The following is a 57,337-nucleotide window of genomic DNA, read 5'->3' on the forward strand; positions in this document are numbered from 1 at the left end:
GCGTAGGAATATTGAGGAGATCTGTTTCCAGTACGAGAGGACCGGAATGGACGTATCTCTAGTGTACCGGTTGTGGCGCCAGCTGCACTGCCGGGTAGCTATATACGGCACGGATAAGCGCTGAAAGCATCTAAGCGCGAAGCCAACTCCAAGATGAATATTCCCTTGAGGGTCGCAGAAGATGACTGCGTTGATAGGCTGTAGGTGGAAGTGTGGTAACGCATGGAGCCGAGCAGTACTAATCGCCCGACAGCTTCCTTTATTTTTTCTTCGAAATGGGTTTTTGGTAGGGTTGAATCRACCGTTCCTGGGACTTATGAGTATTGAAAAAAGACGGCAGCACGCTTGAGAGAAGGGAACAAGTATTTCCTTCGCAAATTTTAACGGTCTTTGGTTGATCCGGATTGATCCCGGTTAAGCCGTACAAAAGGACTGAAGCTCTCTTATCGAACTTGTTGATCGTTATCAAAAGAAACGACCGCGGGCGCGCAAGCGTCRGYGGACAAAGACTTTGGTGGCTATTGCGGGCAGGATCACCTCTTACCATTCCGAACAGAGAAGTTAAGCTGCCCAGCGCCGATGGTACTTGGGCTTGACCCCGGGAGAGTAGGTCGCCGCCAATTTTTTCTGAAAGCCTCACCGCGACCCCGCGGTGGGGCTTTCTCCGTTGGTACAACGCGGTCTCCCGACCGCGCCAGCACCACGCGGTCGCCGACCGCGCCAGTACAACGCGGTCTTCCGACCGCGCCAGCACAATGCGGTCTCCAGACCGCGGTAGTACAATGCGGTCTCCAGACCGCGAAAGAAAAATGCGGTCTCAGACCGCGAAAAACGCAAGCGGTCTAATACCGCGCCACCCCAGCCACCAAAACCCCCCGCCACTCCCCAGCGTTGGATAAATGACCTACGTCGATTATCCCACCCCCCGCCGCAGGCAAAGCCCTATATTTAAGAAAATCTATCGTTCCATGCTTCTGCTCACCGCCCTCGCCCTGTCAATCTGGTTCTGGCGCCGAAACCTGAAGGACGCATTCCTGTGGATGACGCTGACCTACCTCGGGGTGGGACTTATCGCCTGGGCGGATTTCAGCTCCGTTTCCGTAGCCGCCAATGCCTTCCCGAAGATCCTCAAGGATTTCATTATGCTCGGCATGGTAGGCTTCGTGCAGTCTATGGCGGTCCGCAAACAGATTTCCGTGTGGAGCGCGGTTATCCTCATCTTCGCCATGTTCGCCGCCGTTCATTACCTGGAGCAGTTGATTGAAGTGGAGGAGGGAAAAGCTTTAACCCAGAAAGATATTCCTGCGGCCATCAGTCAGTTGGTAGAGGTAAAGGAGGGTGCCACCTTCGATGAACTGGAGGACTTCGCCGCGCGGCAGAGATTGGAGCTGGAGCGGGCATTCTTCCCGGAAGCAGCCTCCGAAACCTTGCTCGATAACTACTTCGTCCTGTCAGGCACGCCGGCCAATTCGGATTGGGAAGCCGCACTTGCCACCCTCCCCACGGTAACCTACTGGGAGCCTAATGAGACCATCCAGGTGGAACCGTTCATCGATCCCGTTGAAACAAAAATCCCCGCAACGACCAATTCGCTGAGCATCAACGATCCTTTCACGAGTGAGCAGTGGGCTATGGAAGTGTTGCACATGGACGAATACTACCAGCTGCTGCACCGCCAAACGCCGCGCAAGATGGCCCGGGTGGTCATCCTCGACACCGGGATAGACGGAGATCACGAGGACCTCGTTGACAATTACACCTCCATAGAAAGCAAATACGATAACGACCCACACGGACACGGGACCCACTGCGCGGGTATCGCTGCCGGCGTAACCAATAATGGACTGGGTATTGGCAGTCTTGCCGGATCGGGCGACAGCCCCTTCGTGGCGGTAAGTTCCGTAAAGGTGCTCAGCTCAGGAGGTATGGGCACCCAAAAAACAATCATCGCCGGCATCATCGAGGCGGTTGATGAAGGAGCCGACGTAGTCTCCCTTAGCCTCGGAGGCCGCAGCACGCAGAGTAGCCAGCGGGCCTACAGCGCGGCCGTGGAGTACGCACACAAGCGGGGAGCCATCGTAGTAGCTGCGGCGGGCAATTCCAATCGCGACGCCAAAGACTTCGCACCCGCGAACGCCAAAGGCATCATCACGGTCAGTGCCATCGACCAGCTGTTGCTGCGGGCCCCCTTCAGCAACCGCACGGAAAACATCCAAATGGCCATCGCTGCCCCCGGCGTTGGTATCTACAGTACTATACCCGGGAATGGATACAAGAGTTACAGTGGTACCAGTATGGCCTGTCCTTTCGTGGCAGGACTGCTCGGAGTCATGAAATCGCTGGATCCGGACCTGGATCATCGCCGCGCCTACGCGCTATTGCACAATACCGGTCGGGAATCTACCGAAACCCGGATCACCGGCCGCATTGTGCAGCCGGCGGCCGCTCTCGCCGCACTTTTGCGGTAATGCGTACTTTGACGCGATGGATCTAGGACTAACCGGAAAAACGATTGCTGTAGGTGGTGCTACCAGCGGCCTGGGTAAAGCCATCGCGGAAAGACTCATTCTTGAGGGTGCCACCGTTCTGGGCATTGCCCGAAGTCATCAGACCCTGGAAGAAATGCAGACCGTCCACGGAAAAGCTTTCATTCCGGTCATGGCCGACCTCTCCGACAGCAGAGCCGTGGAGACCGCGGCGATCACCATGAACGATCACCAGATTACGGGCTGCGTACTGAATTCGGGAGGGCCACCACCCGGTCGGGTGCAGGAACTTTCCCTCGACGATTGGGATGCAGCCTACCACAGTACCCTCAGATGGAAACTCCAACTGACCCATGCTTTACTGCCATCGATGCGGGAGCGGGGCGGCGGCAAATTCATATACCTGGAGAGCGTCTCCATCAAGCAACCCATCGATAACCTCGTCCTGAGCAATGTCTTCCGGGCGGGTGTGGCGGGTTTTGTAAAAACCCTCAGTCGGGAGGAAGGCCCCAATGGGATAACCGCAAACATAGTGGCGCCCGGCTACCACGACACCGATCGGATCAGCACTGTGCTGGACAAGGCCGCGCAACTGCAAAATATCGACCGCGGTACCATCGAAAAGGAATTTTTAGCGGAGGTACCCCTTGGCGCCCTCGGCCAACCCAAGGATTTTGCCGGCATGGTGGCTTTTCTCCTGTCGCCGTTCGCCCGGTACATCACGGGTCAGACGATCACCATCGACGGGGGCATGGTACGTTACATTACGGGTTAAGCGATTGTCATGAATATATTCTATCTCGGCACTCCGGACCCGGATTTTGTATCCGGTACTTGGGCAAAGCCGCCCCGGCCGCTCGAGTCGCAGCCGCTCTATGAGGTAGACGCGCTTTTCGTTTTTGCCGGTGCCGACCTCTCCCTTGAAGAACAGCAAATCTGCCAACTCGTGGAAAGAAGCGGCCGGCCAGTGGTGCGCGTAGGTGCCGTAAAGGTTCCCCTGCACCGGGGAGCTATATCCAATATTCTGATGATACGGGAATATGCCGTCGCCGATCAACTTTCCTTCAGGGCCTGGTTGGACAGCCGTCCCCGCACCAATTACCAGAGCATCGACTGCTCTTTCTATGACCGGATAGAAGCGGCCATCGTTGCCGGTTTACCGATAGAGATCACGTTCCGGCAAGGCGACGGCGAAGTCACCTCTTTGAACTGCTCGTTGAAAGACAGGAAGACCATTAATAAGGAAGAATATGTCCAACTGGAAGGGGGAGAGTGGATTCGGCTCGACCACCTTGTTTCTCTCGGTGGAACCCTCGTAGCCAACGGTTGTACGGTCTAGCTGGATCGCAGCGGCCGACCCATTTTTCGGTCAACCCAGTTCATGACCGGGGTCACGCTGAAGCCATGCAGGAAGATGGATACCAACATGGTGAAATTGACGATCGACCAAATGCCGTCGATGGAAGGGAAGATTTCCGAGTTGTGGGCGTAGCTCAGATAGTACAGCGAACCGACCCCGCGAATGCCAAAGTAACTGATGGCCAACTTCTCCACCCAGGGTAAGCGGGAGGGAAGGAAACTGATGATGCCCGCCAGGGGCCTGACCACCAGTAGCAAAGCAAGGCCTACCATGGCGCCCGCCCAGGTTAGGTCCATAAGCCCCCCAGTACCGATGATTCCGCCGAAGGCAATGAGGAATATGCCGAGGACGGCCTGTTCTACCTGATCGGCAGCCGCGTAACTCTCTTTTTCGGCCTCCTTGGCGGCGTCGTCGTGGCGGATGCGGCGGCTGGCTACCGAGGCCACGAAAACAGCCAGGAATCCGTAGCCTTCTACGATTTCCGTAAGCGAATAGGTCAGCAGGGTAGCGGCGAGCACGAAGAAGCCCTCTTCGATTTCGGTTTCCCGTACCTCCGCCATCTTGTCCTTGAATTTGAAGAAGATGTAGGCCATACCTTTTCCGATGGCGTAACCCATCAGGGCGCCCATACCCACGCGGTAGCCGAAGTCCCACCAGGCCCACTGCATCAGGGCCGTTCCAACCGACTGGGCGTCCACCAGGGTGATCGCGAGGTAGACGAAGGGAAAGGCCAGGCCGTCGTTCAGCCCCGCTTCCAGGGTGAGTCCGAAGCGGACCTCATCCTCCGGGGCGTCTTCGTTCGGTGGCCCTACCTGCACGTTGGCCGCCAAAACGGGATCGGTAGGGGACAGCACGGCCCCCAGCAGGATGGCACTGGCCGGGGCAAGGCCCACCCACCACCACCCCAGAAAGGCGACCGCCGCAATCGTAAGGGGCATGGCAATCCCCAAGAGATAAAATCCCGCACTCCAGTTCTTAAATGAGGGCGTTCGGTCGAGTTTGAGGCCGGTGGCGGCCAGACTGACAATCACGATGAACTCCGTGATGTACTCCATCAGCCGACGGTCGAGGCGCGCGTCCTCGGGGTTCATCAGGGGGAGTTCGAGCGGCAAGCTGAAAACCACAAACCCGAAAGCCACATAGATGATGGGCAAGCTCACCATCTGGTTGCGGATCAAACTCGGCAGGATGAAGGTGCCGAGTAACGCAAGGCCGGCCAGCAGCAAGAGAAGGATGTGTGTAGTCAATGCGGGGGTGGGGGATTTGTGTGGTTCAAACCACGGGAACCAAACTTGGTTCGTGAGCCACCGCACCTTGCTTACCTTGTCGGCCGGGGCACCTGCGTGCCCCCCCAAATACCAAAAAGCGTATGGAATGTCTTGCTGATCTGTTCTCCCTGCAGCCGGGAGAGGCCTACCTGAATGGCGCCAGCCGCTCCCCCCAACTGAAGGCCGCCGCCGATGCCGCTCGCGCCGCCCTGCGCTGGCGGGAAGAGAACAGTGGTATGCCGATCGAGGCTTTTTTTGGTCCGGTTGAGCAACTGCGCCGGTCCTTCTCCAAGCTCATCAACGGAGAAGACCCCGACCGGGTGGCCCTGATTCCGGCGGCCAGTTACGGCATCGCTACCGCGGCCAAAAATCTCCCCCTGCGGCGCGGGCAGCATATCATCGTCGTGCAGGACCAGTTCCCCAGCAACTATTACGCCTGGCATCGCTTGTGCGCGGACGCGGGTGCCACCCTTCGGACGATCGCCCGACCCGATGGTTCCGGCACCTGGTCGGAGCGGGTACTGGAGGCCATCGACGAGAACACTGCCGCGGTGGCCATCGCCCAGTTACACTGGTCGGACGGGACCGTTTTTGACCTTGAAGCGATCCGTGAGCGCACCGACGCGTTCGGCGCCTGGCTCATCGTTGACGGTACCCAGTCGATCGGCGCTTACCCCTTCGACGTGCAGCGGATCCGGCCGGATGCCCTCATCGCGGGGGGCTATAAATGGTTGCTCGGACCCTACGGCTGTGGCTATGCCTATTACGGGCCGCGGATGGACGACGGCATTCCCCTGGAGGAGAACTGGATCAACCGCGCGGGCAGCCACGATTTCACCCGACTGGCCGACTACCAGCACGCCTACCGCCCCCTGGCCGCCCGTTACTCCGTCGGAGAGCACAGCAATTTCATTGCCGTACCCATGCAGCAGGCCGGTCTGGACTTGCTTAACCGGTACGGCCCTTCGGCCCTGCAAGCGTACACGCGGAACCTTTGGGATTCAATCGGTGGCGAATTGGGAGAATTGGATATAGAACTGTCCGGCGATCGCGCCCACCATTTAATCGGGCTACGCCTGCCAAGCTCCGTGAATATGGCGAGCCTTAAACAGGAACTAGAACGGCGCGACGTCTCGGTAAGCTACCGCGGTGACCTGGTCCGCGTATCACCCAGTTGGTACAACCGACCGGAAGAAATGCACCGCCTCGCGGAAGCCCTGCGGGCGGCGGGTGGGAGGTCCTGACTCGGGGAATGGCTTATTCCGCGCCAGTTGTCGCGTGCTTCCGGTGCCTGGTCGCAGTTACTGCAGCGACCCGAATCGGGCAAACACAAAAAAGCCCCTCCACCGAAGTGAAGGGGCGAAACTTAAAGTCGATCATGCAAAAATTCTTACTTCACGTCGAGGCGTGTGGTGTATGCGTTGATGTTGGGTGCGTAAACCGTTACGTAGTACTGGCCGGCGGGCAGTTTTTCGAGGTTGTAGGCACGCTGGACGGTAGTGGTGGAGGTTAGCTCATCGTTGATCAACTCGTTGCCTACCTGGTCGGAGAGACTAACCTTGACGTTGCCGCCTTTTGGGTTGAGGTAGTTAATCGTAAGCCGGTCGTCGTCCAGTTTTACCCGGGGGAAGAAGTCGCGGGTGGCGAGAGCGGGGTCAGCCTGGATACCTTCCTGTTTGACGGTCAGGGGCTGAATGGTCTGTCCGAGCGCATCCTTTACCACTACGCGGTATTCGCCGCGGGGGAGGGCCGACAATTCAAACCGGGTATTGAGGTAACTGCCGGGCGCAAGCTGGGCCGTGTGGAGCACTAAACCTTTAGCGTCAATGATTTGTACAGTAGTTTGGTCCTCTACCGGGACGGCCGTCCGCATCGTAACCGTATGCGAAGTTGGGTCAGCCTGGACGATCAGGTCAATTGGATTGATCGATGCGAACAGTGATACGCTGAAGAGGATGAGAAATAGGGATAAAGACGTTTTCATGGTAAAAAATTGAGGGGTTGATAAATACTTTTCAGTTTTCGCGGTAACCGTAGATCGGCCCACCGCACATGATCAACTCCTTATACCACAAAGGTCGGGGGTCCCGGCCTCCATCTGAGCGCATAAATTGTCGAGGGGAGCGCACATATTGACCGGTCAGGAGGGCACGGATAAAATGTGCGCATTTCGGGATAATTGGCGGCTATCCCGCCCCGTAACCAACCCGTCGATTCGGGTGTTTTATCTCCCTTACCGGCCACCGCTTTCGGCCTTATCTTGCTTTTAGCCTTATTCAACCCCAAATTATGGAGACTATCTCCCAGCCTGTTCGTGAAAGGGTTACACCCGTTCCCGGCACTTCTTTCCTGGTCAAGCACTACGCCGAACCGAAGAAGAGGGTCAACAAACTCCCCAAGTGGCATTACCATCCGGAACTGGAACTGGTCTACGTCCGCGGGGGCCATGGCCGGCGCCACGTCGGCAGCCACATCAGCCACTTCCAGGATGGTGAGCTCATCCTGATCGGCTCCAACCTGCCGCACCTGGGGTTCACCGACCGCATGACCAATAATGAGACCGAGACCGTGGTGCAGTTTGCGCCCAGTTTCCCCAACTATGAATTCCTGGACCTGCCGGAACTGCGGAAGGTGAAGGAACTCATGCACCGTGCCCGCAATGGCATCAGCTTTCTCGGTACCACGCGTACCGTGCAAGGCTCCCGGGTGGAGCGCCTTATTCACCTGCCGCCCCTTGGCCGCCTCCTGCTGCTGGTCGACATCCTGAACGAACTGGCCCAGAGTGAGGAATACGAGAGCCTTAATGCCGAAGGGTTCCACCTAGAAGTAGAGACCCACGGCTACGAGCGGTTCAACCAGGTACAGGAGTACATCGGGGCCCACTTCGACCGCGACATTTCACTTGACGAGATATCCGGGGTAGCGGCCATGACCGTACCCGCCTTCTGTCGGTACTTCAAGAAGACAACCGGCAAGACCTTCGTCACCTACCTGAACGATTTTCGCATTGTGTACGCCTGCAAACTGCTGGCTGACGACCACAGTACGGTACAGAACGTCGCCTTCGACAGCGGCTTCAACTCCGTCAGTCAATTTAACCGTGCCTTCAAGAAGCACACCGGAATGACCGCAACGGCCTACCGCAGCAAGTTCCGGCTGAACGTCATCGGACACATCCCGGGTTACGAGTAAGCCCCGCTGTATCTTGTGCCGATGACCTTTGCCGACCTCAACCTATCCAAGTTTCAGCTTTCCGCCCTCGAAGACCTGGGTCTGCACACCCCGACGCCGATTCAGGAACGGGCCTTTCCGGTCATCATGTCGGGCCGCGACGTGGTCGGTATTGCCCAGACCGGGACGGGAAAGACGCTGGCCTACCTGCTGCCCCTGCTCAGGAAATGGACCTTTCAGAAGCACCCCTATCCCCAGACCCTCATTATCGTTCCCACCCGCGAACTGGTGGTGCAGGTCGTGGAGGAGATTGAAAAGCTTACCGCCTACCAGAACGTGGTCACTGTTGGCGTTTACGGTGGCGTCAATCTGAAGGTCCACGCCGCCGCCGTCGAGCAGGGTTGCGACTTCGTGGTGGGCACGCCCGGACGTCTGTACGACCTGATCGTTACGGGCAGCCTGAAATTCAGGGCCCTTAAACAATTGGTTATCGACGAGGTCGACGAACTACTGGAACTCGGTTTTCTGCCGCAGCTGACCAAGATCCTCGAGCTGCTTCCGGAACGCCGGCAGAACCTTCTCTTCTCCGCCACCATGGTGCCGGAGGTGGAAGCCATCATTGATGCCAGTTTCAACTTCCCCGAGACGGTAGAAGCCGCCCCCACCGGTACCCCGCTCGACAATATCGTCCAGTACGGCTACCGCGTGCCCAACTTCAACACCAAGGTCAACCTGCTGCGCTACCTGCTCGCCGATGCCACGACCTATCACCGGGTACTGGTATTCACCCCCGGCAAACGGTTTGCCGATTTGCTTGCCGAGCAACTGGAAGACGACTTCCCCGATCAGCTCGGGGTCATTCACGGAAACAAGAGCCAGAACTACCGCTTCAACAGCCTGGAGAAATTTCAGTCGGGAGAGCACCGGGTCCTCATCGCTACCGACCTGGTGAGCCGTGGTCTGGACCTGAGCGACGTGTCCCACGTCATCAACCTCGATACGCCCGAAATACCCGAAAACTATATCCACCGCATTGGTCGTACCGGGCGGGCCGATAAGGAAGGCATTGCCATCACCTTTACCACCGAAGCCGAGGTGGATGACCTTGAAGCCATCGAGTCGCTCATGGACCGCCAGTTGCAGGTTCTGCCGATGCCGGAAGCGGTAGCCGTTTCGGACGAGCTTATCCCGGAGGAGATGCCGCAATCCCAGCAGCCGATTATCGAAACCAAAATCGAGGTCAGCGACCAGGGTGCCTTTCACGAAAAGAAGGAAACCAACAAGAAGCGGCCGATGACCCGTCAGGAATTACAGGAGTACCGCCGCCGGAAAAAAGCCAGGGGCCGGAAGAAACGGAAATAGGTCAGTTCATTTATTCCTGCACCTTCGGTTGAAGTTGGATTCGCACGCGTACCGATTTGCTGATCGGGCAGTTGCTGCCGCGCGCCGTCACCCCACTTGGCACCAGGATATTGGCCTCCGGAAAGTACATCGCCACGCATCCCCGGGGGATGGAGTAGGGGACCAACTGGAAAGTATGGGCCTTGCGTTCAACTCCCTCGTAGTTACTCACCACGTCCACTACCGCACCCGCTTCCGCGCCCAGTTGGTCCAGGTCATCCTGGTGGATCAGTACGATGCGCCGTTCGTTGTGGATGCCCCGGTAACGGTCGTGCAGCCCATAGATCGTCGTATTGTATTGGTCGTGGCTCCGCACGGTTGTCATGAGGAATTCCCCGGGCGCCAGGCGATGGGGTGTCAGTTCGGTCGCCGAAAACCGGGCCTTGCCCGTTTCGGTCTCGAAGTGGCGTTCGCGTGGACCGTTAGGCAGGTAGAAGCCCGCCGACTCCCGCACTTTCTCATTGTAACCCTCGAAACCGGGTATACAGGCGGCAATGGCGTCGCGGATGAGGTCGTAATCCTTGCGGTATTCCACCCAGGGCACCCGGGATTCAGGCAGGGTATGCCGCGCCAGTTCGCACACGATCGCGCACTCGCTCATCAGGTTCATATCCTCGACCTCCAGCACGCCTTTACTTAGTTGCACTACGCCCATGCTGTTCTCGCAACTGACGAACTGCTCCCCGCTGGCCTGCAGATCTATTTCCGTCCGACCCAGACACGGCAGGATCAGGGCTTCACTGCCGTGCACGAGGTGACTGCGGTTCAGCTTGGTGGAGATGTGAACGGTCTGGTCACACTTGCGCAATCCGCTGGCGGTAAGCTCGGTGTCCGGCGTCGCACTGACGAAGTTTCCCCCCATGGCGAGGAAGAACTTCACGCGGCCGGCTTCCATGGCGTGCATGGCCTTTACCACGTCATAACCGTCTTCGGTGGGTGGCTCGAAGTGGTAGTGCTCGCGGAGCGCCTCGGCCAGCTCGGGCTTCAGTTTGTCCCAGATGCCCATCGTACGGTCGCCCTGTACGTTGCTGTGGCCCCGCACGGGACAAATGCCCGCCCCGGGCCTCCCGATGCTGCCCTTGACCAGGAGCAGGTTGACCAGTTCCTTGATGGTATCGACGCTGTTTTCGTGCTGGGTCAGGCCCATGGCGTAGCAGATGATGATTCGGCTGGAACCGTGGATCAGGCCGGAACTTTCCTCGATTTCGTCGCGCGTCAGACCGGTATTGGCGATGCACGCCTCGAGGTCTGTCCGCTCCATCATTTCGGCGAAGGCGGCGTAATCGGAGGTGTGCTCACGGATGAATGCGCGGTCGAAATATTTGCCCGGCGACCGTTTTTCCCGGTCGTACAAAATCTTGAGCCAGGCACGCAGCAGCGACTGGTCTTCATTGACTTTAACCTGCAAGTACAGGTCGGTCAGGTCGGTGCCCCGGGTAGCGATTTTCAGCGGCCGTTGGGGATTGACGAAGCGCATCAGTCCGGTTTCCGGAAGGGGGTTGACGCTGATCATGCGTCCGCCGTTTTCCTTCATTTTTTCCAGGGCGGAGAGCATGCGCGGGTGATTGGTACCCGGGTTTTGGCCCATGCAGATGATCAGGTCGGCCTGGTGGATGTCTTCCAGGGTCACGCTGCCCTTGCCGAGTCCGATCACCTCGGCCAGGGCCAGGCTGGTGCTTTCGTGGCACATATTGGAGCAGTCGGGCAGGTTGTTGGTTCCGTACTGTCGCACGAAGAGCTGGTACAGGAATGCCGCTTCGTTGCTGGTCCGGCCGGAGGTGTAGAACACCGCCTCGTCCGGTTCAATCGATCTGAGCTTGTCGGACATCAGGCCAAAGGCTTCCGCCCAGGTTACCGGAGTATAATGGGTGGCGCCGGCGCGCAGGTGCATGGGCTGGGCTATGCGGCCGCTTTTGCCTAGTTCGTAATCCGTCCACTGCCCGAGTTCGGCTACGGCGTGCTCGGCGAAGAAATCGGCCCCAATGCGGCGTTTAGTGGCTTCCTCAGCGATGGCCTTGACGCCGTTTTCACAGTATTCGGCCATGGGGGCGCGGCTGCCGTCGGGGTCGGGCCAGGCACAACCGGGACAGTCGAAGCCCCCCTTCTGGTTGAGCCTGGCAAGGGTTTGCAACCCCTCGCCCAGGTGCATGTGCTCCGTAACGTGCTTGAGGGAGTACCGCAGGGCGGGCAGGCCGGCCGCGACGGAAGAGGGGGATTTTATTTCGAGGCCGGTAAGGCGCTCCGGGGTGCGTTCGCTGGACATGGTCAGTGGGTTAAGGTTGCGTCGGGGCGGATCCGGCGGCAGGTGGGTTAGAAGAAACTCGCTCGGGGTGGGTATAACAGTTCAGGGAGCGTGGGGTAACGAATCCGCACAGGGTAATGCCCTGGTCTTCGGCGAGTTCGACGGCCAGGGTAGAGGGGGCACCCACACTCAGCACACAGCTGATACCGGCCATGGCGGCCTTCTGGAGCAACTCAAAGCTGGCGCGCCCGCTGAGGACCAGTACCGACCGGTGCAGGGGTAAACGGTCCAACTGGTAACAATGGCCGATCAGTTTGTCGAGGGCGTTGTGACGGCCGACGTCTTCGGCGAGGTGCAGCAGTTTCCCGGACAGATCGAACAACCCCGCGGCGTGTATGCCACCCGTCTGGTCGAAGAGACGCTGGGCATCCCGCAGACGGTCGGGCAGGGTATAGAGAAGTTGGACGCCGATGCTCCAGCTTTGTGCGTCGTCCGGAAAGGGAAGCGACTGATATACCTGGTCGATTGAGGTTTTGCCGCAGACCCCGCAGCTGCTGGAGGTGTAGGAGTGCCGGTCCAGGGGTCGAAGATTCAGGGGCAGGCCCACGGGCCACGGCAGTTCCACCGTATTGCCCGGCTCCTGCGCTCCGCCGGCCGCAAAATGCCCGGTGGGAAGCAGCCCTTCTGTAAACAGGAATCCGAGCGCGAGATCCAGGTCGCGCCCAGGCGTACGCATGGTAACCGCCGCCACGCGTCGGCGGCCCCCGTGCAACAGGGCAATCTCCAGGGGCTCCTCACTGGCCAGCACGTCACTGACCCGTTCCGCTGCGGAACCGGAGAACCGGTGGACGGTCCGTGTTTTACTGCCGGGAGAATTAGGGGCCATGGGGGAGCGGCGTATCTTTGCGACCAATATGCATACTATGTCAACCGACAATTTACAACAAGCAATTTCAACGGCGGTGGCCGAGGTGCGCCGCCGTCGGGCCGGACTCACGCCCGCCGATGTTGAGGCAGCCTACACCGCTTATCACCACCATTTCGCGAACCGGGAGGAAGACCCGCCGGTGTCGCAAAATGCGGATGAAGACGAACTGCTGCTGGCCATTTGGGATGTGATTGTCGATCGCGAGACGGAAGGTATGGATAGCCCGGATGAAGAACTGGAAGACTACTACGCAGCGGCCTTTACGGCTTTACTGAACGACGAACCGGAGTCCACGGAGCCGGCCGGCGAACCCGTTGCCATGGCTCAGACCGTGGAGGTTGCTACGGAACCAGCCGAACCGACGGAAGTAATCCCCGAGGGGGACAGCGAATCGGTGAGCACCCTGGAAAGTGAGCAATCGGAACCCCAAGAGTCTATCTATTTGGTGCGCATTACCCTGGACGGCAGCCGTCCGACCATCTGGCGGGAAGTCCTCATACCCTCCGGGACACGCCAGAGTTTGTTGCACCACATTATCCAGGCCGCCATGGGCTGGCGGGGGACGGAGGACTATCAGTTTTTTCCCTCCCTGCACCGCGAGCAGAATCGCCCGGGAGAACCTACGCTGGGTGACCTACTCGGAAAAGTGGGGGAGCAGTGTGGTTACGAGTTCGATAATTGGTACCACGACCTGGAGCTGCGGGATATTCGTCAAGCGCAGGGACGCACGCACTATCCCGTATGCATTGCCGGCGCGCGGGCCTGTCCGCCGCAGGACATCGGCGGTGTAGCCGCCTACAACGAAAAGATCAAGATCCTGAACGATCCCAGCCACTACGAATACGAGGAACTCGCGAGCTGGCTGACGCAGGATTTCAACCCCGGTGCCTTCAATATGGACCAGACCAACCTGCGCCTGGGGCAGTACGGTGACAATACCTTCCACGCGGTAGTTTAGGCGGGTTCGGGGGAATAGTTATCTTCATCCCCAAACCAAATCTAACCTATGCGACTGTTTTCTACCGTTTTCCTGGTCCTCTGCTGCGTGGCACTGACGGCCCAGGAAGTGGACGAGAAGCTTTATTCCTCTCTCCAATTCCGCAATATCGGTCCCTTCCGGGGCGGTCGTTCCGCCGCCGTTACGGGCGTGGCCGACAAGCCGAACCTTTACTATTTCGGGGCTGCCGGCGGCGGTGTCTGGCAGACAAAGGACGGTGGACAAACCTGGACCAACATCTCGGACGGCTACTTCGGTGGCAGCATCGGCGCAGTGACTGTGGCAGAGAGCAACCCCAATATCATTTATGTTGGTGGGGGAGAAGAGACCGTGCGCGGCAACGTCAGTTACGGCTCTGGCATGTGGAAGTCGATCGACGCCGGTAAGACCTGGGAGCAGATCGGCCTTGAGGACAGCCGACACATCGCCCGCGTGCGGGTGCATCCACGCGACCCTGACCTGGTGTACGCCGCGGTTATGGGCGACCTTTACAAGGACACCGAAACCCGGGGTGTGTACCGCAGCAAGGACGGCGGACAAAACTGGGAACGCGTGCTTTTCGCCAACGCCGGCGCCGGTGCGGTGGACCTGAGCATGGACCCCTCCAATCCCCGCGTACTATATGCCTCCACCTGGAAGATACGCCGCACCCCCTACAGCCTCGAAAGCGGTGGCGAAGGCAGTGGCCTGTGGAAGACCACCGACGGGGGTGATACCTGGACCGAAATCACCGGCAACAAAGGACTGCCCAAGGGAACCTGGGGCATCAGCGGTGTATCCGTCAGTCCGGCCGACCCCAGCCGCGTGTACGCTATCATTGAAAACGAAGCCGCCGGTGGCGTATACGTCAGCAACGATGCCGGCGAAACCTGGTCGGCCCGCAGCGACGACCGCGCCCTGCGGCAGCGCGCCTGGTACTATACCCGCATCTATGCCGATCCCCAGGACGTCGATGGCGTGTACGTCATGAACGTAAGCTACCACCACAGCACGGACGGCGGCCGGACCTTCAAATCCAACAACGCACCCCACGGCGACCACCACGATCTGTGGATCGCCCCTGAGAACAACGAGCGCATGGTCATCGCCGACGACGGCGGCGCGCAGGTCTCCTTCGACCAGGGCGAGAACTGGAGCACCTACCACAACCAACCTACCGCGCAGTTCTACCGCGTGGTCACCGACAATGACTTCCCCTACCGCATCTACGGCGCTCAGCAAGACAACAGCACCGTGCGGATCAGCCACCGGACCGACGGCGGCACCATTGGAGAGTCTGACTGGGAAGCCACCGCCGGAGGCGAATCGGCCCACATCGCTCCGGATCCCGAGAATCCGGATATCGTGTACGGCGGCAGCTACGGCGGCTTCCTCACGCGCTACGACCACGAGAATAATCAGGTGCGCGCCATCAACGTATGGCCCGACAACCCGATGGGCTACGGAGCGGAGGGCATGAAGTACCGCTTCCAGTGGAACTTTCCGATCTTCTTCAGTCCCAACAATCCGGACGTACTGTACACCACCAGTCAGCACGTACACCGCAGCACCGACGAGGGGGAGACCTGGGAGATCATCAGCCCCGACTTAACCCGCAACGAAGCGGAAAAGCTCAAGAGCAGCGGGGGACCCATCACCCAGGACAACACGGGCGTGGAGTACTACGCAACCATCTTCGCCGCCACGGAGAGCCCCCGGGAGGCCGGTGTGATCTGGACCGGCAGCGACGACGGTCTGATCCACGTGACCCGCGACAACGGTGAAACTTGGACCGACGTCACGCCCAAGGAAGCCCCTAAGTACATCATGTGGAACAGTCTGGACGTGGACGTCCGCCAGGACGGCGGCATTTACGCCGCCGGAACGGCTTACAAGTCAGGAGACTACGCTCCGTACCTTTTCCACAGCGCGAACTACGGCAAGACCTGGCGGCGCATCGACGCAGGCATCCCCCGGGAAGACTTCACCCGCGTAGTGCGGCAGTACCCTGGCAATCCGGAGGTATTGGTGGCCGGAACGGAGAGCGGACTATACCTGAGTCTGAACGACGGAAAAAGCTGGCGTTCCTTCCAGCAGAACCTGCCCATTGTCCCGGTGACCGACCTTACCTTCAAGGACGACGATCTTATCGTGGCCACCCAGGGGCGCTCTTTCTGGATGATCGACGACCTGACCCCTCTCAAGCAGTTGAAGGAGGTAGCCAATAATGCGGACTTCCACCTTTTCAAGCCGGCAGATGCCTGGCGTCTGGGGGGCAGCAGCCGGAGTAGCCGGACCGAAGGGCAGAATCACCCCGGCGGAGTTAATTTCCAGCTGTACCTCAGCGAAAAAGCCGCCAAGGATTCCCTGCCCATGACGCTGGCCATCCTGCAAGACGGCGACACCATCCGCCAGTGGAGTACCACGGCTGAGGAAAAGCCGAATAAACTGGAATTGAAGGCCGGCGGTCAGACCATCAATTGGGATATGCAGTACCCCGACGGCACCGAGTTCGATAACATGATCCTGTGGTGGGCCGGTACCGGCGGACCAATGGCGCTTCCCGGCGACTACCAGGTGGCCTTCTCCTACGGGGAACGCGAACAGGTACGCGACTTCACCATCAAGCCGGACCCCCGGGTACAGGCTTCGGATGAAGACCGCGCGGCCCAGTTCGCCTTCATGAAGGAGGTGCAGGACAAAACCAGCGAGGCTCACCAGGTCATCATCGACCTCCGAAAGGTGCGCGGACAAATCAAGGATTTCCAGGACCGTATCGATAATCAGGAGGTCATTGACTTTGGCAAGACCATCATCGACAGTCTGACGGCCATCGAGGAGACGCTGTACCAGACCAAGAACCGCAGTGGCCAGGATCCCCTGAACTACCCGATCCGTCTGACGAACAAGCTAGCGCACCTGAACAGCCTGACCGGCATTGGTACCTACCGGCCAACGGCCGCGGCCTACGCCGTAAAGGAGGAGCTCACCGCCCAGATCGACGCGGAACTGGAAGAGTACCGTCAGATCGTCCGGGAGAAGATCCCTGCCTACAACAAACTGATTCTCGAACGCGGGGTGCAGGTCATCAGCCCGCCCAACAGTAAGAGCAGCGCCCGGAAATAGCCTCCGCCGCTCCACGCAACAGCCCCTTTCCACGTCGTGGGAAGGGGCTGTTGTTGTTGTGTGGGGTATATCTGCTTTGATATTTTGGGTGTAGGGTTACTTTGAAACCTGTGTGACGGCAGGCCCGGAACCTCCACCCGCCGGGTGGAGTGAGTGCTGTGCGGGGCATTAGGGGATTGGCCCACGCGGTGCGTGGGTTTTCCGGCTCGTGTCGTGGCTAGGTGGAGTTGATAAAGCCGGAACCTCCACCCGCCGGGTGGAGTAAGTTCTGGGCGGAGTATTAGGCTTTGGCCCACGCGGCGCGTGAGCTATCCGGTCCGTCAGAGAAGCATCAATCGCCCAGGGCCTGGTACACCATCTGGCGGAACTTCCGTTCCAGGTAGCTGGAGTAGGGCGAGCGCTGGGAAAGCATAATGGCGATCATATTTTCCGCCGGATCTACGAAGAAGTAGGTAGAGTACGCGCCGCTCCAGAAGTACTGCCCTTTCGAACTCGGTACCCCATATTCGGCTACATCGGTGATGATGCCGAACCCGAGTCCGAAGCCCTGTCCGTCCTGCCGCATATCGCCCACGTGGTTCATCGTCATCAGTTCTACGGTCTTCGGACTGAGGTACTGACGGCCGTCCAGTTCTCCCTTGTTGAGCAGCATACGGGCAAAGCGCAGGTAGTCCTGGGCGGTGGAGTACAGGCCGTGGGTCCCGCCGAATATCGTATTGCCGCTGGTCGGCAATTGCATGGCGGCATGGACGATGGTACTGTCGGTCACCTGATGATTGGCAACCAGTCGGACGGCTTGATCAGAAGGGATATTGTAGCCGGTATCCTTCATGCCCAGCGGGTCGAAGAGGCGATCCCGCAGAAATTCCGCTACGGATTGCCCGGAGAATACCTCGATCAGGCGCGCAAGAATATCGGGGGAGGCACTGTAGTACCACTGTTTGCCCGGCTGACCCACTAGGGGCAAACTGGCAAGGGTATTTACCCGATCAGCAATATCAGCCTGCGGCTGGTAGTAGAGGGCGCGGGCGATCTCGTTGTCGAGCGTGGTGCCGCCCAGCCCATGAGAAAATCCTGCGGTATGGGAAAGCACCTGCTCGATCGTGACCTCGCTTTCTGCCGGGTCAGTCTCTACGCCCACCCCGTCCGCAGTGTTTTTTGCCACCCGCAGGTTCTTGAATTCGGGCAGGTAATCCGACACCTTATCGGTGAGCTGGAAATGGCCCTCCTGGTAAAGCATCATAAAGGCCACCGATACAATCGGCTTCGTCATGGACATGAGGTGGTACAATTGGTTGGCTTGCAGGGGGATGCCGGTGTTCAGGTCGCTGACCCCTTTCGTACTATGATAACCGATGGTGCCGTTGCGAAAAATGATCGTTTCGGCCATGGGCATGGTCCCGTCCTCAATCTCCCGGTCTACCCATTTGCCGTAGCGGTCCAGTCCCTCCTCGGTCAGCCCAGCGGTGGATGCATCTTGCGCGGACGCGGGTGCAAGGCATAACAGGAACAGCAGCGAGAGTAGGGTAAAGCGCATCTTCATAGTGGAATGGTGAGTACGAAAAGTAGGCAAAAAATAGAAAGCCCCTGTAGCCGGAGGCTACAGGGGCTTCGAAGGGGCAGGGGGGGAAGCCCTACTTATCGATGGTATTGACCACGGCGGAGAACGCGGTGGGGTGGTGCATGGCCAGGTCGGCCAGGACTTTGCGATTGAGACCGACACCGGAGGTTTTCAGGCCGTGCATGAGCCGGCTGTAGGTGGTGCCGTTCTGCCGGGCTGCGGCGTTGATACGGGCGATCCAGAGACGGCGGAATACGCGCTTCTTGTTGCGGCGGTCGCGGTAGGCATACTGCATACCCTTGTCGACGGCATTTTTGGCAACGGTGTAGACCTTGGAGCGGGCACCAAAGTAACCTTTGGCGGCTTGAAGAATGCGCTTGCGGCGCGCGCGGCGGGCAACCGCATTAACTGAACGTGGCATAAAAGATGGTTTTAGTACAGCACGGGGACCTTGGAGGGTTCTTAGGACCCGTACTCTCGTTAAAAAGTTACTTACAGAGCAGGCGCTTGATCCGCTTCTCGTCGGCGTCGGAAACCAGGGCACCGTCGCGGAGACGAAGCTTGGCTTTCTTGGACTTGTTGCGCATCATGTGCGAGGTGTAAGCCTGAAAACGCTTCACCTTACCGCTGCCGGTAATCTTGAAGCGTTTCTTTGCACTGCTGTGCGTTTTCATTTTAGGCATGGCACCGGTTTTTACAAATGGAGCGCAAAGGTAACGAATGAAATCCTTTTCTACAATGCGATCCCAGGGAAATTGCGGGATTTAGCAAGATTGCGCCGGCTTCCAGAGGCGCTTCCCTACTTTCGCCCCCATGGCACAACACATTGCGCAGCTGAGCCTGCTGGTACGCGAATACGACGAGGCAATCCATTTTTATACACAGGTGCTCAACTTCGATTTGTTGGAGGATACACCGCTCTCGGCTACCAAGCGGTGGGTGAGGGTACGCCCCAGCGGTTCGGCAGGCTGCGGGATTCTACTGGCGCGGGCCGCCACGCCCGAGCAGTACGCGGCGATAGGTAAGCAGACCGGAGGACGTGTTTTCCTGTTCCTGGAGACCGATAGTTTTGATCGTGACTACGCCAATTTGCGTAAGCACGATGTGAAGATCGTAAGGGAGCGGTCGGAAGAAGACTTTGGCACCGTGGCAGTATTTGCTGACTTGTACGGCAATCTGTGGGACCTCATTCAGCGCAATGATGGATAACCCACTGCGGCACGCCCCGGTCGGGGATAGCTGGCCCTCTATGAAATCATCTTTTCCACGAAGGCCCGGACTACGGCCAGGCCCATGTTGAAGTCCGTGTTGTTATTCACGATCAGGTCGGCCTGTTCCTTGTGGGGGTGCACGTACTTTTCGTAGGCGGGAAGTACGTGATGCTCGTAGCGGTACAGCACGTCCTCCAACGGATAATTACGCTCGACGCGGTCGCGCTTGATCCGGCGTACTACTTTAAGGTTGTCCTTGGCGTGCAGGAAAATCTTCAGGTCGAGCAGTTTACGCAACTCCTTGTAATGGAAGACGAACAGTCCTTCAACGATGATCACCGGGGCGGGGTGGAAAGTGAGGAGGCTGGCTTCCGCCAGCTCATTGTTGAACACGTATTCCTGCCGCTGAACGGTCTTGCCCTTTAGCAGCCGTTTTAGGTCGTTGACAAACTCCTTGCGGTAGATCGAAGCCGGGCGGTCGAAGTTGTGAATGCCACGTTCGTCGCGTTCCTGGTCTTCGCGGGGGACGTAATAATCGTCCATGCTCAGCAGACAAACCTTATCGTCCGGAAGCCCCTCCCGCAATTGCCGGATGAAGGTCGTTTTGCCGGATCCGCTGCCGCCGGTGATGCCAATGAGGAAAGGTTGTGCCATAACTGGACGCGAAGGTACGCAGAGCGCGATTGATGGACTTAACCTGCCGGTCACTTATCCTTTTCCTCCCTCATAATGGCTACCTTGCGGCCCACCGAATTGCTGCTATGTCATTTGCCTACGATCTTTTTCGCACCACGCTAGGAATGAGCGTGATGCTTGGTGTATGTTATCTGTTCAGTGCCAACCGTAGGGCTATCGACTGGAAGCTGGTGGGCATCGGAGTAGCCATGCAGTTCGTGCTGGCGGTGCTTATCCTGAAGGTGGACGGGGTAAGTCTGGTTTTCGATTACGTCGCCGCCGGCTTTCGCAAGACACTGGAATTTACGGCCGCAGGTTCTCAATTCCTCTTCGGCAGCATCGTGGTTGACCTGGACAGCTTCGGTTACATTTTTGCCTTTCAGGTCCTGCCGACCATCGTATTCTTTTCCGCTCTTTCGGCCATTCTATACTACCTCGGCGTCCTTCAGAAAGTCGTTTACGGGCTAGCGTGGTTGCTGAGTAAGGCGATGGGGCTTAGCGGTCCGGAAAGTCTGGCCGCCGCCGCCAACGTTTTTATCGGACAAACTGAAGCCCCCCTGGTGATCAAGCCGTATCTCGAACGCATGACCCGTTCCGAGTTGCTGTGTGTAATGGTCGGGGGCATGGCTACGATTGCCGGTAGCGTATTCGTGTCGTACATCGGCTTCCTCGGCGGGGCGGATCCGGAGAGCCAGCAGTTCTTCGCCCGCCACTTACTCACTGCGAGCATCATTTCGGCACCCGCGGCCATCGTCTGCGCTAAAATGCTGCTGCCCGAAGACCGCGCCGAACTGGTAGAATTAACCGGTACCCACTCCTCTGATCCTCATGAAGCCAAGGACCCCACCCAAGACAAACGCCTGGAAATGGCCGCCGACGACAGCAACAACCTGCTGGACGCCATCAGCAAAGGTACTGGTGACGGGCTTCGCCTGGCCATCAACGTTGGGGCTATGCTGCTGGTCTTCACCGCCCTGATCTATATGCTAAATGTATTTTTTGTCGGCGGAACTGATCTGGTGAACGACTTGGCTATTCGACTCGGCCTGACCGATCAGAACTGGAATGCGGGCATTGCCGGCGCCACGGAGGGCCGCTTTGAAGGGTTCAGTTTTACCTACCTGCTGGCGTTGATTTTCGCGCCCGTGGCCTGGGTTATCGGCGTGCCTACCGAAGACATAACCATCATCGGACAGTTACTGGGATTGAAAACTGTTATAAATGAGTTTGTGGCCTACGACACCTTCCGCGCTATTCAGGCCGACGGTGCGCCGCTGAACCCCAAAAGCGTTCTCATTGCCGCCTATGCCCTTTGTGGCTTTGCCAACTTCGCCAGTATCGGTATTCAAGTCGGGGGCATCAGTGCCATCGCGCCGGGTCAGCGCAAGAACCTGACCGAACTGGGCATGGTCGCTTTGCTGGGGGGCACCGTTGCCTGTTTGATGACGGGCACCGTGGCGGGTTTGTTTTACTAATAGAACCCCTCGCAAACCATAGGCGGCTGCGGGCAGGTCAGGTATTTCGCAGGTTCCCTGAATGGAGGGGAGTTTCCACAACGAGTCACGATGCCACATGGGCTGAACTTCCTGCCCAGTCAGGATAAGGAAGGAATTCCAGTACCTTACCCACGCTGATCTGAGGAACCATTCACTCTGCAGATTTTTGTTACCCTTGCACCTGCGCACCCGCCCAAAAAACCTAACAACTATGCTGCCCGCCATTCTTGCCCGTAAATCCGTTTTCCCACAATTCTTCACCGACCGGCCGGTGGAGGCGACTACGATTGGCAAACTGATCGAAGCGGCCAATCTTGCGCCGAGCCACCGCAAAACGGAGCCCTGGCGGTTTCGCTGCTACCTTGGGCAGGGGAAGGCACAATTGATGCGGGAGATGCTCGACGTCTATGGCCGGGAGAAGGTCGACGCTCCCGCGATCGAGAAAAAATTCGGTACCAAGGTCGAGCAGGCGGGGGCCGTACTGCTGATCTTCCTGCACCGCGACCCGAACGAATCGGTGCCGGAATGGGAGGAGATCGCAGCGGTCGGGGCGGCGGTAGAAAACCTGTGGCTCAGCCTCGACGCCTACGGGCTGGGCGGGTACTGGTCGAGTCCGGGCTTCGTATGCGGTGATTACGGGGCGTGGCCGGGCGCTGCCGACAATGAACGGTGTCTGGGGATATTCTATATTGGCTACCCCGACGCTCCCGACCTGCCACGCCCGCGCGGCGACTGGCAGGACAAGGTTACCTGGGTGCAATAGCCGGCCGGTATACCCTACAAACCCAATTCAACTCGCGCATGCGTCACCAACTGTTCAACATCGATACTGCCCTGATCACCCAGCGCTGCGTGGTACGCCGCTTCCGGGAGAACGACGGGAAAGCGCTGTACCGGCTGCTCGACAACAACCGCGACTACCTGCTCGACCATTTTCCCTACCTGATGGCGGAGGCCGGCCGGTCCAAGAAGGGAAGCGAAATTTTCGTGCGCGAGTGCATCGCCGAGTGGCTGCTGCAGAAACGCTACGCCATGGGCATCTGGCACAACGAAACCACCGAGTTGGTGGGCTTCGTACAGGTGTTCAACATCGACTGGGGCGTGCCGTCGGGTGAAGTCGGTTACTTTATCGACCGCGAACTGATCCGGCAGGGTATCATGACGGAAGTGCTGGCCCGCGTGGTACGCTTCGCCTTTCTGCAACTGGAGCTGGAAAAGCTGGTCATCAAGACCCTGATTGACAACTACGCAAGCCAGCGGTTGGCCCGTCGGGTTGGGTTCAGCCGGGAGGGGGAACTGCGGCACGAATACCGGTTGCCCGGCGGCACGCTGGTCGACCTGATGCGCTTCGGTTTTGCACGGGAGACCTACGGGGAATAAGCAGTGACCTAGAAACGTGCCGAGCCACCTACCATGAAGTTGGTTCCGATGGTGGGGTACTGGTAGAAGCGTTCGCGCTTGTTGTTCAGCAGGTTGTTGACCCTGACCCAGGCACCGAAAGTGTCGGTGATCGTGTACTCCGCATTAAGACTGAGGTCCAACAGGGCGTTGAGGTGATCGACGCCACCTTCCATGGTGCGGTAGGGCAGACCATTCTCCACGAAGAAGTCGGCGCGCAACTGCAGGGGCAGATTGCGCAGGGTATAGATCCCCGAGGCGTTGAGGCTCAGGCTGGGCAGGTGCCAAGGTTTTTCCTCGTCTTCCAGACTGTAGAATCGTTGGGTGAAGGTGGCGTTCAGGTCGAGGCCTTCCACCAGGGGCAGGGTAGCGGTACCCTGCAGGTAGATCTGGCTGCCGTCGTCGTAGATGACGTCGAAGCGAGGCACCCCGAAGCGGTCGCGGTTGGTCACGTACATGGCCAGATTGTCGAGGTACTTATATCCCGCTTCGGCCCGGTAAGCGATGGCGCGGAAAGTGCCCTCCACGCCCCCGTAAAAACGGGTGGCTTCGGAGTTGCGCAGGCGAAAGCGCGTATTGATCCAGGGATTGTAGTCCGAAAGGCTCTTCAGGGTATTTTTCTGAACGTTGCCCTCCACACCGGCGAAGGCGTTGATTAGTCCGTCCACCAGTACGGCCGAAGCCGTAAAATTGGGGAAAACGTCGAAGTCATCTTCCTGTCCGGTAAACCTTACTCCGGCCTTGAGTTTGACGCGGTCGGCTACCAGCACCGTGTAGCTTGGGCTCAAGCTTACCACGTTGAGGTTCTGACTGCTGGTGTCCTTGAAGCCCGTAAAGCTGGCCATAAATTCCACGTCCAGCGGATTGGTATCGTTGATCCACTTGGTGGCGGATACGGTGAGGTCGAGGTTGGATTCCCGTACCGATGGATCGGCGTTCATCAGGTAAAGGGCGATGCCGGCGCGGTAATCGAAGTTGCCTTCCGTACGTGTACCATTGTAGATCTCGGTGTGCAGGCTGAAGGTGTTAAAGCGCTGCTGCACCTCATTATCGCTGAAAGTGAGTGCGGAATCGCCCTCCATTTCCGAGAAGTTGTAGCCGTAGAAGTACCGGCTGCGGGTATCGTAGTTGACGCCGCCGCTCACCGCAAACCCCTGGTCGAAGAGGTAGCTGCCCTCGGTGCCGATGCGGGTGTCGCTGGCTTTCTGGTTCTCGACTTTCTTGTCGTTGTTGAAGCTGTAGTGGGTGCCAAAAAAGCCCAGGTCCAGGTTGTCCTGGCCGGTGAGGTCGTAGCTGGCGTCGGCGTAGAATGCATTGGGAACACCCAGACCGAGTTTCACCCATCCCTTATTGACGGGCGGCTGCTCTTCCCGGGCCAGGGCGCGGGGCCGGATGGTGGGTGCCGGATACTCGATGGCCAAGGGGCGGGGGAGGATGGAGTAGGTCTGCCGCCGGCTGGTGGTGTCGGACGGCGGTGGGGCCGGATTCACCTTGACGCGTTCGGCGTCGGTAAGCCGGGCCTCGAAGTTCGTGACCACCGTCACGCTGTTGTCTTCGAGATTGGTCTGGGAAAATAGGCTCAGGCTAGCGAGCAGGCAGCAGCCGAGAAGGGTGTGGCGTAGCATGTGCGGTAATATTAGTTGCCTCCGTTGTCCAGCTCAAGGCGGGTGGGATCGGTGGGTTGGTTGTTGAGTCGGCTTCCGGCCTGGATTTCGGCCTCTACGCGGGCCAGTTTCTGGCGGGCCTCAGCCACGATGGCGGCGTCTTCGGTGTAGTTCTCCAGCAGCGCTTCCAGGGCGGCGCGGGCATTGTAGAGGTCCTTCTTGTCGCGCAGTACGTCGGAAAGCAGGATGACCGTCTTGGCCACCCAATAAGGGTAACCCGAGCTTTCCCGGTTCGCTTCCAGAGCCAGTTGCTGGGCGCGATCAAGGTTGCCCTGCTGGTAGATGGCGTTGGCGCGCAGGTAGCGGGCTTCGGCCGTCCGCTCGTCCTCGCTGTTGGCAATCACCTGGTCGAAGTAGGGCAGGGCCCGTACAAAATCCTTTCGGTCGTAGGCGATCTTGCCCAGGTAGAAGTTGGCGATGGTGCGCTGGGCGGCGGTGGCGTTGGCGTTGTTGGCCACCTTTCCGGCGTATTCTTCGGTGGCGCGGGTATCATTCAGGCGGTAGGCCGACTGCAAGGCACCCACCTGGGCGTCGAAGCGGACCGTCTCATTGTCGGCCGCGGCCTCCAGCAGGGTATACAGTCGATACGACCGCTGGAAATCCTGGACACTGTTGTAAGCGATCAGACTGGCCTTTTTAAGGGCCGGCAGGTAGAAGCGGCTGGGTCCTGCGTTGATGACGGCCTCATAGTCGGGCAGGGCGTCGTTGTACCGCCGCAGGGCTACGTAGCTGTCGCCCCGGTAGAAGACTCCGGGCAGCGTATTAGGGCTCTGGGGGTACTGCCGCAGGTAATCGGTGAGCGCGGCTACGGCCCTCTCGTAGTTACCGTTTTCGTACTGGCTGACGGCGGCGCGGAAGCTGATGCTGTCGCGGGCGTCGGTGGTAATCTCCTGCCCAGGCAAAGTCTCAAAGAACTGGAAGAAGAGATCGGCACGGCCCATATCGTCGACGTAGATTTCGCGCAGGGCCTCACGGGCCCGGACGGCCTCACCTGGGGTGGGGTTGGAGGTGAAGACTTGCTTGTAGTAATTCACCGCTGCCTCGCTGTTGCCGAGGTTGTAGCTGATGAGTCCGAGTTGCAGCAGGCTTTGATTGACGAGGGGGGAATTGACCTTGTATTGCTTGATGATCGTCCGCAGCGGTTCTAGCGCCTGCTGGGGCCGGTTGAGCTCCTGGTAGGTGAGGGCCAACTGATAAAGGGCGTCGTCGGCAAACTGGCTGTTGGGGTAGTTCTGCACCAACTGTTCCAGAGCCAGCACCTTCTCGGCGCTGCGGCCGCGTAATCCTTCGATGAGGGCCTTCTGGTACAGGGCGTAGACGAAGCCTATGGTTTTCCGCTGGATGGCGTTGTCGTAGAAGCGCGCCGCCAGGTCGTACTGGTTGCGTGAGAAATACGCGTCACCGGCGCGGAGCATGGCATCGCCAAGTACCCGCTCGCGCACGTCGCTGTCGGTGATGTAGGGCAGGTTGCGCTCGATGCCTTCCACCGTGGCGGTGAAGTAGTTGAGGGCGGTAGCGTAGTTGTCCTGCTTAAGGTAGTTGTACCCCTGCAGGTAATTGCCGGTGTAAATGGAAGATTGGGGCGGCAGGTTCTGGACCGTTTTGGCCAGGGTCAGGAACTGGTTGGTCAGGTTGATGGAGGTAGCGTAGTCGCCCTGACGGTTGGCCAGGTCAGCCAGCCAGTACAGGGCCTGGGCGCGGTAACTGGCGTTGACCGGCCGCTGGAGGCTACTTTCGAGCAGGGCTTTGGACTGCACCAGTTCACCCTGGCCGAGCAGTTCCAGGCCACGGTAGAGGGCGGCACGCTGGTAGGCTTCGTCGAGCTGAGGGGAACGGTTTGGCATCGACTCCAGGATGTTGAGCACGCGCTGGTAATCCTGGGTGGTGGTAAAGACGTCGCTGAGCAGGGTTTGGCCCTGGGTATAGAAGGCGGATTCGGCGGGGATCTGCTCGATGGCGGTGATAGCATCGGCCGGATAGCCCAGTTCGTAGCTCAGTTTGGCGTAGTTGAAGAGGGCCTCCTGTTGTAGTTCCGGATCGAACGTCTGCCGGCCGGCGGCGGCGAAGGCGGTGCGGGCCCCAACGCCGTCGCCCGTCCGCAGGGCGATGTCGCCCAGGTAGAAATTGGCACTCTGGCCCACGGCGGTATTCTGTCCTGAAATTTCCCTGAAGGTCTTGCTTGCCTGGACGTAGTCTTGCGTTTGGTACTGAGAAAAGCCCAGTTGGAAGAGTTCTTCCTCCCGCAGGCGGCGATTGCCTTTGGCGTAGCTTTCGAGCAGGGGGCGGGCCAGGGCGTATTCCCCGCGCTCGAAGTAGGCCTGACCGAGCAGCTGTTCCATTTCCTGGCGGTTGCGCAGTCCCGATCCCCCCTGCTCCAGCAGCGGGGCGGCCAGCGCGATCAGCTCATCGTAGCGGCGCTGGGCAAAGTATATCTGGGCCAAGTAGTAGGGAATGTAGGAGGCGTATTCCGGAGATTTCTCGGCGATGCGGAACTGGTTCACCGCCACCTCATAGTTACCTTCGAAGAACTGGATGATGCCGAGGTAGTAGTTCGTGGGGTAGTAGTACTTGCCCTGGACGTTTCGGCTGAATTGGAAGTAGCGTTTGGCGGCCTCAAAGTCTTTCTGTACGAAGTTGGCGTAGCCCAGCCGGAAATGTACTTCCGCCTGCTCCTCGCTGTTCATCATATCCGTGGGCACCATCTCGTAATACTCCACGGCCTTTTTGAGCTGGTTCTCCTCGAAGTAGAAATTGGCGATTTCCAGCAGGGCGGCGTTGGCGATTGGGTCGGGCTGGTAGCGCCGCACGAAGTCGAGGATCAGCTTTTCGCCATCGCTCTTGCCCAGGCGTACCGCGAGTTTGGCCACGTTGAGCTCGGCCTGGATACGGAGCAGTTCGGCTTCGGGTTGGTGGACGGGGAGCAGCATGGTAGCTACTTCGGCGTACTCACGCTGGGCCTTGTCCAGGAGGTTCTTCTGCCGGTGGTCTTCGGCCTGTTTGAACGTCCGCCAGGCTTCGGTATACACGGTGGTGGCCTGGGCCATTACCGTCGTGGTCAGCAGGCTGCACAAGGTCGTGAGGAGAAAAAATCGTGTCAACTTCATAGTGGCTACGTCGATTGGGGGGCAAGATAGGCTTGCCCGGCTATAACGCAGACGGAGGGAAAAGAATTACGCTCCCCAACTGTCGTCGTCGCCCGCCACGTAGGTAGGCGCCAGGATATTGGCCTCGGCAATGTCCGCCATATAACCGTCCGATAGTGGATAGTCTTCGAGCGACACGCCCCCTTCGTTAAACCAGTCCTTGCGCAGGTGTTCGCTAACCCGGATAGCATTTGCAATAATGGTGAGGGTAGGGTTGGTCGCGCCCTGACTGGGTTGGAAGCTGGCATCGACTACGTAAAGGTTGTCTACGTCCCACGCCTTGCAGTTCAGGTCCAGCACGCTGGTGCGCGGGTCGGTGCCGAATTGCGCAGTACCCGCCTGGTGCCAGGTGAAGGCCAGGCCCTTGGTCGACCGCATGAAGTCGGTAAAGCCCTGCGGGCGCAGGTAGTTGTCCCGGAAGTAGTCCATCAGCTCGTAATGGCTCTCGCGGTTGTTGGGACGGTAATTGAATTTGATCCCCTTGTCGGTCCACTCCACCCGATTGCGGGGGTCGGGCAGGTCTTCGCTGGTGAACCAGAAATCGACCGCGTAACGCTGGATTTCCCGGGCCCGCTCCTCCGTGACCCCCTGATCCGCGTAGTCGCCCATGATGCGCGTCCAGTGCGCCTTGCCCGTGAGCTGAACGGTCCCCAGGGGGTAGGGGTGTTCCGGACTTCCGTCGTAAAAGTCGTGTACGCTCATCGTTTTCTGGAAAACGGTGGGGTTGGGATTGTCGTAGTCCATGGCGGATATACCGCTCTGGTTGTGCTTGGTGAAGTTGCGGCCTACCTGTCCGGAAGAGTTGGCCACGCCGGAGCGCAGCAGCAGGGCCGCGGTTTGGATCGCTCCGCAGGAAACCACTACCAGGTCGGCACTGAGGCTCATGGGTTGACCGTCGCGCACCAGTTCGACGCGGGTGATCTTCCCGCCTTCTTCGATCAATTTCTCTACCCGGCTACCCGTCCAGAGGGTGACGTTGTCGTGTTGCAGCGCGGGGCGCACCAGGGCAGTCTCGGCGTCGGATTTCGCGTGGAGCATGCAGGGGAAGGGGTCGCAGGTACCGCAGGCAATGCAGGGCCGCCGCCAGGGCTCGTCGATGTCTCGGTTCAACGCCAGGTTGGAATGGTGGGGGTGCAGGCCCATGCCCGCGAGCTTGTCGGCTACCTCCTGGATCCGCCGCTCATGGGGGAAGGCTTTGAAGGGGAAGGGACCGCTGGCCCACCCTTCGGTGAGGTCCTCGCCGCGGTTGCCGTGTACTTTCATTACGTGCTCGGCCATCATGTAGTAGGGCTCGTATTCGTCGTAGCCTACGGGCCAGGCCGGACTGATGCCGCCCTTGTGGCGCTGTTCGAGGAAGTCTTGCGGACGCTGCCGGTGCAGCAGCGCACCGTACATCTTGGTGTTGCCGCCCACATTGTAGTATACGATGGGATCGATGGTCTCACCGTCGGGACCTTCCCAGTGCTCGTCGGCCTTGTAACCGTCCTTGCCGAATATGAAGGCGGGGTCCCAGTTGCGGGTTTCGCGGGGCAGAAAGGTGCCCTGCTCGAGGATCAGGATCTTTTTTCCGGTATCGGCTAGTGTATAGGCTACGGCTCCACCACCGGCACCCGAACCGATGATGATGACGTCAAAATCCTGGGGCATACAGTTTGTTTAGTAACCTAATAACTGCCGTCGGTATTGGTTCAAATTCCCTCACCCACCGTCCGCAGGGCGACTTCCGTCAGCATCCTCACGCGGCGTGCGGGGCGCATGTCCGACAAGTCGGCCGGCTCGCCGAACCAACGGTGGAAAACGGCCCCCGCAAACAGGCGAAAGTAGGTGTAGCCGCCACCGTATTCCGCTGCAGCCCATAGTCCGATCGCATCCTCAAACTGGCCGCACTCCAGCGGGGCGAGCCCGGCGTTGCACAGGCGGGCGACCTCCCCGTCGCGCATGTTGGGGCGGACGGACAGACTGAAAGGGTTGCCGCTGAACCGCTTGAAGTAGTGCAGCCATTCCCGGTAGGGAATGTCGTCCTTCACTTCGGCCGGCGCAGCCGCGGCCCGGTAACAGATGTACAGTCCGGTGGCGGCGGCGCTCGGCTCAATGCTGCAGCGGTTCGTTTCCGTAAAGGCGGCGCACGGCAACCGGCTTTCGGCAAAGTGCAGTTCCTTGTCGATGTAGTCCGTCCACTGCTGCCGGGCCTTCACGGCGTAGGTCTCACCGTAGTAAGCATCGTAAAGCGAGAGGGCGTAGATCGCAGCGGCGTTGTCGGCCGGCCGGAGCAGGCTTTCGTCGGGCCGACTGATCAGGTGCTTGTAGTGCCCCCGGATCAGGCGTCCGGCCAGGTAGCGGCCGATGCGCTGGAAGTAGGGCGCGTAAGTCTCGTCGTTGGATGCCAGCTGGTAGTGGCCCAAGACGGCTCCGGCGTGGGCCAGGAAAAATACCTCCCGGTCCCAGTCGGATCCCGTTCCCCACTGCGGCAGGTTGCGGTAGCGCACCGACCAATCGGCCAGGCGCTTCAGGGTGCTCAGGATGCTATCGCGCTTTTCCGGCGCGTAGTCCAGTCCCCGGTACAGGGCCTGACTGCCCGTAGAAAACAGAAAGAGAGTCTCTTCTACTTCCCGCAGGTCGCCCGTGCTGTATAGATCACCGCGGTTGAGTTCCGACAGCAGCAGGCTCAGGTCGTAGCGTGCCTGTATGTGCTCCGTTTCCTGCCGGTAGATAGACAGCGTGCTTACCGACAACAGGAGGGCGGTAAACGCAGGTATCAGGGCCAGTCCCTTTCGTTGGTTCCGGTACAACCACCAGGTCGGTACCAGAAACACTAGACTGAAAAGAAGCGGTGGCAGTAGGCCGTAAAGGGACATAAGCACAAAGGTGAACGCCGCCGACCTTGCTGAAATCCTGTCGGTCGGCGGGCGCCGCAAAGGTAAACCGGGCCGGGCCGCGGAAAAAGGGGAGGACGTAGTTATAGTCCACCCGGTCGCCTGATCAGGATTTCAGGATTCAATGCTTTGCTTCAAAGCATAGATTTTGAAATATCTAAGGTTCAATTTTTGAACGACCTAAGTCCATGGGTGCTTTAAGGATAATGGCATTGCTAGGTCGACAAGATGATCCCAACGAGGGACAATTCGGAGGAGTCTAACCAGGGTCAACTTTGGACGGGCGCGGTTCACCGTCAAGGAATTCAGCGGCGGTATGGGAGTTTATTCAAAGCTTGATTCGGCACTGCCGGTTCGTCCTGTAGCCCGGGTCGGGTAAGTTGGATGAAAATTGTCCATGATTTGCCTCTTTGTTCTTCCTGGACTCGTAACCTGTTCTTCAGCGGCTGCCCAGTCCCTCGCCGCCGAGGACCGCTACCTGCGTCGGAAATACGAGGCCGGTACGATCAGTCTCGACCGGTACCGCAGGCGGGCGGAATCGCTCCGGGATGCCGCACTAGCGGTCGGTGGTTACCCGGAATTGCCCGTTGATTCTCTAGGCCGCTATAGCTTCACTACCGTCGTAGCCGTCGATGCTTCGGCACCCAATTTATGGGAGTCCGTCAGTCAGTGGTTTGCCTTGACCGGATACGTCGCTGAGGAGAACCTGCAGTATAGCGACCCGGAAACCGGACGGCGGATTGTCAAGCTGGTTGGAACCTTCCGCTTGACCGACCGCGGGCGGCAGTCCATGGCCTATTATCCGGAAGGAAGATGGGGCGCGGCCACCGTTGAATGTGTCCTGGATTTGGCCATCGAAGCTGGCCGGGTAACCGCCCAGTGGCTGCGGCCGGCGGTGGGTATACATTCAAAGCGATGGCCCATGGAGGAACTCGTCCCGGTAACCCGCTTCCCGGACAATCGGTATAATAGTTGGGAGGACCGCCTGCACAGAAGTAAGGTGATGCACGAATTCGTGCAGGGGCTGGCCGCAGATATGGAGGATTATCTAGCCAGGGAACTGCCGAAGGAGAGATAGGGGATAAAAAAACGGCAACAAAGTGCGGCGTGGTGCCGGAACTTTGTTGCCGTAAGGGAGGTGGTCTCGGATGGAATCGAACCATCATCGCAGGCTTCGGAAACCTGTATACTATCCGTTGTACTACGAGACCGGATGCGCTGGAAGCGGTCGCAAAAGTAAGTCCTTGTCTTTACATGACCAACTACCGAAAGAGAAAAGCGTATTAGGAGTGGGCTTTTGTTTTTGTGCTGATTTACCCCCGGCATTCCACCCCAATACCTGCATATGTCTCGATTTCCACTTCGTATTGCACCGGCGCTCGCCGCCCTCTTCCTGATTGCGGTTGCGGTCGCCTCCTGCGTTTTTGTGCAGGACCGCTATACGTTCCTGCCGCCAGGCCCCTACCGAGGGGTGCTGGAACTGGAATACAACCCCATCGTCCCAAACCCTAAGGGTGAGCCCATCGCCGAAAAGGTCAACTTGGAGTTCGACGAAGTGACGGAGGGGCAGCTGCCTTTCACCTTTGACGTGGTGTACGAGACGGATACCACCTTCCACCTCGTGATCCACAACGGGGAGGAGGAGATCGTGGTACCGGCCAAGGACATTCAGGCCGGCCGCGACCAGTCGGTTGGCCGGGATACCCTGCGGATCGACTTCCCGGTCTACGATACCCACATCAGTGCCTACCACGAAGAGAACGTGATCGAAGGCGTGTGGGTGGTGCACTACCGCGACAACTACCGCATACCCTTCAAGGCCTACTTCGGTAAAGACTTCCGGTTCACCCCGCTGCAGAAACCGCCGGCGGCCGATCTGAGCGGACAGTGGGCCGTGACCTTCGCCGGCGACGCCACTGAAGACCCGTATCCGGGCGTAGCGGAGTTCCGGCAGGAGGGAAACAAACTCACTGGGACCATCCGGACCGAAACGGGTGATTACCGCTATCTGGAAGGCACCGTGCAGGCCAATAAGGCTTACCTGAGCGTATTCGATGGCAGCCACGCCTTCCTGTTCGAGGCCCTGATCCGTGACGACGGGAGCCTGACCGGCACCTTCCGCAGTGGACGGCACTACATCACGGACTGGACGGCGGTGCGGGACGACGATGCTGAGCTGACCAGTCCGGACGAACTTACCCGGCTGCGGGAAGACGTGCCCCTGGCCTTCGCCTTCCCGGACGTGAACGGAGATACCCTGCGCCTGGAAGACCTGCAGGGGCCCAAGATTGTACAGCTGTTCGGCACCTGGTGCCCGAACTGCCGCGATGAGACCAACTTCCTGCAGGAATACCTGGCCAACAATGACACCGGTGATCTGCAGGTGGTGGCCCTGGCCTTCGAGCGTTACGGTGCGACCGACGAACGCAGCCGCGCGGCGGTAAGGCGCTACCAGGAAAATATGGGGGTAGGCTGGCCGGTGCTGCTCGCCGCCAGCAACGATAAGCGGGAGGCCAGCCGCGCCCTGCCGATGCTGAACAAGGTAATCAGTTATCCGACGCTGTTGTTCGTCGACCGGGACAACCGCGTGGTGCGGATCCACACCGGCTTCAACGGACCGGCGACCTCGAAATACGCAGCGTTTAAGGAAAGCTTCGACGAAACCATTGAGGAACTCATCAGCGGTAAATAACCGGGCTAATACCGACTCAGTAGGTCCTGCTGGTGTAGCAAAAAGTCGTTCTCCGGATCGAATTGTAGGGCCTCCTCGATGTAGGCCCGGGCGGGGGCGTAATTGCGCTCGCCGAAATAGTAATTGCTCGCGGCCACGAAAGCCGTAAGGGTCCAGAGGGCCCGGTCGTTGCCCTGGGGTGTGGCGGCCAGTTGTTCCCGGAATGCCTTGAGTTCTTCCAGTCCGCGCCCCTCCTCGCCGGCGGCGAAGAGATCGCGGATGCGGAGTGCGCGCTGGCGCAGAAGAATATCGGCGTACCGGTCGTTTTCGGCCATGAAGGGGTACTGTTCCGCAACTGCGGCGGCGCGCTCCACGAGTTCATCCGGGTCGGTGTATTCGCGTCGGAGCTGTACGAGCGTAAGTTCCGCCAGGTAATGCTGGAAGTTGGAATTATCCGGTTGCGATTGGTAAAGGTTCTGTGCCAGGTGGAGGGCCGCATCGATCTCGCCGCTGGCCTGGTAGTGGTTCAGCAGGCGCAGTTGCTGGAGGAGTTCCAGCTCGGCTTTCCAGTCGTCGCGGCCGGCGGGGCGTCTCTCGGCGTAGCGGTCCAGTAAACGCCGGGCGGCTTCCACCTCTGCCGCCTCGAGCAGCGCTTGCTGGCGCTCGTCGAAGTGCCGCAGCAGGGTGGCGGCCAGGTAACCATTGGTAGCGTCTTCCCGCCACAGTTCGAAAAGTCCGGTGATGTACCCTTCCGCGTCCGGTTGCTTCAGCGAGGATTGCTGCAAGTGACTGGCGTCGGCCAGGACTTGGAATGCGCGCCGATTTTCACGGATGGAGGCTTCATCCAGTCGCGCCTTGACCTGCGGGAACTGTCCGTTGGCATAGGCGTGTTGGGCCAGTCGGAACTGCTGGTAGGCGGACAGCTGCAGGAAAGTGAGTCGGCGGTCGGGGCGGTAGTAGTAGCGGAAGAAGATGCTATCGGCCTGGGCGTCATCAAGGCCGGTGAGGTCTTCCTCCACGGTCTGCCGTACCAGGGACAGGTATTCCCGTCGGTAACGCAGGGCGTTTTGCGGATCGTGCGGGCGGGCGGCCGGGTGGCGGAGTTCGACGCGTTGACCGGCGGGGTCGGCCAGCAGATAGCTTTCCCAGTGATCTACGTAACCTTCGTAGGGAATTTGGAATTGCTCGAGGGTGAGGGCCAGGAGCAAAACGGCGGTGGCGTCGTTGTAAGTGCCGTCGCGGAAGGCATCGGCCAGATCGGCACCGGGGTCGTACTGCCGCAGTACCTGTCGGTGGAGGCGCTCACGAATGAGGGCGATCTGCTTTTTGGTGGACTTGCGGTCGGCCTTGTCGCTGTACCGGAGCTGGCGAAAGATGTTCTCCAGTCCTTTCTCAACTACCCGTCGCTCCGACACCTCGGTCGGGGCGTCGCCGGGAAAAAGCAGGCGCAGCCTGCCGTCGAGGTTGTCCGCCAGGGCGGGGAAAGAACAGGCGAGTGCCAGAATCAGCAACAGGGGACGGATCGGGGCCATAGGAAGGTGTGGGTGGAAGGTATCAGAGGGGGCGGGGCGCCGCAAGATAGTAACGCGATGATTTTGCGCTACGGTATGAATATGGCGGAGGAACCGACCGAAAACAGGCCGCGTCAGTAGCGGTCGCGGTACAGGTTCAGGTGGTGGTAGGTATGGCCGCAGGTGATAAACCCGATTGCGCGGCAGCTCATAGGACCGCCATTCACCGTACCACGGAAGGAAAGGTCGTCTGCCCCCAAGCCACTGAACAGGGCCATGGTCGACTTGCGCACCAGTTCGAATTCAGCGATCATGCGCTTAAAATCCCGGCCGGATACGTCGGCCTGCGCGGCGTAGTCGTCCTGCTCAAAGCCGGGTAGCGGGGTCGCGTCGTGACGCCCCAGGCGCAGCGCCCGGTAGGAGAAGACGCGTTCGGTATCGATGAGGTGCTGCAGGCATTCCTTGATGGTCCACTTACCGGGGGCGTAGGCGTAGTTCTCGCGGTCTTCGGCAATCTCGTTCAGATATTCCGTGAGCCCGGCGGCGCTGTCGTCGAAGGCGGATCGCAGGCTGATGGTCGGCGGAACGAGTCCGACATAGCCGGCGTAGAAGGAGGGGTATTCGGAGGCGGTAAGGTCGGTAACGGTCATAGTGCTGGGTGCTGGAAAATTGGCCGGTGATGAAGCTCGAGGCTAAAGGTAACGGATAGAAAAAAATAGGGAGTGTCGCAGGGCTTAGGCAATGATAAGCAGCCAGCGGGCGCGGCGGCATTGGTAGGGAAAGGATTTCGCCTACCTCATCCCCCCAAATCTTAGTAAGTTAGCCGCTACCGGTGGACCACGCGCCTGGCGGCTTCCGCCACGAAAACGGAACCCGCGCGCCGCCGCCCGCAGCTAACTGTCGATTAAAAATTAACATAATATGACCACCATTAAAGGCCCCGCTATTTTTCTCGCCCAGTTTATGGGAGACGACCCCCCCTTCAACAACCTCGACGACATCTGCCGCTACATGGCGAGCCTGGGCTACAAGGGCGTCCAGATCCCGACCTGGGAAAGCCGGCTGATCGACCTGGAGAAAGCCGCGGAAAGCAAGACCTACTGCGACGAGATCAAGGGCCGCGTGGCTGAGCACGGACTCGAAATTACCGAACTGGCCAGTCACCTGCAGGGACAAATGGTAGCCGTGCATCCCGCCTACGATACGATGTACAACGCCTTCGCTCCCAAGGAGGCTAATAATAACCGCAAAGCCAAAATGGAGTGGGGGACCCGGCAGCTGCTCCTCAATGCCAAGGCCAGCGCTAATATGGGACTTAAGTCCCACCCGACCTTTTCGGGCGCCTTGCTCTGGCCCTTTGTATACCCGTGGCCGCAGCGACCGGCCGGACTGGTAGACATGGCCTTCAAGGAACTGGCCGACCGCTGGAAGCCCATACTCGATGCTTTCGATGAGGTGGGCGTGGACGTGGGCTATGAACTCCACCCCGGAGAGGACCTGCACGACGGCATCAGTTTTGAGATGTTCGTAGAAGCCCTGGACGGCCATCCGCGCGCCCAAATCAACTACGACCCCAGCCACTTCGTGCTGCAGCAACTGGATTACCTGCAGTTTATCGATCACTACCACGAGCGGATCTGCGCTTTTCATGTCAAGGACGCCGAGTTTAATCCCACTGGCAAGCAGGGCGTTTACGGCGGCTACCAGGGGTGGGCCGACCGCGCCGGCCGCTTCCGTAGTCTCGGCGACGGACAGGTCGACTTTAAGGGCATCTTCTCCAAACTCAGCAAGTACGGCTACGACAGCTGGGCGGTGCTGGAATGGGAATGCGCCATCAAGAGCAGCGAACAAGGTGCCGCCGAGGGGGCACCCTTCATCGCCGAACACATTATCCAGGTTACCGAGCGGGCCTTTGACGACTTCGCCGACGCGGGTACAGACGAGGCCGGAAACCGGTCGATCCTGGGACTCTAGACTACCACGAATCCGAAATTATGCACATTTACGAATCCCGTCCGGGCCGGGTGGCGGCCCTGCTGCCTGTGGTACTGTTACTGTTGGGACTGGTCGGCTGCGGACCCACGGAACCCGGTGAGCCCGCCTCCCAGACAGTAGCCCAACCGGAAAACTGTACGACGCTGCCGGAGGGCTCCCGACTGCCCCGGTTCGGGGCGGGGCAGGGACGACTAATGCTTTCCTACGTGGTGTCCGACGAAACGAGCGGCGACCGGCTGTTTGCCCGGGAGTATGAGGAAGGAAATTGGGGGCCCGATGAGGAGATCACGGCCGGCGACCAGTGGTTCGTGAATTGGGCCGATTACCCCTCCGTAAAACCCTTCGGCGACCGGCTGTTCTACCATTACCTGGCCTATTCGGGAGAGGGCACTTACGACTACGACGTGCGCTTCGGTACGGAAAAGGGGCCGGCGGCCACCGCCAGTCAGGTGCTGCACACCGACGGTATCCCCGCCGAACACGGGTTTGTGTCGAGCGCTCACCTGCCAGACGGTAACCTGCAGGTCACCTGGCTGGACGGACGGAATACAAAGGCAACCGGCGCCGCGGACCACGGCGGGGAGCACGCCCACCACGGTGGTGGGGGCCCCATGACGTTGCGCACCGCTACCCTCAGTCCGAACGGCACCGTTTCCGGACGTACGGAACTCGATGATCGCGTGTGCGATTGCTGCAACACGGCTACTGTCGCGACCGACCAGCGGACCCTGGTAGCCTATCGCGACCGGTCGGAGGAGGAAGTGAGGGACATAGGTTTTATCACGCGAAACGCCGCAGGACAGTGGTCGGAACCGAAACTCGTCCACTCCGACGGCTGGCAAGTAACGGGCTGCCCGGTGAACGGTCCCGCCCTGGCCGCCAATGCCGAAGGGGCCATTGCAGTAGCCTGGTATTCAGCCGCTGAAGGGGTGCCGCGCATTCAGTTCGCGCGCTTCGACTCCAGCAGCGAATCTTTTGCAGAGCCAGTGGTGCTGGACGATCAGGACCCCCTGGGCCGGGTCGATATCAAGTTAGGACCCGACGGCACGGCCTACGTGCTGGGCGTATCCTCGACCGGCGATGCGGACCGCGCCGCGATCAATCTCTGGACCATTTCGCCCGACAACGAATGGCAGGTGCAAACTGTGACCACTACCACCACGGCTCGCAGCGCGGGCTTCCCGCGCCTGGCCTTGCACGACGGTCGGATCATGGTGGCGCACACCCTTACGGACGGCGACCAGCCGGAGGTAGCTGTATGTACCGTACGTTAAAGCTCATTCTCTTACGATAAGCAACCAGTCGTTGCCCCGGACGGGGGCGTAGGGCGGATCAAAAACCAGCATGCCGTCCTTCTCGGTGGGATTGAAGGGGATCCGATTCCCGGTCCGTGGATCAAACCAGGAAAAGGTGGCGGTCGGTGATGTGTTTTCCGCAGGCGCCCGCAAGGTATCGCCGTAGGGCGTGTAGGCGAGCACATATCCGTTTTCTGAGGTGCGCGCCACGATAACTTCCCGGCCGCTGCTGTTGGGCGCCCCTGCGAGCCAGTTGTCTTCCCGTCCAAGGCGGTAGTACGGCAGTGACTGCATAAGGCGACCCAGGTGCCCGATCTGGGCCGCACCCGGGTAATGCAGGGCCGTCTTCCAGGGGGTGCGCGCGTGGCTGATCGGTGTACGGCCGGGTTGCCAGAGTTGCCAGATGTTGTGGTTGCCGAAGGTGTGGCCGGCGGTTCCCGACAGCACGCTCCACCAGGCGGCCTGCCGGCTGTCGAAATCGTCAAACCAGCCGTTATCGGGGCGCCAGTTGATGGGATGATCCTCGTAGGCGGGCTCGCCGTTGACGATGGGTTTTCCGGAATCGGTACCGGCTATCTGACGGGGGAAATCGTAATTCGCCTTGTCGTCGAGGCGCCCGTGGCCCGTCTGATACAGGTGAAAGTCGATCCAGTCTTCTCCGGCGAAGAAATCACTCGACCGCGATCCGCCCTGGGGGTGGTAGGTGATCAGCTGCCGGTCGCCCACGGCCTGCCGCAATCCCCGGGCCATGGCCCTGATGATGGCGCGGTCCTCCTCATCGGCGGGGTTACGGTCGCCTCCCAGGATCCAGATTACGTTGTGCTCCGCGTACCGTTCGCCCAGTTTCCGTCCGTAGGTTTCGGCGTTTTCCGGCGTAAAAATCTCAGGTCCCACGCCCCACTGCAGGTTGAATTTATCGCCCCAGGTAGGCAGCAAGCCGAGAAAGATGCCCAGACTGTCGGCTATGGCAGCTACGCGGTCCACGTAGGCAAAGTATGCCTCGTTCCAGTCCGTCGGATCGAGGTCACGCAGGGGCAAGTCACCGTACGCGTTAGGGGTGGTAAGTCCTTCGAGCTCGGCCAACACTACGGTCTGCACGACATTGAAGCCCTTGCCGGCCCGGTCTTCCAGGTACATTTTCGCTTCGGCCTCCCGCGTGCGGTGCAGCAGTTCCCAACCGGTATCGCCGAGGTAAAAGAAAGGAGTGTTACGGCTTTCGTTCACGAGGTGCGTGCCCCCTTCGGCTATTCCAAGCCGGAGTTGGGCGAGCAGCATCAGGGGGGCGCAGGCGCAGGTGCAAAGCAGGGATCGGAGCAGCATGCCGGGTGTGGTTGTCGTTCCCGGCCAAGATACCTTTCCGCCCTATTCTACAGCCATCAAAGCGTGAACCGCAGGCGCGCGAACAGGTATCGACCGTTGGATCCGAATTGCTGGCTGCGCCGGCTGTAGAGGAAGCGACCTTCCGACTGGTTCGCCGGAATGTTGAGGTCGGGATAGACGTCGAGCAGGTTGTTGGAGCCGATGACCAGGCGCAGTCGCTCACTGAACTGGTAGCTGGCGCTCAGGTCCGTGATCACTTTGCCGCTGAAGGTCTGGTCGTTGTCGAGGCTGTTGGTAGCTTCGTTGACGGGACCGAAGAAGACGTTCCGCAGGAAGATCCCGAAGTCGCCCACGTTGTAGTCGAACGTCAGGTTAGCCTTGGTACGTGGTACGGCGCTCTCCAGGAAAACCTGGCTGGTACGGTCGAAATAGGTGTCTTCGAAGCCCTCGAGTACGGAACTGGTGTTGACCTCCTGCAGGGTGGTCTGCGCGAAGGTGGCCGCCAGGCTGCTTGTGAGGCGGCCGGTGCCCAGGTTAGCGTTGTGGGTGACCACCACGTCGATGCCACGGGTACGGCTGTCGATGGCGTTGGCGAAGAAGGCCGCGCGGTTGGCGTTGGCCTGTTGCAGCAAACGGCTGATCTCGCGCAGTTGCTCGGTTTCCGTTCCGCCCTGGAACTGGCCGGTAAGGACTACGCGGTCATTGATGTCGATCAGGTAACCATCGATGGTTACGCTCAGGTTGGCGTCGGGGATGCGGCCGGTGAATCCGGCGCTGTAGTTAACGCTGCGTTCCTGCTTGAGCTGGGGGATACCCAGGAGTTGGGCCGGGCGGCTGTCGTTGCTGAATACGCCGACCTCGAAGGGGACGCCGTCCACGAAGAGGGTGGAGGTGGAGTTGAAGTTCAACTGGTGGAGGCTGGGGGCCCGGAATCCGGTGCTGGCCCCACCGCGAAAGGTCCAGTTTTCGCTCAGTTTCAGGCGGGTGGTCAGCTTGCCGTTGACGGTGGAGCCGAAATCGGAGTAATTCTCGAAGCGTACGGCCGCGCCGAGTAGGAAGTTGTCGCTCAGATCGGCTTCCACGTCAGCGTAGGCACCCACGCTGTTGCGGAAGGCGTCCACTTCATTGTCGGGCCGGAAACCCGGAAAGACTTGAGCACCACCGGGCCGGCTGCGGCCAAGGGGGTCGAATACGGTGCTGATGGGTCCCACGCCGTCGCGGATGAGGACCGTATCGCCGCCCGTGGTGGGGTAGGCCGTGGCGGCACCGTAGTCGTAGTAGCTGGCTTGCTCGCCGGCCGTGATTTGGTAGTTCTCGAGGCGGTACTCCGCGCCGAAGGCGATGTTCAGGCCCGAGAGGGCGTCATCGAAGTAGCGACGGATATCGAGGTTAGCGGTATTCTGCGCGAAACTGAATCCACCGGCGTCGAAGGAGGTCGGGCTGGCGGTGCCCAGGCTGGCGTTGAGAGTATTCGTGATGAGGTATCCGAAACTGTTGCGGCCGTAGACGTTGCTGAAATCGACCTCCCACTTATTGTAGACGCTGCGCAGGCCCACGGCCATACTGGCGTCGTTGATATTGGAGTTGATGGCGGGGAGAAAGCCGTTGGGGTAGATGTCCGTTACGGTCCGGTTCTGGTTGGGGAGGCGGTAAAAACCGGTGGCGTTGCCGCGCCGGTAGTTGAGTCCGCCAAATGCGTACACCTCGGTGGCGGGCGCTACCGGCAGCAGCAGATTGTACATCACGCCGCCGTTGCGCAGGGCCGACTGCCCGACGCGCATGTTGAAATCGCTGCGCTCCAGGCCGCGGCGGACCAGCTCGGACTCGGTGATGTCCTCACCGGGGGCGGCGCCCGAAGCGGGATTGTTGTAGCCGCTAAAGATGTTACCCGTAAATTCCTTCATTCGGTTCGTGTAGTCGCGATCGTCGAACACGCCGGTTACGTTCAGTACGCCACCGGATTCGTTGAGTTGTATGCCGTAGTTGGCGCTGATCTGGTTGAACTCACCGTCGGTACTGCCCTGGTAATCCGGAATTTCCGAGCTCACGTAAGCACCGGTCTCGGCATTCAGGCTCAGGCCCGTTTTTTCCTTCAGAATGATGTTGATGACCCCCGCAATCGCATCCGAGCCGTACTGGGCGGATGCTCCGTCGCGCAGGATTTCGATGCGCTCGATGGCGGCAACCGGAATGGCGTTCAGGTCGGTGCCGACGTTGCCGCGGCCAAAGGTGCCGTTGACGTTGACCAGAGAGGTGTTGTGCCGGCGTTTGCCGTTGATCAGCACCAGCACCTGGTCGGGCCCCAGGCCCCGCAGGGAGGCCGGGTCGATGTGGTCGGTACCGTCGGAGATCGTCTGGGTATTGGAGCTGAAACTCGGTGCCACGTAGTTCAGCAACTGATTGACGTTGGTCTGGGCCGAAGCCGTAGCAATTTCGGTGACGTTGACGATATCGACCGGAACGGGCGTGGTCAGTTTCGTCCGGCCCGAAGAGCGGGAGCCGATCAGCACGATCTCGTCAAGGACGGTACCTGCGGAGAGGATTGCGTCGATGCGGTCGCTTTCACCCACCGGCATTTCTACCGTGCCGAATCCGAGAAAGGAAAAAACCAGGGTGCGGGCGGCCTCCGGAACGGAAATGGAATAGGTGCCCTCGACGTCGGTGGTCGTGCCCAGGGTCGAACCCTTTACGGTGACGTATGCGCCGGGCAGGGGTGCTCCTTCCTCGTCCATGACCGTACCGGTGATGGTACGCTGGCCGATCAGGGGGGCGCAAAGGCAAAGGAACAGCAGAAGTAGTGAGAGCAGCTTGGTCATGGCTTGGGGTATGGGTGACGAAATACCAGGATTCATCCCATAAGCATCAAGGCCTTCGATGATTCCTATACCCCTATGACGCGCCTACCGGCTCGTTTGCTGCTTGTAAACCCCGAAAATTACCGGTAGGACTATCCGCGCAGGCGGTCCAGCATATTGCTGAGCTCGTTAAAATCGTGGTCGTCAAGATTGCCGAGGTTCTCCTCCATGGATCGCTCCACGGCTTCGGTGGCCTTAGCGATAATGTCCAGGCCTTCCTTGGTAATGATGATATCGACGCGCCGGCGGTCGGTCTCACATTCCTGCCGTTTGACGTACCCCTTTTCTTTGAGCTTGTCTACGAGGCGGCTGGCGTTGCTCATCTTGTCGAGCATGCGCTCGGTGAGCAATTTGACGGTCGCGGGCTTGCCGTTGCGGCCCCGCAGAATCCGCAGGATGTTGAACTGCTGGATACTCAAGCCAAAGGGACGCAGGGCATGGGTCGTCTGCTGGTTGATCCAGGCAGCCGTGTAGATGATGTTGACCTGTGTCCGGTGGGCGGGAGACCGGAACGTCGGTTGGCGAATCTCCTCTTCGATCGATGGCATAGTATTCATGTGGTTACAAGATATACACCTGTAACGCAGCAAAGGTTGCACTGTGTATAAGGGGGTAAACAACTAGGCAACAGCAAGCCAGGCGACGATCATCTATCTTCGCAAAAATTTAACAAAATGAAGATTCTCGTCATCGGTGGAGGCAACATGGGTAAGACCTACGCCCGCAGCCTGTTGCGTGCCCACCTGGTTACCCAGGATGACCTGATGATCCTGGAAAGACAATCGGAAAAGGCGGAATCGTTGCGCGACGAAAAGGTCGGTACCATCTATACCGGCCCGGAAACCTGCCTGGCCGCCGCCGATCTCATTATACTTGCCGTGAAGCCCCAGGATAGCGCGGCCCTCTTCGCGAGTCTGCGCCCCCAGACAGACCCCCAGCAGGTGTACCTGTCCATTATGGCTGGGGTGACCATCAAGTCGATACAGGAAGGGCTCGGGGTAGACAAGGTGATCCGCGCCATGCCTAACCTGCCGGCGCAGATCGGACTGGGCATGACCAGTTACACGGCCAGCGATGCCGTCACGCGCATCGAATTGGTCCTCGTACAGAACCTGCTGAATACCACGGGCAAGGCCATCTACGTGGACGACGAATACAGCATCGACGCCACCACGGCCATCAGCGGCAGCGGTCCGGCCTACGTGCTATACTTTATGGAAGCCTTGATCGAGGCCGCTACCGAGATGGGCTTCAACGAGAGCCAGGCGGAACTGCTGGTGGCGCAAACCTTCCGCGGGGCCGTAGAACTGCAGATGAAAAACGACCTGAGTTGCCGCGAATGGATCGAGCGTGTGTCCAGCAAGGGTGGGACCACTGAGGCGGCGATGAACACCTTTAAGGCCACTAGCGTATTCGAAGACATCAAGAATGGAGCACGTGCGGCCCTGGAGCGCGCCATTGAATTGGGGCAATCCTGACGCCCATATACCCACCACCCACTAAAACGACCCCATGAAGGCTATTTTGTTTGACCAGCCCGGCGACGAGGACCAACTTTACCTGGCTGAAGTGGCCGACCCGTCACCCGCGCCCGACGCCGTCCTGCTTCACGTGGCCGCTACCGCCCTCAACCGGGCGGACCTGCTGCAGCGGGAAGGGAACTACCCCGTGCCCCCGGGAGCCAACCCGATCCTCGGACTTGAAGTGGCCGGTACGGTGATGGAGCTGGGATCGGAGGTGAGCGGCTTTGAGGTCGGCGACAACGTCTGCGCGCTGGTCAACGGCGGTGGCTACGCCCAGCAGATTGCCGTGGATCACCGAATGCTGCTCAAACTGCCGGAAAAGCTGTCGTTCACGAAAGCCGCGGCCATCCCCGAAGTATTTCTGACCGCCTACCAGGCCCTGCACTGGATCGCCCGGCTGCAGGCCTCGGAAACCGTGCTCATCCATGCCGGCGCCAGTGGGGTGGGGACGGCGGCCATCCAACTCGTACGCCTGGCCGGAGCTGTGCCGATCGTAACCGCGAGCGGCCACAAACACGAGGCTCTCGCCCAGCTCGGTGCGGCGCGCTGTATCGATTATCGCACGGAGGACTTTGCCGAGGCCGTCCTGGACGCTACGGCGGGAAAAGGGGCCGACGTAATCCTGGATTTCGTAGGCGGGCCCTACCTGGCCCAGAATATGCAGTCGTGCGCCACCGACGGGCGGATCGTCAGTCTGGCCGCGCTGGGCGGCGCCCGCGTACAGGATTTCAGCATGGCTCCCTTCCTGCGCAAGCGCATCCAGCTGACGGGCACCACCATGCGCAGCCGGACCGACGAGTACCGGCAGCGGCTGACGGCCGACTTCCGGCGCGACATCTGGCCCTATTTCGCCGACGGGCCCCTGCAGGCCGTGGTTGATACCATCTATGACTGGGCGGATGTGGCAGCAGCCCATCGCTACATGGCCAGCAACGCCAACGTAGGCAAGATCGTGATGACCATTGGCCTGGATTAGGCCACCCGAAGAGAAAACAACCCCGCGGGGGTACCCCAGCGTTTACCCATTATGCCGGACGTATATATTCACCACCTCGGACGACTCGACTACCAGCGGGCCTGGGACCTGCAAGGTAAACTCCACCGGGAAGTAGTAGACCGCAAGCTGGCCCGGCGCCAGAACCGGTCGAAAACGGCCGCGCCTCAGCATCACCACTTGCTGTTCGTGGAGCATCCGCCCGTCTTCACCCTGGGAAAATCGGGGTCGACGGACCACCTGCTGCTGTCTGAGGAAGAACTTGAAGAACAAGGCTTTACCTTTCTGAAAATCAATCGCGGAGGTGACATCACCTACCATGGACCGGGGCAACTGGTTGTCTATCCGATCTTCGACCTCGATGAATTTTTCAACGACGTCCACCGCTACGTGCGGAGTCTGGAAGAGGTGGTGATCCGGACGCTGGCCGACTTCGGCTTGCACGGCGAGCGCGACCCCGGGTACACGGGTGTGTGGCTGGCCGGTGACCCCGCCCGCCGGCAGCCCAAGCGCAAGATTTGCGCGATCGGCGTCCACCTGAGCCGGTGGACAACCATGCATGGCCTGGCCTTCAACGTACGGCCCAACCTGACGCACTTCGGTCACATCGTCCCCTGCGGCATTGCCGAAGCCGATCGGTCGGTAACCAGTCTGAGCGTGGAACTGCGCCGGCCGGTGGATCTGGATGAGGTAACACCCCGGATGGAGCACCACTTCAGGGAAGTTTTCGGGTTTACGCCCACCACCGTGCCGCCCAAGCGCATCTTAACCCCGTAACCCAACCCCGGACCTTTTGACCGAGCAGGAAATGATCGATGGCTGCAGAGCGAATGACCGCAGGGCGCAACGGGCCGTTTACGATCGCTTCTCCCCAGTGATGGGGGCCGTTGCCCGCCGGTACTGCCAGCGGGATGCCGACGCGGACGACGTGCTGGTGGCAGGCTTTTTCCGGGTGTTTGACAAGATCGACACCTTTTCCAACCAGGGAAGCTTTGAAGGCTGGGTCCGGCGCATCGTCGTAAACGAGGCATTGATGTTGCTGCGCAAGAAACACGCCCTCCGGCAGGCGAGTGAACTCACGGAGGTCGACCCCGCCCTGTACGCCATCCCGGCGGTGGCGGCCGAGCGCCTGGCCGAGCAGGACATTCTGCGATTGCTGGACGGAATGCCGACCGGCTACCGGACCATCTTCAACCTCTACGTTATCGAGGGTTACAAACACCGGGAGATCGCCGAGATGCTCGACATCAGCATCAACACGAGCAAATCCCAACTTATCCTGGCCAAGAAAAGGCTCCGGGAACTTCTTGAAAAAATGGGCTATCCGGCCCGCTAACCGATTCCGTCATGCCTAAGCAGGATTCCTTCGACCGCCAGTTTCGCCGCACCGCCCGGGCCATGCGCCGCCGGCCCGCGCCGCGGCAGTGGGACCGTATCGAGCAGCGGCTCGACCAACACCGCCGCAGCGGGGTCTATGGCCTCCGCCCCTGGATGGTCGCCGCGGTGGTCGTGTTGCTGGCGGGCTTTGCTGCCCTGACGCATTTTTCCCCGCCGCGCCACGCCTCGGTGCTGGCCCAGCGCCCGGAGTCGGTGGAAGATCTTTCGCCCACGGGTGATACCTTCCTCCGCATTCCCGACTACACGCCGGTGGATGAGGGGCGCGCCGATGGCGAGTTGATCTCCCGCTTCGAACCGCGTGGAAGGCTTACCGCCGCCCCGAAGTACCGCCTTTAAGCAAAGTCATCCTCATCACCCAGCTCCAGCCGCGCACCGGCGAGTTCGCGCATGGCGTGCATTTCGCCCAGGCGTTTGGTTACTTCCATTCCCCGGGTGAAAACCTTCCAGGCCTCCTGCGGCCGCTCCATCCGGATCAGGGTCTTGCCGAGGTGGTAGTAGGTACCTACGTATTCCGGCTGGTCGTTGACCAGGCTCCGGTAGATGTTGAGGGCCGTAGCGTCGTTGCCCTCCTTTTCCCACTCCTTCGCCAGGGCGAAGCGAAGAAAGGCGTCTTTCGGGGCCGTCTCCAGCATTTGTAAAATTTGCTCCTTCCTAGTCATGGCGCGAAGGTAAGCCATCCCCGGAGTTGGTAATTTTGCTGTACCACTCACGAATCCTTCCCCGCCCTTGACCTACCCGGAAACGCTCCACTATCTCTTCACGCGGCTGCCGATGTACCAGCGCACCGGCGACAGCGCCATGAAAAAGGACCTGACCAATATCCGGGCCCTACTGGCCGATTTGAGCAATCCGGAGCAACAACTGCGCTGCATCCACGTGGGGGGTACCAACGGGAAGGGGACGGTGAGTCACCTGCTCGCCGCCGCCCTGCGCGCGCATGGCTTCCGGGTGGGATTGTACACCAGCCCGCACTACAAGGATTTCCGTGAGCGCATCAAGGTCGACGGAACCTTCATCCCCGAGGCGGAAGTAGTGGCCTTCACTGAACGGATACAGCCGGCCATCGAGCGGCTCAACCCCAGTTTTTTTGAGATCACGGTGGCTATGGCCTTTGATCATTTTGCGCGGGCGCGGGTGCAATGGGCGGTGGTGGAGGTGGGATTGGGCGGTCGGCTCGACAGCACCAACGTCATCGACCCGGAGCTCGCCGTCATCACCAACATCGGATACGACCATATGCAGTTCCTGGGAACCACCCTCCCGGAGATCGCCGGTGAAAAGGCCGGCATCATCAAAGCAGGACGCCCCGTGGTCATCGGCGAGACGCAGCCGGAAACGGAGCCGGTATTCCGGCAGCGCGCCGCCGCGGTGGGTGCTGACATTGTTTTTGCCGACCAGCTGCCGCGGCGGGCGTTCGAGACGGACCTGCGTGGTCCCTTCGCCGAAAAAAACCTGCAAACGGCCTGGATAGCCCTGCAGCAGCTGGCCGCCGGAAGAAAGCTATCGCTGGAAAGTGAGAAGGTCGATTATGCCTTTAGCCACGTCAATGAGTTGACCTACTACATCGGTCGCTGGCAAACGCTGCGGGAAGATCACCCCCTCGTCCTGGCCGACAGCGCCCACAACGGCGAGGGGCTGCGCCCCGTACTGGAACGCCTGCAGGAACTGCGCAGGGAGAGGGGCGGAAAGCTGCACATTGTACTCGGCGTGGTCAACGATAAGGACCTCACCAAAGCGCTGCCTCTGTTTCCCACCGACGCCATCTACTACTTCGTCAAGGCCGATATTCCGCGGGGTCTGCCGGCCACAGATTTGCGCGGGGCCGCGGGGGGGTACGGGTTAGTTGGGCAAGCCTACCCGACGGTAGGAGAGGGGTACCGCGCCGCTGTTGCGGCCGCGGCGGACGACGATATCGTATTTGTGGGGGGCAGCATTTTCACCGTGGCGGAAGTGCTGCCCTAACCGGAATTTATTTGCCCCAGCGCAGTACAGCGGCGGCCCAGGTAAAGCCGGCCCCGAAGGCGGCCAGGGTGACGAGGTCGCCCTTCTTCACCTTGCCTTCGTCGCGGGCCTCGGAGAGCGCGATCGGAATGCTCGCCGCGGTGGTGTTGCCGTAGCGCATGATGTTGTTGTACACCTGGTCGTCGCGCAAGCCCATGGTGTGGGCCACGAACTGGTTAATTCGGAGGTTGGCCTGGTGGGGGACCAGCAGGTCGAGGTCCTTGATACCTAGTCCGGCGGCCTGGAGGGTTTCCATGATGACTTCCGGGAACTTGCGCACCGCCATTTTGAATACGGCCTGACCTTCCATGTGCGGGTAGATACGTCCCTTGTCCAACATATCCTGGTTCCAGAATACGCCGCCGTAGGGCTGACCGTTGGTCGAGAAATCGACGTCAAACCCTTCGATACCGTACTTCTCGATGAAGTAACCGCCGTGGGATCCGGGGTACATGTAGCTCAGTTTTTCGGCGTAGGTGCCGTCGCTGTGCAGTTTGGTGGCCAGTACGGAAATATCCTTGTCCTCGGTAGCTTCGACGATCACGGCTCCGGCGCCGTCGCCGAAGATCACGCTCACGTTGCGGCCACGGGTGGAAAAGTCAAGGCCGACGCTGTGTACTTCAGCTCCGACCAGCAGGATTTTCTTGTACGTACCGGCCCGGATGAATTGGTCTGCGGTGCTTAGCCCGTAAATGAACCCCGAGCACTGGGCGCGGATATCCAGGGCGGCGATCTCGGTACTGGCGATGCCGAGTTCACGCTGCAGCAGAACGCCGGCCCCGGGGAAATAGTAGTCGGGGCTGAGGGTGGCAAAGATGATAAAATCAATGTCGTTCTTGTCGATCCCCGCGTCGGCAATGGCCAGCAGAGAGGCCTCAACGGCCAGCGTGGTGGTGGTCTCTTTCGTACGATCGATGTAACGACGTTCCTCAATGCCGGTCCGCTCGCGGATCCACTCGTCGCTGGTTTCCATTACCGCGGTGAGGTCCTGATTGGTGACAACATTTTTCGGCACGTAATGACCAATACCGGTTATCGTAGAGTGGGGCATGAAGTTGACTTTAGCAATAAGGTGGTGAAGGTAGATAAAAACAAGGTGCTTACGGCCATCCTCAGAAGAGTCGCTTGCGGCGGAAGTAGAAGATTACGGCCGCGCTGAGGATGATGGAAAGCAGCAAAATGAGCAGGAACGTATAGTTCCCGTTCTGCAGCGGCATCGGCACGTTCATGCCGTAGAAGCTGGCGATCACCATCGGTACCGTGAGCACGATCGTGATGAGCGTCAGGCGCTGGATGGTGATGTTGAGGTTGTTGGAGATGATGGACCCGTAGGCGTCCATGGTACCGTTCAGGATGTTGGTGTAGATATTGGCCATTTCCAGGGCCTGGCCGTTGTCGATGATGATGTCTTCGAACAGGTCCCACTGGTCCTCATCGTGGCGGATGCCGAGGAAATCGGCCCGCTTCATTTTCATCTTGAGGAGTTCGTTGCCGTTCAGGGCGTTGATAAAGTACACCAGTGACTTCTCGATGCTCAGGAGCTGCTTCAGCTCCCGGTTGCGGCTGCTGTCGTAAAGTTCCTGTTCGATAAGGTTGCGCTTCACGTTGAGGCGCTTCAGGCAGGTCAGAAAGCGGTATACGGTGTGCTCGAAGATGCGCAGTACAAACTGGCTGCGGCGCGCGGGATCAATATTGCGCAGCTTGTTATCGATAAACAGCTGGAGCACCGGGTGATCCGGGGTGGAGGTAATCGTAATGAGTGCCTCGGGAGTAAGGATAATACCGATGGGCACGGTAATGTAGATGCTGTCGTTCTCGGTCTCCACTTGGCTCAGGATGGGCGTATTAATGACGATCAGGCGGGCATCGTCCTCCCTTTCGTAGCGGGACCGTTCGTCGATGTCGAGCGGGTCGGTAAGGAAATCGATCGGCAGTTCATACCGCTCGGCGATCTCGGGCAACTCTTCGGATGTAAAAGGGGGGGAGAGATGGATCCAGGAGTCGGGTCCGGGATGCTCCACAGGTCCCAACTGGCCGTTGTTGCTGGCATAGTAGCTGATCATGAGGGACGTTTTAGTGAAGCGCGGGCAAAGGTAGTAATTCCGGCCTTACGGACCATCGCCGATACCGCCCGGACCCTCCCCGTAGCGAAGGGAACCACCTGCCCCGGCCCAACCGCCATCTAGGGCACCCGCGCCCGCGCCCCCCTGGTTGACCGCCCCGCCCGCAGCCGGCACCCGGGGACTGATGTGGCTGACGTGGCTACGTCAATGTCCATATTCGCGCACCAAATCCTGAACACTTTCGCCCTTGTCGCACCTTTAAGCAGGTACAAATAAGTCATGCACTATGGGGGCTTCCCGTACCAAACGTTCCGCGGTACCCGACCTGATCTACGTATCGGACGAACAACCCGGCTGGAGCCGCAAACCGTACCGCGGGGGGTTCCGGTATTTCCGCGAGGACGGTACGCCCATTAAGGACAAGCTCATCCAGGACCGGCTGGCTTCGCTGGCCATCCCCCCGGCCTGGACCAATGTGTGGATCTGCCCCCTGGAGAACGGGCATCTGCTCAGTACGGGCCGCGACGAAGCCGGCCGCAAGCAGTACCGCTACCACCCCGACTGGCTGGCCTTCAAGCAACTGAACAAGTTCAACACCCTGCTGGAATTCGCCGATGCCCTGCCCGGGGCGCGCCGGACCCTGCGGCGCATCGTGCAGGATACCGAGCGCGGCTGGGAACACGACCGGGTAGCGGCCGTGGCTATCTCCATGATGGACGAAACGGCGATGCGGGTCGGTAATTCCAGCTACCGCAAACGCAACGGAACCATCGGTCTGACCACCCTGCGGCGCAAGCACGTGGAAGTGGCCGAGAACGGCTTGCACTTCGAGTACACGGGAAAGAGCGGCATCGTACGCACCGTGGACCTCAGCGACCCTTCGCTCGTGGATGCGGTGACCAACATGAGTGAACTACCGGGCTACGAGGTATTCCGCTACCTCGGGGAAGACGGCAAGTGGCACAACCTGACCAGCCAGGACGTGAATGAGATGGTGCGGGAAATTGTGGGCCCGAAGTTCAGCAGCAAGTACTTCCGCACCTGGGCGGGTACCGCCGCCGCAGTGGATGCTTACTGGGAACTGCAGGAGGAAAACGGGGGAGAGTTGCCGGACCGCCCGGACCTGCGCGTAGTGGAGCGCGTGGCAGAATACCTCGGGAACACGACGGCCGTATGTCGGGAATACTATATCCACCCCAGCGTACTGGCGGCCGTGGCGGAAGAACGGGTACCGCCCGAATCAAGCGTTACGGCGAAGGAGGAGGCCCGCTTTGACGGCGAGTTCGATCACGACGAAATTATCGCGTACCGGATTGCCCGCGGATAGGGGCGCGGCCGGCGCGGGGTGCGGCAGCCCCGGAGCGGATAGCGCGGTAGGCACCCGACTGCGCGGGATCCACGCGCGACATCATTTGGGTGACGGCGTTCTGCTCGGATGGGGTAGCCCCCTGGTAGATGGCAATGATCTCCTCTCGTTTGGCATCCACGAAGGACTGGACCAGCGCGCTGCTGGGATAACTCTGATTAGCGGCCTGCACGTCCTCGATGGCCAGCGTGATGTTGTTGCGCGCGGCGATGGGATCGGTGAGCATCTGGTCGAGCCCAAGGCGGTGGTAGGTGTAATTGGCCCGGCGCAGGGGGAGCATACGGGGGCTCAACAGGTTTTCCAGCAGGAAGTAGCGATTATTGGTTTTGCCGGCCGCCGTCCATCCCCCGCTGTTTGCCAGGCCGTTGGGGAGCCGGTTGTAAATCTGTTGGGCCTGCTCGAAGTAGGGTTGGCCGCCGAGGGGAGAAAAAGTATCGTAGTCCATGCCCAGCACCAGATAGGCGTAAAAGCCGACGATGGAAGCGAGTTCGGAAGTAAAGCTCTGTTCGGAAAGCTGGATGGCTTCGAACTGCTCGTAGTTAAATTCCAGCCGCTTGTCCTGGTAATTCAGCACGGGGGTCACCTCGCCGGTGCCATATATGGGCCGGGAACTCTGAATGGCCAGGGTGCCGGAGTAGCGGTTGGGGATCACTTCTTCGCCGGTGGCGGTTTCTCGGGTCACTTCGGCGAGGGTGAGGAAGAGGGTGGCCTGGATGCGTTCCTCTTCGCTGAACTTATCGTCCGTCCAGGTGCGGCCGTTCAGGAAAGTAACCAGGTCTTTTTCGAGTGTTTCAAAGACCCGCCGCTCAGTTTGGGTGATCTGCTGGGTGTTGAGGTTCACGGTCCAGTTGATCTCGCTCTGGGCATTGAGGAACAGGGACGATAGGACAAGGAGAAGCGTAAATCTCATGGTGTTCGGTTTGGGGGCAGGCGATCGAGGATGTCGTCCGCTACCTCACGTTTAGCTTTTAACTCAAAGGAGGTCACCTTATTGCGGTCGATGAGCTGGATTTGGTTGGTATCGTGACCAAAGGCCGCACCGGGGACGCGGGGGGAGTTGAGCACGATCAGGTCCAGTCCTTTTCGTTCGAGTTTGCCCCGGGCGTTTTCGATACCGTTCTCCGTTTCCAGGGCGAAGCCTACCAGGAATTGATCCGGGCGTTTGTCGCGGCCCAGGTCGGCTGCGATGTCGGGGTTGCGGATCAGGGTCAGGGCAAAATCTCCTTCGGTTTTTTTGATTTTTTCCGGCGCGACGGACTCCGGGCGGTAGTCGGCCACCGCGGCGCAGAGGATGCCGTCGGTGGCCATGGGCCAGCGGTCGAGGGCGGACTCGTGCATCTCACGGGCGGTACGCACGGGGATTACCGTAACGCCGGGGGCGGAAGTAGAGAGGTGGGTCGGGCCGAGGATCAGGTCGACCGTGGCGCCGCGGGCGGCGGCGGCTTCGGCCAGGGCGATGCCCATTTTGCCGGTGCTCCGGTTGCCGAGGTAGCGGACGGGGTCGAGGTCTTCGTGGGTGGGTCCGGCCGTGATCAGCAGGCGTCTTCCGGCGAGGTCCTGGCGGCGGTTGAAATGGGCCCTGAGTACGTCCAGGATAGCTTCCGGTTCCGCGAGTCGGCCCTGCCCGACCAGTCCGCTAGCCAGTTCACCGCTGTCGACGTCGATCAGGTGGTTGCCGTAGGACTGCAGTTTCTCCACATTTTGTCGCGTGGCGGGGTGCAGCCACATATCTACGTCCATCGCGGGCGCAAAGAATACGGGGCAACGGGCGGAGAGGTAAACCGCCACCAGGGCACTGTCGCAAAGCCCCTGTGCCAGTTTGGCCAGGGTGGTGGCGGTAGCGGGCGCGATCAGGTAGGCATCGGCCCAGAGACCCAGTTCGACGTGGTTGTTCCAGCTTTCCCCACTGTGCACGGAGGTGACCACCGCGTGGCGGGATAGGGTAGCCAGGGTGAGCGGACTGATGAAGTCGGTGGCGGACGGGGTCATGAGCACCCTTACTTCCGCTCCTTCCCGGATGAGTCCGCGAACGATGAGGGCGGCTTTGTAGGCGGCGATGCTGCCGCTGACGCCCAAAATGATTTTCTTGCCGGCGAGGCTCAAGGGACTACAGGTCGTCCTCGTCCTCCTCGCGACGCTCGTTGTAGCGGTGGTAGAGCTCGCCGTCGAGGTACTCGCGCATGGCGATGAGGACCGGGTTGGGCAGTTTCTCGTAGAACTTGGAGATCTCGATCTGTTCCTTGTTCTCGACCACTTCTTCGATGGTGTCGGTCACTTCGGCGAATTCCTCGAGTTTCTGATCGAGTTCGTGCTTGAGATCGACGGCCAGCTGGCGGGCCCGACGGCTGACGATGGCCAGCGATTCGTAAATGTTGCCGGTATCTCCGACTACCTTCTGGATGTCGCGGGCGGCGGTGTCGGGGCTAAGTCCCTGGGCGCGGGCTTTGATGTCAGACATTTTCTAGATCTTTTAATTCAGCGATTGATTTTTCGAGGTAGGTGCGTACCTCTTCTACGTAGCTACTGTCCGGGTACCGGTTCAGAAAGTTCTCGGCCAGTTTGATAGTGGCGCGGAGACGTTCCGGCTTGCGGGCCCGGAAGCTGCGCAGGGTATACTCGTACTGCACCTTGGCCATCAGGTAGCGAATTTCTTCGGCACGCTGGGTTTCGGGATAGTCCTTGAGTACGTTTTCGAAACTCGTAAGGGCCGATTCATAACGCTCGATGTCCATGTACAGTTTCGCGGACTCAAAGTCCTTCAGTTCCATTTTGGCCCGCATCTCGTCGATAAGGCGGTTGGCCTCGGCCACGCGCTCGCTGTCGGGGTAGCGGTTGGCGAATTCCTCGAAGCCCTCGATGGCCTTCACGCTGTAGCTCTGGTCGAGGCGGTAGGTGGGGCTGAGTTGGTAGTTGGAGTAGGCGGACATGAAGTCGGCTTCCTCGCGTAAGGGGCTGCCGCCGTAGGTGGTGGCAAAGTTCTTGAAGTAGTAGCTGGCCAGTACGTACTGCTCGTTGTAGTAGTAGGTATAGGCGTAGCGGTAGGCGATCTGCTCGGCCTCGGCCTGACCGCGGTAGGGGGCAATGACGAGTTCGTAAAGCGTCTGGGCCCGCTGGTATTCCCCGGCCTCGTAGTAGTTGTTGGCACGTTGCAGGATGAGGGCCGGATCGTTGCTGGTCCGGATGGTCTCAAACTCCGAGCGGCAACCGAAGAAGGTCAGGGCGAGGAAGAGAAGGCTTACTGTAATGCTGTTCTGCATAAGCGCGCAAAGATAGGAGTTTTTACACAGACACCGAGGGTGTCCCGGATGGTTGTATTTTGCCGGCTACCGACTTACCGATGATCCCGCCCCGCCTACCTGAGCTGCGACTTTACTATAACACGACCATACGCCCCGAATTGCTGCGTCTGGAGGGGTTGCGCAAGCGCATCCTGCGGGGAATCGTGCTCTCCCTGCTGGGAATTGCCGCGGTAATCATTGCCTTTCTGGTCTATGATCTGGGGTTTTTGATTCTGCTCCTGGCTCTTCCCGTAGCGTTCTATGTGGGATCGCTGTACTTCCGTATTGAGCGCTTCCGGCAGTCGTTCAAGCCGGCGATCATGCGGCTGTTGCTGGACTTTATTAATGACCTGCCCAACTTCCGGTCGCTGGAGTACGACCCGAAGCGGCCCATTCTCGCCGACCGCTTTGAACGCAGCGGGCTGTTCCGACCCAATCCCGACAGCTATCACGCAGAAGATTATATCCGCGGGCTGGTGGGGGAGATGGCCTTTGAGATGGGTGAAGCCTACGTCCAGGAGATCAGTCCGGCCAGTAACCGGCTGGAACTTGTATTCAGCGGACTTTTCGTCCACGCCATTTTCAGCGAGGAAACTACCGGACGGCTGGCTGTGTGGCCCCGCCACAAACTGCGTCGATTGAAACGGTCGGTGGATGCCTACGTCGGCAACCGGGGCCGATCGGCGGACGTCGAGATTCTGAACCCGGCCTTTCAGGAAATCTTCGCGGTCTACGCGCACCCCGGTACCAAGGTGGCGGGTATTCTAACCCCGCCCATGCAAGATGCGCTGGTCGGTTTCTACGAGCGGGAGGGTAGGGACCTTTACTTCGCCGTGCACAATCAGGACCTCTTTATCGGCCTGGAGCATGGCTACGACTTACTGGAGCCGCGTTTCTTCCGCTCGAATCTTTCGTTTCAACTGATTCGGAAGTTTTATACCGATATCATGCTGATTCTGACTGTAATCCAGGACTTTGACCAGACGCACTAAGCCAGCGCACCGGAGTCTTCAATGCCGAGTAACATCCCCTCCTTCATGGCGTAATCGCTGACCGTGATCCGGTCGATGCCCGCCAGCTGAACGGTGTAGCGGATCAGCAGCATGGCCACGACGATCAGATCGACGCGCTCCGGGGGAATGCCCGGAATGTCAAGTCGCTCCGCCGTGGTGGAAGCAACGATGCGGAAGTGGAGCTCTTCCATTCCCTTAAGATCTAGGGTATGACTGGTGGGGTGGGCGACGGCGGCGGCATCTTTCAGCACCTCGGCCATTACGTCGAAAGTGCCCGCCGCTCCGACCAGGTGGGTGGTGGGATACTGTTGCAAAATTTCCTTCAGGGGCGCCAACACCCGGTCGAGGAAGGCGTGCATATCCCGGATCTCCGCTTCGGTGATCGGGTCGGAGTGGTGGAAGCCGCGGTGGAGCACCGCTACGCCGATGGGGAAGGATTGTCGCCAGTGAACGCCCCGCTCGGAGGCCAAAATGTACTCTGTGGATCCCCCGCCGATGTCCATGATCAGGATACGGCCGTCCAGCGGCGGCAGGGCGGCCAGTACCCCGCGGGTGATCAACTGGGCTTCGTGGTCGCCCTGGATGAGGTGGATCTTCAGGCCGGTTTCCAGTTCCGCCTGCCGTACGAAGACTTCTCCATTCGAGGCGGTCCGCAGGGCGGCCGTGCCGATGGAGGTAACTTCCGTCACCCGGTATTTTTTAATGACGTTCGCAAAATGGCGCAGGGCCGTGATTCCCCGGTCGAAGGGGGCCGGGCCGATGGTTTCGATCCCGTCGCTGGCGAGTTTGACGAATATCCGCTCCCGGTAAACCTCATGGATCAGGTTGTTGGCATCGACCGAGGCGATGAGGATATGGAACGTATTGGTACCCAGGTCGATGACGGCGCGGAGTTCTGAGGTTTTCATGGGGTGCGTGAATTTTGCGGCGGGGTGGGGGGAGGAGGGAGTTCTTCTCCCGATCCCAAGGTATAAACGGCCCGCAGGCTGATGGTGCGCCCACGCAACCGGGGAGATTCGGCAAGTTGCAGATCGGTCAGGTGACGGGACCACCGGAAGTTGATGCCCAAACGGCG

Annotated in this window: 49 protein-coding genes, 1 tRNA gene, 2 rRNA genes and 1 pseudogene (1 of these 53 cut by a window edge); 26 read left to right on the forward strand and 27 right to left on the reverse strand. The window is 59.7% G+C overall.

Annotated features, from left to right (window positions below; translation table 11 throughout):
- The 5 genes from E4021_RS00005 to E4021_RS00025 form a co-directional block, all read left to right on the forward strand.
- A 23S ribosomal RNA gene (locus tag E4021_RS00005) occupies positions 1-263 on the forward strand; the annotation flags it as partial.
- 247 nt (positions 264-510) lie between these two features.
- Positions 511-623, forward strand: a 5S ribosomal RNA gene (gene rrf, locus E4021_RS00010).
- A gap of 345 nt (positions 624-968) precedes the next feature.
- Positions 969-2,468, forward strand: a complete 1,500-nt coding sequence (locus E4021_RS00015) for a S8 family peptidase (RefSeq protein WP_168797395.1) — start codon at positions 969-971, stop codon at positions 2,466-2,468.
- 16 nt (positions 2,469-2,484) lie between these two features.
- On the forward strand, positions 2,485-3,261 hold the full coding sequence (locus E4021_RS00020) for an SDR family oxidoreductase (protein WP_136455845.1): 777 nt from the start codon (positions 2,485-2,487) through the stop codon (positions 3,259-3,261).
- Between the two features lie 9 nt (positions 3,262-3,270).
- Complete coding sequence (locus tag E4021_RS00025; RefSeq protein ID WP_136455846.1) at positions 3,271-3,825, forward strand: hypothetical protein; 555 nt, start codon at positions 3,271-3,273, stop codon at positions 3,823-3,825.
- Here the strand turns inward: E4021_RS00025 and E4021_RS00030 are convergent.
- Entirely contained in the window at positions 3,822-5,093 is a 1,272-nt protein-coding gene (locus E4021_RS00030) for a cation:proton antiporter (protein WP_211096939.1), read from the reverse strand. The genes E4021_RS00025 and E4021_RS00030 overlap by 4 nt on opposite strands.
- Positions 5,094-5,215: 122 nt before the next feature.
- Here E4021_RS00030 and E4021_RS00035 point away from each other — a divergent pair, with 122 nt between their 5' ends.
- Entirely contained in the window at positions 5,216-6,358 is a 1,143-nt protein-coding gene (locus tag E4021_RS00035; RefSeq protein ID WP_136455847.1) for an aminotransferase class V-fold PLP-dependent enzyme, read from the forward strand.
- Positions 6,359-6,504: 146 nt separating this feature from the next.
- On the opposite strand, the gene E4021_RS00040 is transcribed toward E4021_RS00035, so the two are convergent.
- Entirely contained in the window at positions 6,505-7,098 is a 594-nt protein-coding gene (locus E4021_RS00040; RefSeq protein ID WP_136455848.1) for a hypothetical protein, read from the reverse strand.
- A 305-nt stretch (positions 7,099-7,403) separates the two neighbouring features.
- On the opposite strand from E4021_RS00040, the gene E4021_RS00045 reads away from it, so the two are divergent.
- Positions 7,404-8,306 carry an AraC family transcriptional regulator gene (locus E4021_RS00045; RefSeq protein ID WP_246050181.1) on the forward strand — a complete coding sequence of 301 codons (903 nt, stop codon included), beginning with the start codon at positions 7,404-7,406 and terminating at the stop codon, positions 8,304-8,306.
- Positions 8,307-8,327: 21 nt separating this feature from the next.
- Positions 8,328-9,647, forward strand: coding sequence for a DEAD/DEAH box helicase (locus tag E4021_RS00050; RefSeq protein ID WP_136455850.1), 1,320 nt, complete (start codon positions 8,328-8,330; stop codon positions 9,645-9,647).
- Positions 9,648-9,657: 10 nt separating this feature from the next.
- On the opposite strand, the gene E4021_RS00055 is transcribed toward E4021_RS00050, so the two are convergent.
- Positions 9,658-11,949: an FdhF/YdeP family oxidoreductase gene (locus E4021_RS00055; protein WP_136455851.1), complete on the reverse strand. Its 2,292-nt coding sequence runs from the start codon at positions 11,947-11,949 to the stop codon at positions 9,658-9,660.
- A 10-nt stretch (positions 11,950-11,959) separates the two neighbouring features.
- Positions 11,960-12,814: a formate dehydrogenase accessory sulfurtransferase FdhD gene (gene fdhD / locus E4021_RS00060; protein ID WP_136455852.1), complete on the reverse strand. Its 855-nt coding sequence runs from the start codon at positions 12,812-12,814 to the stop codon at positions 11,960-11,962.
- A gap of 37 nt (positions 12,815-12,851) precedes the next feature.
- Here fdhD and E4021_RS00065 point away from each other — a divergent pair, with 37 nt between their 5' ends.
- Positions 12,852-13,814, forward strand: a complete 963-nt coding sequence (locus tag E4021_RS00065) for a plasmid pRiA4b ORF-3 family protein (RefSeq protein WP_168797396.1) — start codon at positions 12,852-12,854, stop codon at positions 13,812-13,814.
- Between the two features lie 48 nt (positions 13,815-13,862).
- Positions 13,863-16,958: a WD40/YVTN/BNR-like repeat-containing protein gene (locus E4021_RS00070; RefSeq protein WP_136455854.1), complete on the forward strand. Its 3,096-nt coding sequence runs from the start codon at positions 13,863-13,865 to the stop codon at positions 16,956-16,958.
- 331 nt (positions 16,959-17,289) lie between these two features.
- Here the strand turns inward: E4021_RS00070 and E4021_RS00075 are convergent, their stop codons facing one another.
- From E4021_RS00075 to rpmI, 3 genes are all read right to left on the reverse strand, one after another.
- Positions 17,290-18,501 carry a serine hydrolase domain-containing protein gene (locus E4021_RS00075; protein ID WP_136455855.1) on the reverse strand — a complete coding sequence of 404 codons (1,212 nt, stop codon included), beginning with the start codon at positions 18,499-18,501 and terminating at the stop codon, positions 17,290-17,292.
- Between the two features lie 91 nt (positions 18,502-18,592).
- Positions 18,593-18,940, reverse strand: coding sequence for a 50S ribosomal protein L20 (rplT, locus tag E4021_RS00080; RefSeq protein ID WP_136455856.1), 348 nt, complete (start codon positions 18,938-18,940; stop codon positions 18,593-18,595).
- A gap of 67 nt (positions 18,941-19,007) precedes the next feature.
- Positions 19,008-19,202 (reverse strand): 50S ribosomal protein L35, encoded by a 195-nt coding sequence (gene rpmI / locus E4021_RS00085; protein WP_099106111.1) that lies wholly within the window; start codon positions 19,200-19,202, stop codon positions 19,008-19,010.
- A gap of 130 nt (positions 19,203-19,332) precedes the next feature.
- On the opposite strand from rpmI, the gene E4021_RS00090 reads away from it, so the two are divergent.
- On the forward strand, positions 19,333-19,728 hold the full coding sequence (locus E4021_RS00090; protein WP_136455857.1) for a VOC family protein: 396 nt from the start codon (positions 19,333-19,335) through the stop codon (positions 19,726-19,728).
- A 38-nt stretch (positions 19,729-19,766) separates the two neighbouring features.
- On the opposite strand, the gene E4021_RS00095 is transcribed toward E4021_RS00090, so the two are convergent.
- Positions 19,767-20,384: a uridine kinase family protein gene (locus tag E4021_RS00095; RefSeq protein ID WP_136455858.1), complete on the reverse strand. Its 618-nt coding sequence runs from the start codon at positions 20,382-20,384 to the stop codon at positions 19,767-19,769.
- A 107-nt stretch (positions 20,385-20,491) separates the two neighbouring features.
- On the opposite strand from E4021_RS00095, the gene E4021_RS00100 reads away from it, so the two are divergent.
- The 3 genes from E4021_RS00100 (at position 20,492) to E4021_RS00110 (ending at position 23,281) form a co-directional block, all read left to right on the forward strand.
- Complete coding sequence (locus E4021_RS00100) at positions 20,492-21,880, forward strand: NupC/NupG family nucleoside CNT transporter (RefSeq protein ID WP_136455859.1); 1,389 nt, start codon at positions 20,492-20,494, stop codon at positions 21,878-21,880.
- Positions 21,881-22,112: 232 nt separating this feature from the next.
- Positions 22,113-22,664: a nitroreductase family protein gene (locus E4021_RS00105; RefSeq protein ID WP_136455860.1), complete on the forward strand. Its 552-nt coding sequence runs from the start codon at positions 22,113-22,115 to the stop codon at positions 22,662-22,664.
- A gap of 38 nt (positions 22,665-22,702) precedes the next feature.
- The gene (locus tag E4021_RS00110; protein WP_136455861.1) at positions 22,703-23,281 is read left to right on the forward strand and encodes a GNAT family N-acetyltransferase; all 579 of its coding nucleotides are present in this window, start codon (positions 22,703-22,705) and stop codon (positions 23,279-23,281) included.
- Positions 23,282-23,289: 8 nt separating this feature from the next.
- Here E4021_RS00110 and E4021_RS00115 read toward each other — a convergent pair whose 3' ends face one another.
- The 4 genes from E4021_RS00115 to E4021_RS00130 all read right to left on the reverse strand — a co-directional run bounded on the left by E4021_RS00115 (position 23,290) and on the right by E4021_RS00130 (position 30,961).
- Positions 23,290-24,924: a TonB-dependent receptor gene (locus E4021_RS00115; protein WP_136455862.1), complete on the reverse strand. Its 1,635-nt coding sequence runs from the start codon at positions 24,922-24,924 to the stop codon at positions 23,290-23,292.
- An 11-nt stretch (positions 24,925-24,935) separates the two neighbouring features.
- Complete coding sequence (locus E4021_RS00120; protein ID WP_136455863.1) at positions 24,936-28,067, reverse strand: tetratricopeptide repeat protein; 3,132 nt, start codon at positions 28,065-28,067, stop codon at positions 24,936-24,938.
- A 66-nt stretch (positions 28,068-28,133) separates the two neighbouring features.
- Positions 28,134-29,753, reverse strand: a complete 1,620-nt coding sequence (locus E4021_RS00125) for a GMC oxidoreductase (RefSeq protein ID WP_136455864.1) — start codon at positions 29,751-29,753, stop codon at positions 28,134-28,136.
- 41 nt (positions 29,754-29,794) lie between these two features.
- A complete protein-coding gene (locus tag E4021_RS00130) occupies positions 29,795-30,961 on the reverse strand; it encodes a hypothetical protein (RefSeq protein ID WP_136455865.1) in 1,167 nt (388 codons plus the stop codon).
- 415 nt (positions 30,962-31,376) lie between these two features.
- On the opposite strand from E4021_RS00130, the gene E4021_RS00135 reads away from it, so the two are divergent.
- Entirely contained in the window at positions 31,377-32,057 is a 681-nt protein-coding gene (locus E4021_RS00135; RefSeq protein WP_136455866.1) for a hypothetical protein, read from the forward strand.
- Positions 32,058-32,118: 61 nt separating this feature from the next.
- On the opposite strand, the gene E4021_RS00140 is transcribed toward E4021_RS00135, so the two are convergent.
- Positions 32,119-32,190: transfer RNA gene (locus tag E4021_RS00140), tRNA-Arg, on the reverse strand.
- Positions 32,191-32,324: 134 nt separating this feature from the next.
- Here E4021_RS00140 and E4021_RS00145 point away from each other — a divergent pair.
- Positions 32,325-33,671 carry a TlpA disulfide reductase family protein gene (locus tag E4021_RS00145; RefSeq protein ID WP_136455867.1) on the forward strand — a complete coding sequence of 449 codons (1,347 nt, stop codon included), beginning with the start codon at positions 32,325-32,327 and terminating at the stop codon, positions 33,669-33,671.
- 5 nt (positions 33,672-33,676) lie between these two features.
- On the opposite strand, the gene E4021_RS00150 is transcribed toward E4021_RS00145, so the two are convergent.
- Both E4021_RS00150 and E4021_RS00155 read right to left on the reverse strand, forming a co-directional pair.
- Positions 33,677-35,182 (reverse strand): tetratricopeptide repeat protein, encoded by a 1,506-nt coding sequence (locus tag E4021_RS00150; RefSeq protein ID WP_136455868.1) that lies wholly within the window; start codon positions 35,180-35,182, stop codon positions 33,677-33,679.
- 113 nt (positions 35,183-35,295) lie between these two features.
- Positions 35,296-35,811 (reverse strand): DinB family protein, encoded by a 516-nt coding sequence (locus E4021_RS00155; protein ID WP_136455869.1) that lies wholly within the window; start codon positions 35,809-35,811, stop codon positions 35,296-35,298.
- A gap of 271 nt (positions 35,812-36,082) precedes the next feature.
- Here E4021_RS00155 and E4021_RS00160 point away from each other — a divergent pair, with 271 nt between their 5' ends.
- A complete protein-coding gene (locus tag E4021_RS00160; RefSeq protein WP_136455870.1) occupies positions 36,083-37,135 on the forward strand; it encodes a sugar phosphate isomerase/epimerase family protein in 1,053 nt (350 codons plus the stop codon).
- Between the two features lie 20 nt (positions 37,136-37,155).
- Positions 37,156-38,430 carry a hypothetical protein gene (locus E4021_RS00165; protein WP_136455871.1) on the forward strand — a complete coding sequence of 425 codons (1,275 nt, stop codon included), beginning with the start codon at positions 37,156-37,158 and terminating at the stop codon, positions 38,428-38,430.
- A gap of 3 nt (positions 38,431-38,433) precedes the next feature.
- Here the strand turns inward: E4021_RS00165 and E4021_RS00170 are convergent, their stop codons facing one another.
- The 3 genes from E4021_RS00170 to E4021_RS00180 form a co-directional block, all read right to left on the reverse strand.
- Positions 38,434-39,771, reverse strand: a complete 1,338-nt coding sequence (locus E4021_RS00170; protein WP_136455872.1) for an apiosidase-like domain-containing protein — start codon at positions 39,769-39,771, stop codon at positions 38,434-38,436.
- 56 nt (positions 39,772-39,827) lie between these two features.
- On the reverse strand, positions 39,828-42,587 hold the full coding sequence (locus E4021_RS00175; RefSeq protein WP_136455873.1) for a TonB-dependent receptor: 2,760 nt from the start codon (positions 42,585-42,587) through the stop codon (positions 39,828-39,830).
- A gap of 131 nt (positions 42,588-42,718) precedes the next feature.
- Positions 42,719-43,183: a MarR family winged helix-turn-helix transcriptional regulator gene (locus E4021_RS00180; protein WP_246050182.1), complete on the reverse strand. Its 465-nt coding sequence runs from the start codon at positions 43,181-43,183 to the stop codon at positions 42,719-42,721.
- A 114-nt stretch (positions 43,184-43,297) separates the two neighbouring features.
- On the opposite strand from E4021_RS00180, the pseudogene proC reads away from it, so the two are divergent.
- The 5 genes and pseudogenes from proC to E4021_RS00205 all read left to right on the forward strand — a co-directional run.
- Positions 43,298-44,104: pseudogene (proC, locus tag E4021_RS00185) on the forward strand (pyrroline-5-carboxylate reductase); the annotation flags it as partial.
- A 34-nt stretch (positions 44,105-44,138) separates the two neighbouring features.
- A complete protein-coding gene (locus tag E4021_RS00190; protein WP_136455875.1) occupies positions 44,139-45,125 on the forward strand; it encodes an NAD(P)H-quinone oxidoreductase in 987 nt (328 codons plus the stop codon).
- A 51-nt stretch (positions 45,126-45,176) separates the two neighbouring features.
- Positions 45,177-45,920: a lipoyl(octanoyl) transferase LipB gene (gene lipB / locus E4021_RS00195; protein WP_136455876.1), complete on the forward strand. Its 744-nt coding sequence runs from the start codon at positions 45,177-45,179 to the stop codon at positions 45,918-45,920.
- Positions 45,921-45,936: 16 nt separating this feature from the next.
- Entirely contained in the window at positions 45,937-46,479 is a 543-nt protein-coding gene (locus tag E4021_RS00200; RefSeq protein WP_136455877.1) for an RNA polymerase sigma factor, read from the forward strand.
- Between the two features lie 11 nt (positions 46,480-46,490).
- Positions 46,491-46,877: a hypothetical protein gene (locus E4021_RS00205; protein WP_136455878.1), complete on the forward strand. Its 387-nt coding sequence runs from the start codon at positions 46,491-46,493 to the stop codon at positions 46,875-46,877.
- On the opposite strand, the gene E4021_RS00210 is transcribed toward E4021_RS00205, so the two are convergent.
- Positions 46,874-47,200 (reverse strand): tetratricopeptide repeat protein, encoded by a 327-nt coding sequence (locus E4021_RS00210; protein WP_136455879.1) that lies wholly within the window; start codon positions 47,198-47,200, stop codon positions 46,874-46,876. The genes E4021_RS00205 and E4021_RS00210 overlap by 4 nt on opposite strands.
- A gap of 67 nt (positions 47,201-47,267) precedes the next feature.
- Here E4021_RS00210 and E4021_RS00215 point away from each other — a divergent pair, with 67 nt between their 5' ends.
- The gene (locus tag E4021_RS00215; protein ID WP_246050183.1) at positions 47,268-48,503 is read left to right on the forward strand and encodes a bifunctional folylpolyglutamate synthase/dihydrofolate synthase; all 1,236 of its coding nucleotides are present in this window, start codon (positions 47,268-47,270) and stop codon (positions 48,501-48,503) included.
- 7 nt (positions 48,504-48,510) lie between these two features.
- Here the strand turns inward: E4021_RS00215 and E4021_RS00220 are convergent, their stop codons facing one another.
- Both E4021_RS00220 and E4021_RS00225 read right to left on the reverse strand, forming a co-directional pair.
- Positions 48,511-49,593, reverse strand: a complete 1,083-nt coding sequence (locus tag E4021_RS00220; RefSeq protein ID WP_136455880.1) for a beta-ketoacyl-ACP synthase III — start codon at positions 49,591-49,593, stop codon at positions 48,511-48,513.
- Between the two features lie 61 nt (positions 49,594-49,654).
- Entirely contained in the window at positions 49,655-50,605 is a 951-nt protein-coding gene (locus E4021_RS00225) for a magnesium transporter CorA family protein (RefSeq protein WP_136455881.1), read from the reverse strand.
- A gap of 286 nt (positions 50,606-50,891) precedes the next feature.
- Here E4021_RS00225 and E4021_RS00230 point away from each other — a divergent pair, with 286 nt between their 5' ends.
- On the forward strand, positions 50,892-51,932 hold the full coding sequence (locus E4021_RS00230) for a DNA topoisomerase IB (protein ID WP_136455882.1): 1,041 nt from the start codon (positions 50,892-50,894) through the stop codon (positions 51,930-51,932).
- Here the strand turns inward: E4021_RS00230 and porD are convergent.
- The 4 genes from porD to E4021_RS00250 are packed head-to-tail and all read right to left on the reverse strand — an operon-like array spanning position 51,904 to position 55,228.
- Entirely contained in the window at positions 51,904-52,881 is a 978-nt protein-coding gene (gene porD, locus E4021_RS00235) for a type IX secretion system protein PorD (protein ID WP_136455883.1), read from the reverse strand. The genes E4021_RS00230 and porD overlap by 29 nt on opposite strands.
- Complete coding sequence (gene coaBC, locus E4021_RS00240; RefSeq protein ID WP_136455884.1) at positions 52,878-54,074, reverse strand: bifunctional phosphopantothenoylcysteine decarboxylase/phosphopantothenate--cysteine ligase CoaBC; 1,197 nt, start codon at positions 54,072-54,074, stop codon at positions 52,878-52,880. Before coaBC ends, porD begins: the two co-directional genes overlap by 4 nt.
- A gap of 4 nt (positions 54,075-54,078) precedes the next feature.
- Positions 54,079-54,429, reverse strand: coding sequence for a DNA-directed RNA polymerase subunit omega (locus E4021_RS00245; RefSeq protein ID WP_136455885.1), 351 nt, complete (start codon positions 54,427-54,429; stop codon positions 54,079-54,081).
- Entirely contained in the window at positions 54,422-55,228 is an 807-nt protein-coding gene (locus E4021_RS00250; RefSeq protein WP_136455886.1) for an outer membrane protein assembly factor BamD, read from the reverse strand. The genes E4021_RS00245 and E4021_RS00250 overlap by 8 nt, the downstream gene beginning before the upstream one ends.
- A gap of 80 nt (positions 55,229-55,308) precedes the next feature.
- Between E4021_RS00250 and E4021_RS00255 the strand changes: the two genes are divergently transcribed.
- Positions 55,309-56,241, forward strand: a complete 933-nt coding sequence (locus tag E4021_RS00255) for a DUF3137 domain-containing protein (RefSeq protein ID WP_136455887.1) — start codon at positions 55,309-55,311, stop codon at positions 56,239-56,241.
- Here E4021_RS00255 and E4021_RS00260 read toward each other — a convergent pair.
- Positions 56,238-57,170: a Ppx/GppA phosphatase family protein gene (locus E4021_RS00260; RefSeq protein WP_136455888.1), complete on the reverse strand. Its 933-nt coding sequence runs from the start codon at positions 57,168-57,170 to the stop codon at positions 56,238-56,240. The genes E4021_RS00255 and E4021_RS00260 overlap by 4 nt on opposite strands.
- A protein-coding gene (locus E4021_RS00265; RefSeq protein WP_168797397.1) for a porin family protein crosses the window boundary here: on the reverse strand, positions 57,167-57,337 show its final stretch. It continues 462 nt past the right edge of the window; the window shows 171 of its 633 coding nt (coding positions 463-633); its start codon lies beyond the right edge, outside the window — the gene reads right to left on this strand; it ends in the stop codon at positions 57,167-57,169. The genes E4021_RS00260 and E4021_RS00265 overlap by 4 nt, the downstream gene beginning before the upstream one ends.

Origin of the sequence: Neolewinella litorea (assembly GCF_004803465.1) — a bacterium.
Lineage (GTDB): Bacteria > Bacteroidota > Bacteroidia > Chitinophagales > Saprospiraceae > Neolewinella > Neolewinella litorea.

Coding starts and splice junctions, on each gene's coding strand:
- E4021_RS00065 (WP_168797396.1), top strand. CDS start 12,852: ATGTCAACCGACAATTTACAACAAGCAATTTCAACGGCGGTGGCCGAG.
- rplT (WP_136455856.1), bottom strand. CDS start 18,940: ATGCCACGTTCAGTTAATGCGGTTGCCCGCCGCGCGCGCCGCAAGCGC.
- E4021_RS00070 (WP_136455854.1), top strand. CDS start 13,863: ATGCGACTGTTTTCTACCGTTTTCCTGGTCCTCTGCTGCGTGGCACTG.
- E4021_RS00090 (WP_136455857.1), top strand. CDS start 19,333: ATGGCACAACACATTGCGCAGCTGAGCCTGCTGGTACGCGAATACGAC.
- E4021_RS00075 (WP_136455855.1), bottom strand. CDS start 18,501: ATGAAGATGCGCTTTACCCTACTCTCGCTGCTGTTCCTGTTATGCCTT.
- E4021_RS00190 (WP_136455875.1), top strand. CDS start 44,139: ATGAAGGCTATTTTGTTTGACCAGCCCGGCGACGAGGACCAACTTTAC.
- E4021_RS00120 (WP_136455863.1), bottom strand. CDS start 28,067: ATGAAGTTGACACGATTTTTTCTCCTCACGACCTTGTGCAGCCTGCTG.
- E4021_RS00170 (WP_136455872.1), bottom strand. CDS start 39,771: ATGCTGCTCCGATCCCTGCTTTGCACCTGCGCCTGCGCCCCCCTGATG.
- E4021_RS00100 (WP_136455859.1), top strand. CDS start 20,492: ATGTCATTTGCCTACGATCTTTTTCGCACCACGCTAGGAATGAGCGTG.
- E4021_RS00015 (WP_168797395.1), top strand. CDS start 969: ATGCTTCTGCTCACCGCCCTCGCCCTGTCAATCTGGTTCTGGCGCCGA.
- E4021_RS00205 (WP_136455878.1), top strand. CDS start 46,491: ATGCCTAAGCAGGATTCCTTCGACCGCCAGTTTCGCCGCACCGCCCGG.
- E4021_RS00155 (WP_136455869.1), bottom strand. CDS start 35,811: ATGACCGTTACCGACCTTACCGCCTCCGAATACCCCTCCTTCTACGCC.
- E4021_RS00125 (WP_136455864.1), bottom strand. CDS start 29,753: ATGCCCCAGGATTTTGACGTCATCATCATCGGTTCGGGTGCCGGTGGT.
- E4021_RS00050 (WP_136455850.1), top strand. CDS start 8,328: ATGACCTTTGCCGACCTCAACCTATCCAAGTTTCAGCTTTCCGCCCTC.
- E4021_RS00145 (WP_136455867.1), top strand. CDS start 32,325: ATGTCTCGATTTCCACTTCGTATTGCACCGGCGCTCGCCGCCCTCTTC.
- E4021_RS00175 (WP_136455873.1), bottom strand. CDS start 42,587: ATGACCAAGCTGCTCTCACTACTTCTGCTGTTCCTTTGCCTTTGCGCC.
- E4021_RS00255 (WP_136455887.1), top strand. CDS start 55,309: ATGATCCCGCCCCGCCTACCTGAGCTGCGACTTTACTATAACACGACC.
- E4021_RS00020 (WP_136455845.1), top strand. CDS start 2,485: ATGGATCTAGGACTAACCGGAAAAACGATTGCTGTAGGTGGTGCTACC.
- E4021_RS00025 (WP_136455846.1), top strand. CDS start 3,271: ATGAATATATTCTATCTCGGCACTCCGGACCCGGATTTTGTATCCGGT.
- E4021_RS00225 (WP_136455881.1), bottom strand. CDS start 50,605: ATGATCAGCTACTATGCCAGCAACAACGGCCAGTTGGGACCTGTGGAG.
- fdhD (WP_136455852.1), bottom strand. CDS start 12,814: ATGGCCCCTAATTCTCCCGGCAGTAAAACACGGACCGTCCACCGGTTC.
- E4021_RS00105 (WP_136455860.1), top strand. CDS start 22,113: ATGCTGCCCGCCATTCTTGCCCGTAAATCCGTTTTCCCACAATTCTTC.
- E4021_RS00210 (WP_136455879.1), bottom strand. CDS start 47,200: ATGACTAGGAAGGAGCAAATTTTACAAATGCTGGAGACGGCCCCGAAA.
- E4021_RS00055 (WP_136455851.1), bottom strand. CDS start 11,949: ATGTCCAGCGAACGCACCCCGGAGCGCCTTACCGGCCTCGAAATAAAA.
- E4021_RS00150 (WP_136455868.1), bottom strand. CDS start 35,182: ATGGCCCCGATCCGTCCCCTGTTGCTGATTCTGGCACTCGCCTGTTCT.
- E4021_RS00180 (WP_246050182.1), bottom strand. CDS start 43,183: ATGAATACTATGCCATCGATCGAAGAGGAGATTCGCCAACCGACGTTC.
- E4021_RS00135 (WP_136455866.1), top strand. CDS start 31,377: ATGATTTGCCTCTTTGTTCTTCCTGGACTCGTAACCTGTTCTTCAGCG.
- E4021_RS00220 (WP_136455880.1), bottom strand. CDS start 49,593: ATGCCCCACTCTACGATAACCGGTATTGGTCATTACGTGCCGAAAAAT.
- E4021_RS00245 (WP_136455885.1), bottom strand. CDS start 54,429: ATGTCTGACATCAAAGCCCGCGCCCAGGGACTTAGCCCCGACACCGCC.
- E4021_RS00130 (WP_136455865.1), bottom strand. CDS start 30,961: ATGTCCCTTTACGGCCTACTGCCACCGCTTCTTTTCAGTCTAGTGTTT.
- E4021_RS00160 (WP_136455870.1), top strand. CDS start 36,083: ATGACCACCATTAAAGGCCCCGCTATTTTTCTCGCCCAGTTTATGGGA.
- E4021_RS00250 (WP_136455886.1), bottom strand. CDS start 55,228: ATGCAGAACAGCATTACAGTAAGCCTTCTCTTCCTCGCCCTGACCTTC.
- E4021_RS00045 (WP_246050181.1), top strand. CDS start 7,404: ATGGAGACTATCTCCCAGCCTGTTCGTGAAAGGGTTACACCCGTTCCC.
- E4021_RS00260 (WP_136455888.1), bottom strand. CDS start 57,170: ATGAAAACCTCAGAACTCCGCGCCGTCATCGACCTGGGTACCAATACG.
- E4021_RS00035 (WP_136455847.1), top strand. CDS start 5,216: ATGGAATGTCTTGCTGATCTGTTCTCCCTGCAGCCGGGAGAGGCCTAC.
- lipB (WP_136455876.1), top strand. CDS start 45,177: ATGCCGGACGTATATATTCACCACCTCGGACGACTCGACTACCAGCGG.
- porD (WP_136455883.1), bottom strand. CDS start 52,881: ATGAGATTTACGCTTCTCCTTGTCCTATCGTCCCTGTTCCTCAATGCC.
- E4021_RS00230 (WP_136455882.1), top strand. CDS start 50,892: ATGGGGGCTTCCCGTACCAAACGTTCCGCGGTACCCGACCTGATCTAC.
- E4021_RS00115 (WP_136455862.1), bottom strand. CDS start 24,924: ATGCTACGCCACACCCTTCTCGGCTGCTGCCTGCTCGCTAGCCTGAGC.
- rpmI (WP_099106111.1), bottom strand. CDS start 19,202: ATGCCTAAAATGAAAACGCACAGCAGTGCAAAGAAACGCTTCAAGATT.
- E4021_RS00095 (WP_136455858.1), bottom strand. CDS start 20,384: ATGGCACAACCTTTCCTCATTGGCATCACCGGCGGCAGCGGATCCGGC.
- E4021_RS00040 (WP_136455848.1), bottom strand. CDS start 7,098: ATGAAAACGTCTTTATCCCTATTTCTCATCCTCTTCAGCGTATCACTG.
- E4021_RS00165 (WP_136455871.1), top strand. CDS start 37,156: ATGCACATTTACGAATCCCGTCCGGGCCGGGTGGCGGCCCTGCTGCCT.
- E4021_RS00110 (WP_136455861.1), top strand. CDS start 22,703: ATGCGTCACCAACTGTTCAACATCGATACTGCCCTGATCACCCAGCGC.